General features: G+C 40.4%; 49 protein-coding genes, 2 tRNA genes and 1 riboswitch (1 of these 52 running past the window's edge). Of the genes, 20 read left to right on the top strand and 31 right to left on the bottom strand.

Annotation, left to right across the window (positions count from 1 at the left end; all coding sequences use genetic code 11):
• From L2672_RS15620 to ohrR, 4 genes are all read right to left on the bottom strand, one after another.
• Positions 1-1,209: the 5' portion of a methyl-accepting chemotaxis protein gene (locus tag L2672_RS15620; protein ID WP_248996773.1), read on the bottom strand. Its footprint begins 456 nt before the window's first position; 1,209 of the gene's 1,665 nt are visible here — the first part of the coding sequence; it begins with the start codon at positions 1,207-1,209; the stop codon falls past the left edge of the window.
• A 137-nt stretch (positions 1,210-1,346) separates the two neighbouring features.
• The gene (chrA, locus tag L2672_RS15615; protein ID WP_248996795.1) at positions 1,347-2,498 is read right to left on the bottom strand and encodes a chromate efflux transporter; all 1,152 of its coding nucleotides are present in this window, start codon (positions 2,496-2,498) and stop codon (positions 1,347-1,349) included.
• Positions 2,499-2,602: 104 nt separating this feature from the next.
• On the bottom strand, positions 2,603-3,757 hold the full coding sequence (gene rlmC, locus L2672_RS15610; protein WP_248996772.1) for a 23S rRNA (uracil(747)-C(5))-methyltransferase RlmC: 1,155 nt from the start codon (positions 3,755-3,757) through the stop codon (positions 2,603-2,605).
• Positions 3,747-4,205: a transcriptional regulator OhrR gene (gene ohrR / locus L2672_RS15605; RefSeq protein ID WP_248996771.1), complete on the bottom strand. Its 459-nt coding sequence runs from the start codon at positions 4,203-4,205 to the stop codon at positions 3,747-3,749. The genes rlmC and ohrR overlap by 11 nt, the downstream gene beginning before the upstream one ends.
• Positions 4,206-4,342: 137 nt before the next feature.
• Between ohrR and L2672_RS15600 the strand changes: the two genes are divergently transcribed.
• Both L2672_RS15600 and L2672_RS15595 read left to right on the top strand, forming a co-directional pair.
• Positions 4,343-4,534 carry a cytoplasmic protein gene (locus L2672_RS15600; protein WP_248996770.1) on the top strand — a complete coding sequence of 64 codons (192 nt, stop codon included), beginning with the start codon at positions 4,343-4,345 and terminating at the stop codon, positions 4,532-4,534.
• Between the two features lie 49 nt (positions 4,535-4,583).
• Entirely contained in the window at positions 4,584-5,207 is a 624-nt protein-coding gene (locus tag L2672_RS15595) for an MliC family protein (RefSeq protein WP_248996769.1), read from the top strand.
• 44 nt (positions 5,208-5,251) lie between these two features.
• Here L2672_RS15595 and L2672_RS15590 read toward each other — a convergent pair whose 3' ends face one another.
• Entirely contained in the window at positions 5,252-5,806 is a 555-nt protein-coding gene (locus L2672_RS15590; protein ID WP_248996768.1) for a TMEM165/GDT1 family protein, read from the bottom strand.
• Between the two features lie 468 nt (positions 5,807-6,274).
• Between L2672_RS15590 and L2672_RS15585 the strand changes: the two genes are divergently transcribed.
• Entirely contained in the window at positions 6,275-7,477 is a 1,203-nt protein-coding gene (locus L2672_RS15585) for an aromatic amino acid transport family protein (RefSeq protein ID WP_248996767.1), read from the top strand.
• A gap of 221 nt (positions 7,478-7,698) precedes the next feature.
• Positions 7,699-9,855 carry a S46 family peptidase gene (locus L2672_RS15580; protein WP_248996766.1) on the top strand — a complete coding sequence of 719 codons (2,157 nt, stop codon included), beginning with the start codon at positions 7,699-7,701 and terminating at the stop codon, positions 9,853-9,855.
• A 72-nt stretch (positions 9,856-9,927) separates the two neighbouring features.
• Here L2672_RS15580 and L2672_RS15575 read toward each other — a convergent pair whose 3' ends face one another.
• From L2672_RS15575 to L2672_RS15565, 3 genes are all read right to left on the bottom strand, one after another.
• Positions 9,928-10,659: a pseudouridine synthase gene (locus L2672_RS15575; RefSeq protein WP_248996765.1), complete on the bottom strand. Its 732-nt coding sequence runs from the start codon at positions 10,657-10,659 to the stop codon at positions 9,928-9,930.
• 2 nt (positions 10,660-10,661) lie between these two features.
• Positions 10,662-11,300, bottom strand: a complete 639-nt coding sequence (locus L2672_RS15570) for a hypothetical protein (RefSeq protein ID WP_248996764.1) — start codon at positions 11,298-11,300, stop codon at positions 10,662-10,664.
• A 164-nt stretch (positions 11,301-11,464) separates the two neighbouring features.
• Positions 11,465-12,799 (bottom strand): Na+/H+ antiporter NhaC family protein, encoded by a 1,335-nt coding sequence (locus L2672_RS15565; RefSeq protein WP_275975067.1) that lies wholly within the window; start codon positions 12,797-12,799, stop codon positions 11,465-11,467.
• A gap of 456 nt (positions 12,800-13,255) precedes the next feature.
• Here L2672_RS15565 and L2672_RS15560 point away from each other — a divergent pair, with 456 nt between their 5' ends.
• Together L2672_RS15560 and L2672_RS15555 are read left to right on the top strand one after the other, a co-directional pair.
• Positions 13,256-14,107, top strand: coding sequence for a formate/nitrite transporter family protein (locus L2672_RS15560; RefSeq protein WP_248996763.1), 852 nt, complete (start codon positions 13,256-13,258; stop codon positions 14,105-14,107).
• A gap of 88 nt (positions 14,108-14,195) precedes the next feature.
• Positions 14,196-15,911, top strand: coding sequence for a bifunctional protein-serine/threonine kinase/phosphatase (locus L2672_RS15555; RefSeq protein ID WP_248996762.1), 1,716 nt, complete (start codon positions 14,196-14,198; stop codon positions 15,909-15,911).
• Positions 15,912-16,037: 126 nt separating this feature from the next.
• On the opposite strand, the gene putA is transcribed toward L2672_RS15555, so the two are convergent.
• The 4 genes from putA to L2672_RS15535 all read right to left on the bottom strand — a co-directional run bounded on the left by putA (position 16,038) and on the right by L2672_RS15535 (position 22,235).
• A complete protein-coding gene (putA, locus tag L2672_RS15550; protein ID WP_248996761.1) occupies positions 16,038-19,232 on the bottom strand; it encodes a bifunctional proline dehydrogenase/L-glutamate gamma-semialdehyde dehydrogenase PutA in 3,195 nt (1,064 codons plus the stop codon).
• 338 nt (positions 19,233-19,570) lie between these two features.
• Positions 19,571-20,152 carry a TIGR04211 family SH3 domain-containing protein gene (locus L2672_RS15545; RefSeq protein WP_248996760.1) on the bottom strand — a complete coding sequence of 194 codons (582 nt, stop codon included), beginning with the start codon at positions 20,150-20,152 and terminating at the stop codon, positions 19,571-19,573.
• 109 nt (positions 20,153-20,261) lie between these two features.
• Positions 20,262-21,530 carry an inorganic phosphate transporter gene (locus L2672_RS15540; protein WP_248996759.1) on the bottom strand — a complete coding sequence of 423 codons (1,269 nt, stop codon included), beginning with the start codon at positions 21,528-21,530 and terminating at the stop codon, positions 20,262-20,264.
• Between the two features lie 24 nt (positions 21,531-21,554).
• Positions 21,555-22,235, bottom strand: coding sequence for a TIGR00153 family protein (locus tag L2672_RS15535; RefSeq protein WP_248996758.1), 681 nt, complete (start codon positions 22,233-22,235; stop codon positions 21,555-21,557).
• Between the two features lie 238 nt (positions 22,236-22,473).
• Here L2672_RS15535 and L2672_RS15530 point away from each other — a divergent pair, with 238 nt between their 5' ends.
• Positions 22,474-23,502 carry a CYTH domain-containing protein gene (locus tag L2672_RS15530; protein WP_248996757.1) on the top strand — a complete coding sequence of 343 codons (1,029 nt, stop codon included), beginning with the start codon at positions 22,474-22,476 and terminating at the stop codon, positions 23,500-23,502.
• Positions 23,503-23,567: 65 nt separating this feature from the next.
• Here L2672_RS15530 and katB read toward each other — a convergent pair whose 3' ends face one another.
• A complete protein-coding gene (gene katB, locus L2672_RS15525; protein ID WP_248996756.1) occupies positions 23,568-25,031 on the bottom strand; it encodes a catalase KatB in 1,464 nt (487 codons plus the stop codon).
• Between the two features lie 184 nt (positions 25,032-25,215).
• Between katB and L2672_RS15520 the strand changes: the two genes are divergently transcribed.
• Entirely contained in the window at positions 25,216-25,359 is a 144-nt protein-coding gene (locus tag L2672_RS15520) for a hypothetical protein (protein WP_248996755.1), read from the top strand.
• 146 nt (positions 25,360-25,505) lie between these two features.
• Here L2672_RS15520 and L2672_RS15515 read toward each other — a convergent pair whose 3' ends face one another.
• The 4 genes from L2672_RS15515 to L2672_RS15500 form a co-directional block, all read right to left on the bottom strand.
• Complete coding sequence (locus L2672_RS15515; protein ID WP_248996754.1) at positions 25,506-25,757, bottom strand: YgjV family protein; 252 nt, start codon at positions 25,755-25,757, stop codon at positions 25,506-25,508.
• 47 nt (positions 25,758-25,804) lie between these two features.
• A complete protein-coding gene (locus L2672_RS15510; RefSeq protein ID WP_248996753.1) occupies positions 25,805-26,242 on the bottom strand; it encodes a PaaI family thioesterase in 438 nt (145 codons plus the stop codon).
• A gap of 188 nt (positions 26,243-26,430) precedes the next feature.
• Positions 26,431-27,099 (bottom strand): helix-turn-helix transcriptional regulator, encoded by a 669-nt coding sequence (locus L2672_RS15505; RefSeq protein ID WP_248996752.1) that lies wholly within the window; start codon positions 27,097-27,099, stop codon positions 26,431-26,433.
• Between the two features lie 248 nt (positions 27,100-27,347).
• Positions 27,348-27,950 carry a DUF2238 domain-containing protein gene (locus L2672_RS15500; protein ID WP_248996751.1) on the bottom strand — a complete coding sequence of 201 codons (603 nt, stop codon included), beginning with the start codon at positions 27,948-27,950 and terminating at the stop codon, positions 27,348-27,350.
• A gap of 246 nt (positions 27,951-28,196) precedes the next feature.
• Here L2672_RS15500 and serA point away from each other — a divergent pair, with 246 nt between their 5' ends.
• The 4 genes from serA to L2672_RS15480 all read left to right on the top strand — a co-directional run bounded on the left by serA (position 28,197) and on the right by L2672_RS15480 (position 32,642).
• Positions 28,197-29,426, top strand: coding sequence for a phosphoglycerate dehydrogenase (gene serA, locus L2672_RS15495; protein WP_248996750.1), 1,230 nt, complete (start codon positions 28,197-28,199; stop codon positions 29,424-29,426).
• A gap of 134 nt (positions 29,427-29,560) precedes the next feature.
• Positions 29,561-30,514, top strand: coding sequence for a tRNA-modifying protein YgfZ (gene ygfZ / locus L2672_RS15490; RefSeq protein ID WP_248996749.1), 954 nt, complete (start codon positions 29,561-29,563; stop codon positions 30,512-30,514).
• Positions 30,515-31,057: 543 nt separating this feature from the next.
• Positions 31,058-31,882: a zinc-dependent metalloprotease family protein gene (locus tag L2672_RS15485; RefSeq protein WP_248996748.1), complete on the top strand. Its 825-nt coding sequence runs from the start codon at positions 31,058-31,060 to the stop codon at positions 31,880-31,882.
• A gap of 127 nt (positions 31,883-32,009) precedes the next feature.
• Entirely contained in the window at positions 32,010-32,642 is a 633-nt protein-coding gene (locus tag L2672_RS15480) for a hypothetical protein (RefSeq protein ID WP_248996747.1), read from the top strand.
• Between the two features lie 254 nt (positions 32,643-32,896).
• Here L2672_RS15480 and L2672_RS15475 read toward each other — a convergent pair whose 3' ends face one another.
• The 3 genes from L2672_RS15475 to L2672_RS15465 all read right to left on the bottom strand — a co-directional run bounded on the left by L2672_RS15475 (position 32,897) and on the right by L2672_RS15465 (position 36,445).
• Positions 32,897-34,009: a succinylglutamate desuccinylase/aspartoacylase family protein gene (locus L2672_RS15475; protein WP_248996746.1), complete on the bottom strand. Its 1,113-nt coding sequence runs from the start codon at positions 34,007-34,009 to the stop codon at positions 32,897-32,899.
• Between the two features lie 18 nt (positions 34,010-34,027).
• Positions 34,028-35,386 (bottom strand): lysine-sensitive aspartokinase 3, encoded by a 1,359-nt coding sequence (lysC, locus tag L2672_RS15470; RefSeq protein ID WP_248996745.1) that lies wholly within the window; start codon positions 35,384-35,386, stop codon positions 34,028-34,030.
• A gap of 79 nt (positions 35,387-35,465) precedes the next feature.
• Positions 35,466-35,642: riboswitch (Lysine riboswitch) on the bottom strand.
• A 374-nt stretch (positions 35,643-36,016) separates the two neighbouring features.
• Entirely contained in the window at positions 36,017-36,445 is a 429-nt protein-coding gene (locus L2672_RS15465) for a DUF3293 domain-containing protein (RefSeq protein WP_248996744.1), read from the bottom strand.
• A 598-nt stretch (positions 36,446-37,043) separates the two neighbouring features.
• Between L2672_RS15465 and arcA the strand changes: the two genes are divergently transcribed.
• On the top strand, positions 37,044-37,760 hold the full coding sequence (arcA, locus tag L2672_RS15460; protein ID WP_248996743.1) for a two-component system response regulator ArcA: 717 nt from the start codon (positions 37,044-37,046) through the stop codon (positions 37,758-37,760).
• 79 nt (positions 37,761-37,839) lie between these two features.
• Here the strand turns inward: arcA and L2672_RS15455 are convergent, their stop codons facing one another.
• Positions 37,840-38,172, bottom strand: a complete 333-nt coding sequence (locus L2672_RS15455; protein ID WP_248996742.1) for a DUF3392 domain-containing protein — start codon at positions 38,170-38,172, stop codon at positions 37,840-37,842.
• Between the two features lie 57 nt (positions 38,173-38,229).
• Between L2672_RS15455 and L2672_RS15450 the strand changes: the two genes are divergently transcribed.
• Both L2672_RS15450 and L2672_RS15445 read left to right on the top strand, forming a co-directional pair.
• Positions 38,230-39,156, top strand: coding sequence for a D-2-hydroxyacid dehydrogenase (locus L2672_RS15450; protein WP_248996741.1), 927 nt, complete (start codon positions 38,230-38,232; stop codon positions 39,154-39,156).
• A gap of 155 nt (positions 39,157-39,311) precedes the next feature.
• A complete protein-coding gene (locus L2672_RS15445; RefSeq protein ID WP_248996740.1) occupies positions 39,312-39,503 on the top strand; it encodes a bacterioferritin-associated ferredoxin in 192 nt (63 codons plus the stop codon).
• Positions 39,504-39,657: 154 nt separating this feature from the next.
• Here L2672_RS15445 and parC read toward each other — a convergent pair whose 3' ends face one another.
• The 7 genes from parC to nudF form a co-directional block, all read right to left on the bottom strand.
• The gene (gene parC / locus L2672_RS15440) at positions 39,658-41,952 is read right to left on the bottom strand and encodes a DNA topoisomerase IV subunit A (protein WP_248996739.1); all 2,295 of its coding nucleotides are present in this window, start codon (positions 41,950-41,952) and stop codon (positions 39,658-39,660) included.
• A complete protein-coding gene (locus L2672_RS15435; RefSeq protein WP_420833205.1) occupies positions 41,945-43,117 on the bottom strand; it encodes a PQQ-dependent sugar dehydrogenase in 1,173 nt (390 codons plus the stop codon). Before L2672_RS15435 ends, parC begins: the two co-directional genes overlap by 8 nt.
• Before the next feature lie 79 nt (positions 43,118-43,196).
• Positions 43,197-45,086, bottom strand: a complete 1,890-nt coding sequence (gene parE / locus L2672_RS15430; RefSeq protein WP_248996738.1) for a DNA topoisomerase IV subunit B — start codon at positions 45,084-45,086, stop codon at positions 43,197-43,199.
• Positions 45,087-45,134: 48 nt separating this feature from the next.
• Positions 45,135-45,710: a YqiA/YcfP family alpha/beta fold hydrolase gene (locus L2672_RS15425; RefSeq protein ID WP_248996737.1), complete on the bottom strand. Its 576-nt coding sequence runs from the start codon at positions 45,708-45,710 to the stop codon at positions 45,135-45,137.
• Positions 45,711-45,778: 68 nt separating this feature from the next.
• The gene (gene cpdA, locus L2672_RS15420; RefSeq protein ID WP_248996736.1) at positions 45,779-46,618 is read right to left on the bottom strand and encodes a 3',5'-cyclic-AMP phosphodiesterase; all 840 of its coding nucleotides are present in this window, start codon (positions 46,616-46,618) and stop codon (positions 45,779-45,781) included.
• Positions 46,619-46,649: 31 nt separating this feature from the next.
• Entirely contained in the window at positions 46,650-47,096 is a 447-nt protein-coding gene (locus L2672_RS15415) for a DUF1249 domain-containing protein (protein ID WP_248996735.1), read from the bottom strand.
• 11 nt (positions 47,097-47,107) lie between these two features.
• Positions 47,108-47,728 carry an ADP-ribose diphosphatase gene (gene nudF / locus L2672_RS15410; RefSeq protein ID WP_248996734.1) on the bottom strand — a complete coding sequence of 207 codons (621 nt, stop codon included), beginning with the start codon at positions 47,726-47,728 and terminating at the stop codon, positions 47,108-47,110.
• Positions 47,729-48,271: 543 nt separating this feature from the next.
• Here nudF and tolC point away from each other — a divergent pair.
• A complete protein-coding gene (gene tolC, locus L2672_RS15405; protein WP_248996733.1) occupies positions 48,272-49,591 on the top strand; it encodes an outer membrane channel protein TolC in 1,320 nt (439 codons plus the stop codon).
• A 73-nt stretch (positions 49,592-49,664) separates the two neighbouring features.
• Here tolC and L2672_RS15400 read toward each other — a convergent pair whose 3' ends face one another.
• A complete protein-coding gene (locus L2672_RS15400; protein WP_248996732.1) occupies positions 49,665-50,594 on the bottom strand; it encodes a DMT family transporter in 930 nt (309 codons plus the stop codon).
• Positions 50,595-50,814: 220 nt separating this feature from the next.
• Between L2672_RS15400 and L2672_RS15395 the strand changes: the two genes are divergently transcribed.
• From L2672_RS15395 to rimO, 4 genes are all read left to right on the top strand, one after another.
• Positions 50,815-51,918, top strand: a complete 1,104-nt coding sequence (locus tag L2672_RS15395; protein ID WP_248996731.1) for a phosphoribosylaminoimidazolesuccinocarboxamide synthase — start codon at positions 50,815-50,817, stop codon at positions 51,916-51,918.
• A gap of 336 nt (positions 51,919-52,254) precedes the next feature.
• Complete coding sequence (locus L2672_RS15390) at positions 52,255-54,426, top strand: TonB-dependent siderophore receptor (RefSeq protein ID WP_248996730.1); 2,172 nt, start codon at positions 52,255-52,257, stop codon at positions 54,424-54,426.
• Between the two features lie 95 nt (positions 54,427-54,521).
• Complete coding sequence (locus tag L2672_RS15385; RefSeq protein ID WP_248996729.1) at positions 54,522-55,637, top strand: PepSY-associated TM helix domain-containing protein; 1,116 nt, start codon at positions 54,522-54,524, stop codon at positions 55,635-55,637.
• A 171-nt stretch (positions 55,638-55,808) separates the two neighbouring features.
• Positions 55,809-57,230, top strand: a complete 1,422-nt coding sequence (gene rimO, locus L2672_RS15380) for a 30S ribosomal protein S12 methylthiotransferase RimO (protein ID WP_248996728.1) — start codon at positions 55,809-55,811, stop codon at positions 57,228-57,230.
• A 149-nt stretch (positions 57,231-57,379) separates the two neighbouring features.
• On the opposite strand, the gene L2672_RS15375 is transcribed toward rimO, so the two are convergent.
• Together L2672_RS15375 and L2672_RS15370 are read right to left on the bottom strand one after the other, a co-directional pair.
• A tRNA-Pro gene (locus L2672_RS15375) sits at positions 57,380-57,456 on the bottom strand.
• A gap of 56 nt (positions 57,457-57,512) precedes the next feature.
• Positions 57,513-57,589, bottom strand: a tRNA-Pro gene (locus L2672_RS15370).
• Positions 57,590-57,671 lie beyond the last annotated feature (82 nt).

Raw genomic sequence — 57,671 nt, 5'->3', positions numbered from 1 at the left:
TAACGCAAGCAAATTAGTTTGCTCTGCAATCCCGCCAATAACGCTTAAGACCGAATTAATTTTCTTAGACTGCTCATTCAAAGATTGAATGTTATTAGCTGCACGATCAATTTGCGACATCAGTTGCGATACTTCATTTAATGAGTTGTCCACGCATTCTTGCGCCTGCATCACATAGCCTGTGGCAACATCGGTTGATTCTGCAACTTGATTGGTATTTTGAGCCACATCATGTGCTGTGGCCGACATTTCAGTTATCGCAGTGACAATTTGGTCTATTTCACTATTGTGACTGTAAAGCTTTTCAGAAATCGTGACTGTTTGTCCATTAATGGTCACGGCGGCTTGCTTAACTTCATGGGTTGCTACCGCTACATCACCAATAATATGCTGTAACTTATCAACAAACTGATTAAAAGCTAAACCGAGTTTAGCGATTTCATCATTGCCCTTAATGGTTAATCGTTTGGTTAAATCCCCTTCACCTTTGGCAATATCATTTAATGACTCAGCCATATTCTCTATGGGTTGAACCATCACTTTTGCCACAACAATAACGCCAAATGCGGTCAAAGACGCTAAACCTGTGGTAATGACAATAAACATGACAAGGTGGCTGATCATTTTTTCAGACTGAATAGCTTTAAACTCACTGGTAACTTGTTCAATATCATCAATATAAGCACCAGAGCCTAGCATCCAATTCGTTCCAGGCACCATAACGGCAAAGCCTAACTTTTCAGTCAATCCATCAGTATTAGGCTTTTGATAATAATAAGTAAAATTACCATCACCATTTTGCGCAGCATTCAGTAAGCCAACAATAATTTTATTACCGCTAGGGTCGGTCATATCAATTTTATTTTGACCTTCAAGACTAGGCGTTAAGGCATGAAAAACATTCACCCCGTCAGTGTCATACATATAAAAGTAACCGGCTGAACCAAAACGTAAATTACGCAACGCATCATTCACATTACCACTATCACCTAGCGCAAGTTGATGCTCAACCACCCCTTGGGCAATTTCAACCGCTTCTTTTAATTGGTTTTTACGTTCTAAGATGAGTTGTTCTCTGAAGTCTTTAATATCACTGGTTAACGACTGAGTTTCGTTGTAATAAAAAAGCACCAAAACTACGCCTAAAATGAGCGTTAATGGCACTAAGGATAATGCCAAAAGCTTATTGCGTAGGGATAAATTTTTCATGACGAGTTACCCTCTTTATAATTATTTAAGTAATTATAGTTTGGGTATGAGATTTTTTAGGAAGAAACACATATTCGCTTCACACTTTTATTTAAAAAAGCGTAACGTATATCAATATTGATATTCAACACAGACACTTACAGCATAGAAACCGCTGACCCAGCCATAGCAAAGCCAATAACCAACAGCACAATATTGGGTTTAGCCACTTTTAACACGCCAAAACCAACCAATACCAGTCCCATATCTAAGCTAGACATCACCCCTGTCGTGAATACCGGCTGATACAGCGCTGCCAACAGTAAGCCCACAACGGCCGAATTAACGCCCGCTAACCCACCCGCTATCACCGGACGCTGGCTAATTGCATGCCAACTTTTCAGCCCTACTAGCATTAATAAAAAACCTGGAACAAAAATGGCAACCGTAGCCACTATTGCCCCCAACATCGGAGATTCTTGCCAAATATCAGCGCCAAGAAATGTCGCCAAAGTGAACATTGGCCCGGGAATGGCTTGCGCTAATGCATAACCTGTTAAAAAACGGTCTTGGGTAACAAGCTCACCCACATTGGCTTCAAGTAATGGCAGCACAACATGACCCCCACCAAACACTAAACTGCCTACCTGATAAAATTGGCCGAATATTTGCCCAACACTGTCAGGCTTGTTGGCCAGAAAAAACGATGCGACTAAGCCGATAATAAATAAGCCTAACCATGAATAATTCAATTTTATATGCGGGGTTTCAGGTGAAATATTGTCACCTCGGGTTAGTACTAAACACCCGATAACAGCAGCAACAGCTAACACCACCATTTGGGTCAGTAAAGAAGGGATAACTAACAAACAAAAAGCCGTTGCTAGCATTAAACATTGGGCCGTTTTTCGCTGACAATATTGTTTAAACATTGCTAACGTCGCATCAGCTACTACCACTACAGCAAGTAACTTTAAGCCATGTATGGCCCCTGCAACGGCATCTACCTGCAACCATTTAGCACTGGTCACGGCAAACAAAAACAACAGTAAAAAAGACGGTAAAGTAAAACCTAAAAAAGCGGCCAAAGCCCCCGCAAGTCCACCTTTATGATAACCAATAGCAAAACCAACTTGGCTAGAACCCGGACCAGGCATAAATTGGCTTAGAGCAACAATACTGCCGTATTGTTTCTCATCTAGCCAATTAAGTTCTTTGACGAAAGTTTCTCTGAAGTAGCCTATATGCGCTGCAGGGCCGCCAAAGCTGATCAACCCCAAAGCTAAAAACCGACTAAAAATTTGCCATATCATATTGGTAACTTCCTGTAATTCACTGGTTCATCATTGTCGTAAACGAATACACGTAAACCATATTAGTTTATGACAGAAATATGAACTTGTTATGACATGTGCTAATTATATCTATTTTGTAAAGCTGATTTTTCTAGCATCACCAACACTTCATAGTGATCAGTATGGGGGAACATATCAAAAAGCTGAACTTTGGTAATTTGGTAACCGCTAATCATCGCTAAATCTTTAACCAAGGTTTTAGGGTTACAACTGGAATACACAATCGCTTTAGGTGCAAACTGGCTTAACGCATGACACAAGCTTTCACCAATGCCACGACGAGGCGGGTTCACAATGATTAAGTCTGGCTTGTCTTCTGGTGCAATACCGTTGGCAAAGTCGGTTGAATCGATGGCTCGAAAGTGAATATCACTCAGCCCCATCTGGGCTGCCGACATTTTGGCACAGGCAATGGCCTCAGGCTCAATTTCAATACCGGTTAACCGAATAGATTGGCTGGCACAATGTAGCCCAAACCCGCCTACACCACAGAATAAGTCCCAGATGTGGCTTGGATTAAATTCTGCCACCCATTCACGGGCAGTTTGATAAAGCTGCTGCGCAACTTCAGGGTTGGTTTGAAAAAAGCTTTTCGGGCGAATATACAAAGGCACATCATTAAATTGATCTGCCAGCCGAGTTTGCTCGGTTAAAAAGATTTCTTGTTCGCCTTCTAAAATGGCCATGTGTACGGGCTGGATATTTACCGACACTAAACTAATTTTCGGAAATTCAGCCTGTAACTTAGGCAGCTCACGTTTAATACGCTCGATAGCTTGTTCACTTCTTAGTACAAATCGCAGCATAAACTCGCCCGAAACAAAGCTGCGGGTCAATAAAATAAACTTAAGCTCACCTTTACTTTTATCAACTCGATAAGGCGGAATCCCCGCTTGCTGAACAAACAGCTGCAACCGATTTAGCAATAACTGCATATCTTTTGGATACAAAGGGCAATTGCATAAACTAATGGGATTACCTTGAGGGTTTACGATACCCAAAATGGGTTGATGAGCCGCACCCAACACCACCATTTTGGCTTTATTACGAAACCCACCTGCTTGACTTTCAATGGGTTCAAGCCAATCACTTACTGACAACCCTGTAAAATACTGCTGTAACTTTGCTTGTTTACGTGCCAGTTGCTCAGCCATATCCAATTGAATATCAGCACAAGATAAGCAATCCCCTTTTTCAAAAAAATCACACTTCACAACTATCGGCCTTTCCAGTATTCATCATCTTTAATGCGTTATCACATAATTGCTTTAGCTGCTGAAGCTGAGCTAAATCCCCACCAACTTTACAACGCATGATCTCAGGGATATCTTGCGCTTGTTGACGCAATGCCTGACCTTCTTTCGTCAGGTGTAGCACCCGGACACGCTCATCCAGTTCACTTCTATCGCGAATTACCAGACCTTTAGATTCAAGTCTTTTCAGCAAAGGAGTTAATGTACCAGAGTCTAAATGCAGCTTTTTTCCCAATGTTTTAACACTAATACCCGACTCTTTCCACAGTACCATCATCACCAAATATTGAGGATAAGTAATTGATAAACTGTCTAATAAAGGACGATAAGCTCTGATCATTGCATTAGTGGCACTATATAAAGAAAAGCAAACCTGATTTTCTAAGGCGAGTGGGTCTTCTGGCAACATGATTAATCTCCTCTATAATTACCCATATAATATCATATTTTAATTGCGCACAACCTATAACCCCTGATACAAAATGATGCTTATTATATTTGCATCACGGCCGATATATCTAATAACACTTTTTAAGAGAAATAATTATGACAATTTCAGTTAACTCAAGTGGCAACATGCCAATTAATATTGATTCAGGTAACAGCTTGAAGGTTGCTGTTATGGCCAAGAATCAACAAAAAATTGAAGGAGAAATGGCTTTACAACTCATTGAAGCCGCTTTACCTCCCGCTGCGCCAGTCGGTAATGTAGGGCATAACATCAACACAAAAGCATAAGTTTCACTTCACGATTTGTTATCTAAACATAAAATTTTGAGGGCAGAACATGCAGGTTAACAGCACCAAGATAGCGTGCATTTTAGTTACGCTTCTTAGTACCAATCTACATGCTCAATCTCCCTCTTTTGATTGCCAAAAAGCGCAAGGGGAAATTGAAACTCTTATTTGCCAAACAGATGAACTGGCACAACTCGATAATCAACTTGCACCGTTATATCAAAAGCTGATTTCACAAGTTGATGCTAATGAATTGAAATTAATAAAAGCCGAACAACGGGGCTGGATTAAAGGCCGTAATGACTGTTGGAAAGCGGACGATAAATTACAGTGCACCAAAGACAATTACCAAACGCGTATTACTGAATTACAAATTGCCGCTGGCGCGGTAGAAGTGCCAAAAGAAGTTAACTATCAATGCCAAGCAGATAAGCCATTCAACTTAATAGTCTATTTTTATAATAATACCGCTCTGCCCGCTGCAGTATTTCACTATGCAGGCCAAAACATTCCTCCAACAACACCCCAGCTAGGGCTACTCACAAAAACGGCTTCGGGCGCTAAGTATGTCGCACAAAATACCAGCTTATGGACTCATCAAGACGAAGCACGGTTGGAAGAATACGGACAAAAGCCTGTAATCTGTGTTTATCAGCAAATTAGCCCTAATTAATCATTAGGGCTAATTATTGTTATGCTACTTATTCAACACATCAATTAATACCACAATGTCGCCACACCCAAGGCGGCAAACATCACCGCACAACTACGGTGAATGAGTTTCATCGGTAATTTTTCTGCTCCTAAGTGCCCTAATATAACCACGGGCACATTAGCAATTAACATCCCTAATGTCGTCCCGAGCACGACTAACATCAAGGCATCATATTTTGCCGCGAGTACAACGGTAGCCACTTGAGTCTTATCGCCCATTTCCGCAATAAAAAATAAAATGAACGTGGCCATAAATGCGCCAAGTTTATAAAAACGATTATCGTCATCATCCATTTTATCAGGAACCAACACCCATAAAGCGATAGCAAAAAAGGATATTGCCACTATGTAAGTAGTCCATTGAGGATCAATTAGCCCAACGGTAAATTGCCCTATCCATGCAGCAGCAAAATGATTCACTAATGTTGATAAAGTAATACCAACTATAATGGCAGTTTTATTTTTAAATCTAGCAGCAAGAAGTAATGCGAGCAGTTGGGTTTTATCGCCGATTTCAGCAATAGCAACGGTGACAGTTGAGGCAAGAAAAGCTTCCAAAAGAAAAGTCCTGTGTATTATAGAGGGTAAATAACCAAGCAAAATACCAGCCTACCCTCAACGAGACTGTTATTGTGCTAGGTCTTGCTTAACAACGTGTAAACGATGTTGTTTATACCATGGCAATGTAGCCAATTATGTTGATATAAACGCCTAAGTATAGTGCATACTTGGCTAGCTACTCCCCTAATTCAGGCGCGCAATATACCCTAAAAATAATCATTAAACAATCATCAGCAACCTCATATTAAAGTAGTAATAATTGCGTCATTATTCAATCAACCTTCAGCACAACGCTGTAATGATACACCATTGCAGCGACCGCGTTTATTTCCCATTAGCAGCATGTTATGTAATTGTTTACAAACAGTGCCAAAGGCCTTTAAAGGACTAAGTTTCTTGCTTGAACTATTTGCCATCTGCTACTGTCGTTAACAATTAAAACAATAATGTTATGGAACTCAATTCGTGAACTTAAAAACACTTGGCTCAATTTCAATCGTAGCCGGCACTGCAATTGGCGGAGGTATGTTAGCACTGCCATTGGCCACTGCAGCATTAGGTATTATTCCAGCAATTTTGCTATTAGTCGTTATTTGGGGAATTTCAGCGTATACATCATTACTGATGTTAGAAATCAATTTACGAACAGGTGTAGGTGATAATGTTCATGCCATTACCGGTAAAACACTAGGTAAAGTAGGGCAAATCATTCAAGGTGGTTCATTTTTAAGTTTGCTATTTGCCTTAACAATGGTTTATCTCATGGGTGGCTCATCTTTACTTGAAACCCGCTTAGCACCATTAGGACTTGAACTGAATAATCAAGCTGCCGTACTTATATTCACCTTATTCTTTGGTGGCTTTATCGCAATTGGTGTGGGTTGGATTGATAAAGTTTCACGAATTCTTTTTACTGCCATGGTGGTATTACTGACATTAGTTGTGGCGTTTTTACTGCCCGAGGTAAACCTTGCAAATGTGCTAAATGATACAGCCAATGAAGTGGCAACGGGTAGCGAACTAAACAGCTTATGGTTAGCCGCTATTCCAGTTGTATTTACTTCGTTTGGTTTCCATGTCTGTATTGCAACCATTGTGCGTTATTTAGATGGTGATGCGCTATCGCTTCGTAAAGTGTTACTTATTGGCTCAACCATACCATTGGTTTGCTATATTCTGTGGTTACTGGTGACCTTAGGAACATTGGGTGGCGACACAGTGCATTCATTCGAGGGTTCATTACCTAAGTTAGTCGTTGCACTTCAAGGGCTTGCTGAGTCTGAAGTGGTCAGTCAGTTTATTGATTTATTTGCCAACCTTGCGTTAATCACCTCATTTTTAGGTGTCACCATGAGCCTATTTGATTATGTAGCTGAGTTAACTCGCGCTAAAACGACTAAAGCGGGACGTGCACAAACATGGTTAATTACCTTTATTCCACCTTTATTATGTGCATTATTTTACCCTGACGGCTTTTTCCAAGTATTAGGTTTTGCGGCAATACCGTTAGTGGTAATGATTATATTTTTACCGATTGCAATGGCCTTTAAACAGCGTCAGCAAAACTTAGGCGGTTATCAGGTAATGGGCGGAACTCCTGCACTTGTAGCAGCAGCCGTTATCGGCTTACTGATTGTTATAGCTCAATTAATGGTGGCGCTAGGTTAACTACAGCACATAAGACAGAGTCGAGTTTGTAACAGGTTTTGTCTATCACTATTAACATTTTGTCAGTTTTGTTAAAGTCAGGCTTCGGTCTGGCTTTTTTTTGCCATATTTTTACCGAAAACAACACTATTAAAATAATTAGTATCATCACAAACTTATCATCAGCTCCAATCATTTAGAGCTACCCCACTAAGCTTGTGACTTAAAATGGATTTAACTCAATGAAAAAATGGCTTCTCACTGCTGCGATAGCAGCCAGTTTTACCGCACAAGCCGATGAAGGTATGTGGCAACCTCATCAACTTCCAGCCATGGCTGATATGTTGAAACAAAAAGGACTGGAAATTGATGCTAAATCAATTTCTAAGCTTACCGAATTTCCAATGAATGCCGTGATTAGTTTAGGTGGATGTACAGCCTCATTTGTCTCTCCTAAAGGCTTAGTTGTTACCAACCATCACTGTGCTTACGGCTCGATTCAATACAATTCGACCCCAGAGAAAAATTTACTTAAAGAGGGTTTTTTAGCCAAGACCTATGCAGATGAACTGCCTGCAACCCCTGGTTCACGCATCTATGTGACTGAAGCAGTAACCAATGTTACTGACCAAATAAAATCAGGCCAAATGGCTAAAGTCGGTAATGAATTTTACAAAGGTATTGAACAGCAAGAAAAAGCCTTAGTGGCAGAATGTGAAGCCGAGGACGGTTATCGTTGTCAGGTATACAGCTTTCATGGTGGACTGGAGTATTATCTAGTCAAGCAAATGGAAATTCGTGATGTTCGCTTAGCCTATAACCCAGCAGGCAGTGTGGGGAAATATGGTGGCGATATTGATAACTGGATGTGGCCTCGTCACACGGGTGATTACTCATTTTATCGTGCCTATGTCGGCAAAGATGGTAAACCGGCAGACTTTAGTGAAGATAACATTCCTTATGAGCCTAAAAGCTTCTTAAAGGTGTCTGCTAAAGGCGTTAGCGAAGGTGACTTTGTGATGGTTGCGGGTTATCCGGGACGTACTAACCGTTACCGCACGGCTGATGAAGTTGAAAACCAATTTGAATGGGCTTACCCAGAAGGAAAAGTGCTTCGTGAGCGCTTGATTGAAATTATTAAAGACACGGCTCCCGAGGGTAGTGACGAGCGTATTAAGTACGAAAGCGCCCTTGCAGGCTTAGCTAATTATGCTAAAAACTTTACCTCAATGATCGAGTTTTATGGCAAATCAACCATGCTTGATGATCGAAAAGCAACTGAGCAAAACTTAGCGAAATGGATCAATGAGGATGATAAACGCGTTGAGAAATATGGTGAAACATTAACTCAGTTAAATAAGCTTATTGAACAAAGTCAAGCACACCAAGAGCGCGACATGATATTGGGCTACATGGGTTACACCACCATGATGACAACGGCGAGTCGTTTATATCGCCTAGCGCATGAGAAGGCGCTGCCAGACATGGAACGTGAACCCGGTTTTCAGCAACGCGATATGACTCGTTTCACTTCAAGTATGGAACGCATTGATAGACGCTATGCTGCCAGTGTTGATAAAGCAATTTTATTTGATTTACTTAAACGTTATGTAGCATTACCCGCTGACCAGCGCTTAAAAGACTTTGATAAAGCCTTTGGTATTCACAAAAAATCAGATGATGCGACCATTCAAAAAGTACTAGATAAAATGTACGCTAAAACCGAGTTGGCTGATAAAGCAACCCGTTTAGCATGGATGGACAAGTCTGTTGCTGAATTTAAAAAGTCGAACGATCCTTTCATTAAGTTTGCTGTAAGCACTTATGATGAGACCATGGCGCGTGAAACCCAAGCGAAACAACTGGCTGGTGATTTAATGAAAGTACGCCCACAATATATGGACGCGATCATTGCTTATAATCATCAACTTGGTAAGCCTGTTTATGCAGATGCCAACTCAAGCTTACGTGTCACCATTGGTAACGTAAAAGGCTATGCCCCACAAGATGGTTTAGTTGCAGTCCCCTTTACACGCTTAGAAGGCATTTTAGCGAAAGACACCGGTGAAGATCCTTTTGATGCCCCAGCTAAACAACTTGAGCTGATAAAACAAAAGCAATACGGTGACTACTACATGAAGTCAATTGACTCTGTACCGGTTAACTTCTTATCAACTCTAGATACCACTGGCGGTAACTCAGGTTCGCCTACCCTAAACGGTCGTGCTGAATTAGTGGGATTATTATTTGATGGTGTTTATGAGAGCATCATTGGTGATTGGGGTTACGACCCACAAACCAATCGCTCTATTCAAGTTGATAGTCGCTATATGTTATGGGTGATGGAACATTTAGATCATGCTGATAATTTATTAGCTGAAATGGAAATTGTGAAATAACTGATATAAATAAAGGAGTAAACCATAATAGTTTACTCCTTTGATTCTGTTTACTATTTCGCGTCATTTCAGTCAGCTAACTTCAGTTAATAAAGCCACTTCTGTTGGTGATAAGTGTCGCCATTGAGACTCGGGTAAATCCGCTAAACTTAACCCACCTATTGCCACACGCTGTAAATCAATCACCTTATAGCCCAACGCTTGGCACATGCGTCTAATTTGTCTATTAAGCCCTTGAGTTAATACAATTTTAAATTGATTAGCATCTAGTTGGCAAACAGCACATGGCTGTGTCTTTACCGCCTTTTGCCCTTTTTCATAACTTATGCCTTGTGCCATTGATGTCAAAAATTGCTCATCAATGGGCTGATTAACTGTCACATGATAGGTTTTACTATGCTGATAATCTGGGTGCATTAATTGCTGCGTTAAGTGACCGTCATTGGTTAATATTAATAGGCCGCGAGAATCTTTATCCAACCGCCCCACCGGAAAAACCCGTTCATTGGCTGGTAATAAATGAATCAAGCTTTGTGGGTTGTCAGCCACCAAATTGCAGTCTACACCTACCGGTTTATGGTAAAGCCAATATACTTTGGCCTCTGGTAGGCAAATTTTGACGCCATCAACCATTACATCGGGCAGGGGTTGTTGCGTATCGACCATATCAATGTGAGTGGCATTACGTTGGTTATAGGTCACTCGACCAGATTGAATTAACCTTGAAGCTTGTCGTCTCGAAGCGACACCACACATAGCTAAATATTGAGCCAGACGATATCGAGACAATGAGTTGCTAGACATTATCAGACTAAAGCATGCTGGCGAAAAGACTGCTGAGCAATAATATATTTACGCATACCGAGTCCTAAGCACACACACCATAAAATATTAGTTTGTGTGAGCATCCACATACACACTGCCACTAAACAAAAATGCTCATCAGGGTCATCACACGCGACAAAATCTAATACATTCCAGTCAAGCATGCTGATCAACGCCACTGACATAAAAATGCTTAATATAGATAAGCTCAACACCCGCTTTGTCATGGTACTTTTCGGCTTAAAGTAATCGGCAAAACACAGAGCATGTAGCAATAATGAACTTAATAAATAAATCGTAGACACTTGACGGTGCCACTCTAGCATATTGATTGGGAATATCCCCATTAGCGCAATACTCATACCTACAATGCCACCCACTACAGCTATGGCTCGGCTAAGCGGATCTGGAAAGGTAAAATAAATGGCAAGAGTGGCTAGAAAGAAACATGCCCCAGCAGCCAATAAAGACAGATTAAACACAATGGCCAAAGGTGAATTCATATAATCACCCAACTTATCTGGGCGCAGCGTAAGCACACTCACTGGCATGTATTGAATTTCAGCAATTAAGGCAATGACCACGCCTGTGGCTGCAATAATAGCCGCCGCCAAAGACATGAAAACAATCACTAAATATAAGTCGTAGTTTCGATGAGGTAAGGACACAAATTAAGCTGGTTTAAAAATCATAGCCAGAGCTTACCGTGATATTTATCAAAAGTAAAAGCCCCAAAAAACGTTAATTTGGGGCTTTTAAATCGCTTACAAGAAGAAAGTGATGATTAGTGACGTTTTCTAAAAATCACAATAGCCACGGCAACCACCGCTAAGATCATGCAATACCATGCATTAGATACTGCCGTTAATGGGCTAATGGTAAATACCGAAGCGATTAATAATGCCTGTGCGCCATGCGGAATTAAACCTTGAATAATACAAGCAAAAATATCCATGATGCTTGCTGCGCGTTTAGCATTAACACCATGTTTTTGTGCCAGATCTTTGGCTATATCACCGGTTACAACAATAGAAACCGTATTATTGGCTACACAGGTATTGGTTGCTGCAACAATGCCAGCCATACCTAACTCAGCCGCTCTTGGTGAAGCATCGCCATTCGACTTTGAAAAACGGCTAATTAACCCTTCAACTTTATTATTCACAAAGCTTAAGCCACCTTGTTGCTGCATTAATGCAGCTAAGCCACCGACTAACATAGATAAAATGAAGATTTCTTGCATGTTAGTGAAGCCAGTATAAATGTCATTACCAAACTGAATCACATTGTAATCAGCAGCAAATATTCCTGTTACGCCCGCTAAAACAATACCCAGCGTTAATACAACAAACACATTTAACCCAGCTACAGCCAAAAACAAAATGGTTAAATAAGGGAGCACTTTTACAAACTCAATTTGCTGCGGGTCAATATCTGCCTGACCTTGCCCTGCAAAAGAAAATGCCACTAAGGTAATAATTGAAGCAGGAATAGCAAAGACTAAGTTTTCACGGAACTTATCTTTCATTTCACAGCCTTGGGTACGTGTTGCGGCAATAGTCGTATCTGAAATAATCGACAAATTATCACCAAATAACGCCCCTGACATTACTGCACCTGCCATTAAGGCGTAGTCAATTTGCGCTTGGTCAGCCACACCCAATGCAACTGGTGCCACGGCAGCAATCGTGCCCATAGAGGTCCCCATTGCAGTAGCAATGAAGGCTGCTATCACAAAAAATCCTGGTAGTAATAAGTCAGAAGGGATAAGTGACAAGCCTAGCGCGACGGTTGCATCAACGCCACCCGTTGCCTTCGCCACCGAGGCAAATGCGCCCGCTAATAAGTAAATTAAACACATTGCAATAATGTTGCTATGGCCGATACCACCAATAAAGGTTTCAATGGCATTGTTTAATTTTTGCTTTGACAGTAATAACGCCAAAATAATCGCCGGTAAAATAGCAATCACACTAGGGAGTTGATAAAACGCATAATCAACACCTTGGCTTTGGAAGTACAATCCTGCACCAATAAATAATGCCAGAAAAATAAATAGTGGCACTAACGCTATAAACGAAGGCTTAGGGGAATTATTACTTGTGGCTGATATAGTCAAAGTTATCTCTCTTGTTATCGGTTTAGCTTGATGAGTGGCTAACTAACCTTAAATGGGTTTAGGTTAACTATATTCGCAATAACGAATATGACACATACATCCTATACACTCTTGAATAATTGAGCCAAGAATAAGAGAACTTTTTAATAATTGCAATCTAGACGTCTAGACTTCTTTGCTTCTAGGTCTGTTTTTACAAATTACAAAAACTGACACCCCAATAGCGCAACATAAACACCATCAAATAGATAACAATCCAGCTAGTTACTAAAAATATCACACCGCCACCTGAGTGATTTTTGCTCTATGAAAGTGCAGACGGTTAGTGCAAGGTGCACAACTTTAGCTTAATTACGACACCAGATTAGAATAAGCCATTGAAATAAATCGCATTAAATTTTATGGCACAGTTATAGCTTATGCACGTGTAACTAAATAACGATAGGATGCAGCGCTATGTCATATATAGAACCCAAGGAGTTTGTCACCAAAATGGTAGATGCGGGTGAGCAAAAAATATTCATGTCTACCAAAGATACGTTAGTAAGAGCCTTTATGGCGGGAGCCATTTTAGGCTTAGCCGCCTTTTTTGCCATTACCGTCATCGTCAAAACAGGCTCACCTTTAATTGGTGCGTTATTATTTCCTGTCGGCTTCATTATGTTATACCTCATGAAGTTTGACCTATTAACCGGTGTATTTACCCTAGTCCCTTTAGCAGTATTAAATAAGCGTCCGGGATGTACTTGGGACCAATGTTTTCGAAATTGGGGGCTAGTGTTTACCGGTAACTTTGCTGGTGCGCTCACAGTGGCATTTTTTGCGTCATTTATTCTAACCTATGGTTATAACACCGACGGTGGCACCTTAGCAGCTAAAGTGAGTACCATTGGTGAATCACGTACCTTAGGCTACCAAGAACATGGTGTTGCTGGCTGGTTTACTATCTTTATTCGCGGCATGTTATGTAACTGGATGGTGTCTATGGGGGTTGTTGGTGCAATGATCTCAACCTCTGTCAGCGGCAAAATGGCTGCAATGTGGATGCCGGTTATGTTGTTCTTTTTTATGGGTTTTGAGCACTCGATTGTCAACATGTTCCTATTTCCATTCTCAATGATTATGGGGGGAGAGTTTACCGTTGTTGATTACTTTATTTGGAATGAAATTCCTACAGCATTAGGTAACTTAGTCGGCGGATTATTATTAGTGGGTCTTCCATTATATCTGACTCATGTGAAAACGAGTCCTGAACGTAAAGCAACAGCAGTACCGACAACGGCAACCAATTCAAGCGCATTGTCATAAGTTTTAATACATTAAAAAGCCCTGCACAGATGGTCAGGGCTTTGTTGCATCTGTCGCTAAATCCCATTCACTTTACTTGAGTAATAAGATGAAACAAACCTTGGCGTTGTCGGTCGGCCAATATTCCATTGCGGGAACTAAAGCGCTTAATCAAGACGCATTGCAATACCAGATTCCTAAAGCGGGTTTGTTAAATAGCAAAGGGGCGGTATTTGCTTTGTCTGATGGCATAAGCAGTAGCAATGTGAGCCAAATAGCCAGCCGAACCGCAGTTGACAGTTTTACCCATGACTATTATTCAACCCCTTGCGCTTGGTCGACTAAAAATGCCGCATTAAAAGTACTTAAAGCCACCAATTATTGGTTGCATGCACAATCAAAAAACAGTGAATTCCGATTTGATTTAAATAAAGGTTATGTGGCGACATTCAGTGCAATGGTTTTCAAATCTAATACGCTGCACACTTTACATTGTGGCGATAGTCGAATTTACCGTTATGTCAACCACTCGCTTGAACAACTGACTCAAGATCATCGTCGTTATATTGATGAGAAAACCAGTTACCTTTCAAGAGCACTAGGGCTTGAGGCCATTTTAGACATCGATTACGCCCATTACCCCCTTGCTAAAGGTGAGCATTATATTTTAGCCACTGACGGTGTGTACGAATTTGTGAGCCCTAATCAACTTGGTGAGATCATCGACACTCACCAAACAGACTTAGACCACTGTGCAAAAGTAATCGTCCACACGGCACTTGAGAATGGCAGTGACGATAATTTATCTGTCATGATTGTCGCCGTTGAACAATTACCCTCAAAGGCATTAAGTGAATGGCAAGAGCAAGCACAAACGCTTAAATCCACCCCCACATTGACTGCTAACCAAACCATTGATGATTACTTATTAATTAGAGAACTATTTATTGGCGGCCGTAGCCATGTGTTTTTAGCCCAAGATCTACAAACCCAACAGAAGGTAGTATTTAAAGCCCCTTCAATGGAGCTAAAGCATTGTCAGGACACGCTTGAAAGCTTATTAATGGAAGAGTGGGTCATGCAAAGACTATCGCACCCCAATCTCTTAAAAACCTTACCGCAACCTCGCTCTAAATCTTGTGTTTACTCGATATCTGAATATGTTAGTGGTACCAATTTAGCCCAGTGGATGCTAGACCACCCAGATCCTGATTTAGACTCTGTACGAACAATTTTGGTGCAAGTGGGCAAAGGCTTACAGGCATTACATCGTCAAGAAATTATACATCGTGATATTCGACCCAACAATATTATTATCACCCCTGATGGTTTGGTGAAAATTATCGATTTTGGCGCGGTAAGAGTCGCAGGGGTCAGTGAAATTTTACCCATGGATGACCACATTAAAGGTACCGCTCAATTTAGCGCCCCAGAATATTTTTTAGGGGAAATAGGCACTCAGCAAGCTGATATTTTCTCTTTAGGGGTACTGGCTTACCAAATGCTGACAGGAAAATTACCTTATGGTACCCATGTGGCTCGTTGTACCACTCATAAGTCGCAACAGGCACTACATTATGTTCCTGCTAACTCCATTCGCAGTGATATCCCACATTGGGTTGAAGGGACGATAGCTAAAGCCGTTAAAGTGAACCCACAGCAACGTTATACTGAGGTGTCTGAGTTTTTAGCGGATCTCATCACCCCTAACCCCAAATTCCAATCACAACGTTCATTGCCTATGATTGAAAAAAACCCAGTGCAATTTTGGCAAGCTTGCAGTGCTGTGTTGTTGGTGCTTTGGATTATGGCATTACTGAGCTAACTTCAGCTTGAAATATAAAGTGATTGACCGAAACTATTTTGCAAATACAACGCATAAAAAATGCCGTTCATTAATAATGAACGGCATTCGTTTAATGGTATTTATTCAAGGCTTAATGACACAGTGTTACTCGTCAGCATCACCTAATGACAATAATGTCGCATTACCCCCAATGGCAGTAATGTTATTGGTGCGAGTTTTTTCAGTCACAAAACGGGTTAAATAGTGTGGACCACCTGCTTTAGGGCCGGTACCTGATAAGCCTTGACCACCAAAAGGTTGCACGCCAACAACGGCACCAATTTGATTACGGTTAATGTAAACATTACCCACATCTACTTTATCCGCAAGATTAAGTGCGTGGCCTTCGTTTCGGCTATGAATACCTAAGGTTAAACCAAAGCCTGTACTGTTAATTTCATTAATCACTTTCGCTAAGTCAGCGGCTTTATAACGAATCACATGTAAAATAGGACCAAAATGCTCTTTCTCTAATACTCGAATAGAGTCAATCTCGACTGCGGTAGGCGCAACAAAATGACCATTTTCAGTGCCTTGTGGTAACTCAAGCTGATTAATGAGTTTGCCGACTTGCTTAATATGATCAATATGGGCATTTAAGTTAGCTTTCGCTGTAGCATCAATTACTGGGCCAACATCGGTTTTGATATAACTTGGGTCACCTATGGTTAATTGCTCCATCGCCCCTTTCATCACGTCAATAACACGCTCTGCAATATCTTCTTGCAAGAACAACACACGCAGCGCTGAACAACGTTGACCCGCGCTAGTAAATGAAGACGATACAATGTCATTAACCACTTGCTCTGGTTGTGAGGTTGAGTCAACCACCATCGCATTTTGTCCGCCAGTTTCCGCGATTAAAGGAATAATCGCCCCTTCACGATTAGCCAAAGTGCGGTTAATTAATTTAGCAGTGCCTGTTGAGCCAGTAAAACATACTCCACCAATACGCTCGTCAGAGGTTAATGCTGCGCCAACAGTAGCGCCCGTACCGGGTAAAAACTGTAATACGTCTTTTGGAATACCCGCTTCATGTGCTAATTGCACGGCACGATAACCCACTAAACAGGTTTGCTCAGCCGGTTTGGCAATCACGGTATTACCCGCAGCCAATGCCGCTGATACTTGCCCTAAGAAAATCGCCAGCGGGAAGTTCCATGGGCTGATACAAACAAAAATGCCTCGGCCTTGTAAAAACAACTCATTTAGCTCACCCGTAGGGCCTGGAAGCAATTCAGGTTTGGCCATCATTTTTTTAGCTTGAACAGCATAATAACGACAAAAATCAACCGCTTCACGAACCTCATCTATACCGTCTTGAATGCTTTTACCTGCTTCACGAGTACATAATGCAATTAGCTCTTCACGGTTTTCTTCTAATAAGTCAGCTAACTTTTGTAATGCACTAGCACGAACTTCAACCGGGGTTCTGCTCCACGTTACAAATGCGTTATCGGCTGAAGCGATGGCGGTTTCAATGGCATTTTTATCGGCAAATGCCACTTTACCGACATATTTAGTGGTATCGAACGGACTCACAACTTCTTTTATTTCGCCTGCTAACGTCTCACCATTTACCAATGGACCAGCTTGCCATTGGGTTTGAGCAAATTTATCTAACGCAGCAAAAAATGGTTCCGACTCAGAAATAATGTTCATGTTTAGTCCTTTAGAATTTTTTCTTTCATCCCCAAAGATATCAATGGGTTGAACAATTTTATTATTAGCAAAGGTGGTATATTTTTGTAGGGTCACCAAAGGATGAACCACTAATGAATCGATAGGCGTTTTAGGGTCAACAAGTTTGTGAACAAATGAAGTATTAGCCCCATTTTCTAACAAACGGCGAACTAAATAAGGCAGTAAGTCTTTATGCGCGCCAACGGGGGCATAAATGCGTACCGTTTTAACGCCGCTTTCTGCCAACATGGTGTCGTAGAGCTCTTGTCCCATACCATGCAAACGCTGAAACTCGTAATTTCTATCCCCCGCCATCGCGGTAATACTGGCAACAGTTTGCGCATTATGAGTGGCGAATTGAGGATAAATATTACCGCGAGTTGCCTCAGACAATAAATAGCGCGCGCAAGCCAAATAAGACACATCCGTACCCGCCTTACGAGTGTAAAGTGGGTAGCCCGCATCACCAGCTTGTTGAGCCCATTTCAGTTCGCTGTCCCAATAAGCCCCTTTTACCAAACGCAATGGAACTTCATCGCCTTGCTCTTTCGCTAAACGATTTATCCAGCACAATACCGGTAAGCAACGCTTAGAGTAGGCTTGAACAACAATCCCTAATAAGCCCCAGCCTTTAGCTGCATCTGATTGATATAGTTTCTTGAATAACTTCAATGACAATTCAAGACGGTCAGCTTCTTCAGCATCAATTGAAATACCAATATCAACACTTCGCGCTTGTTGAATCAGTTTAATTACCGTGTCGTATAATTCAGTTAAAACACGATCTTCATTAGCGACTTCATAACGAGGATGTAGTGCAGACAACTTAATTGAAATAGTCGGCCTTGGAGACAATGAATCATCGTAAGGTTGAGCGCCTAAATCACCAATAGCCTTGCTGTAATCATTAAAGTACTTTTGCGCATCTTTAGCGGTAAGTGCAGCTTCACCCAACATATCGTAGCTGTGGGTATAGCCTTTTTCACGCTTGTCTTGACTATTTTGCAACGCTTCTTTAATGGTACGCCCTAAGACGAATTGTTTACCCATTATTTTCATGGCGGCAAGCATAGCTTGGCGAATAACTGGCTCACCCAAACGGTTCACTAAGCGATTTAATAAATTGCTAGGAGTGCCATCTATTTTACGGTCTAATTTGATAATTTTACCCGTTAACATCAACCCCCAAGTCGAGGCATTAACCAGTACTGAGTCACTTCGGCTAATGTGCTCATCCCATTTGGCACCCGAAAGCTTATCTTCAATTAACGCATCAGCCGTTTCTGAATCAGGAATACGTAATAATGCCTCAGCTAAGCACATTAAAATAATGCCCTCTTGAGTTTCTAGGCTATATTGCTGCAAAAATGCATCAATCCCCACCATTAAGCCTTTTTTCTCAAACTGACGAACTTTATTTACCAATTCATGAGCACGCTTTGTTACCAGCTGAATTTCTTCATCAGAAGAAGGCACAAGGGTAATTAGCTCCGATAAATATTGATTTTCATCAACAACGTAATTATCTGTAACGGCCTGAAAAAGCTCGTCTAGAGTGGCGTTGTCATAGCGACCGCCCAGTACTTCACTCGCTTTGAACATTATTTTGGCTTCCATCATGGTCAATTGAAGGAGGGTTTTAAAAACCAATTTATAGTCTGCACATTGAATTATTTTATTTTGTATACAATGTACGATTCAGGCGGAGTATACTCGCAAAATGTGATCAAGAACACTGTCAAATGACCTAAAAACCACTTAAGAACACATTTTTTTCTTCAAAAAATAACTGCCGCTGTTAACGTTTAAATAACAACTCAATGGCGGTTATATTTTATGGCTTATATGCCAGTAACTTAGCGGGGCGGCAAACAAAAAGGCCAACACAAATGTGCCGGCCTTTTTGTTTGAAAAATTTGTAAAAAATCTAACTGACGCTGCAATTAAACGATTAATTACGACATCCAACGGCTCTTATTACGACGTTGCGGTCTTGGCAGGTAAACTAAAATAATACCAATTAATGCACCAATACCAGCAATCATCCCGCCCTGTTGCCACATACGAAATAACTTATTATCAATAGCAGACTTTAACTCAAACTGTGCGGTGTCACGTTCTTTTTCAGCCAGCGCTAATGCCTGCTGCAACTCTGATACCTTCTTGTTGGCTATCGCTAAGTCTTGTGTCGCATTATCAGTACTCAAAGAAAGCTGATTTAATTGCTCATTTACTTTAATCAGCTCTGACTCAACTTGCGGATAACTCACACGGAAACTTGGTTTGTCAGTTAAAAAATCATTTTTAACCCAACCTTCGCGCCCTTTATGATCCACAATTTGCGAATAGTCCCCTTCAGTTTTACCTGAAAAAGTGACTGGCTGCCCTGCTTCGACACTTCCTAGAATACGATATTGGGTACCTGGCCCCCCATGAATATAAGTGAATACATCATCTGAAATATAATGATTAGCCGCTTGAACATGAGCAGTTAAACACAAAGATAAAAAGGTGAAAAATTTAATGACTCTTAACACTGTCGGTTCCCTAACGCTTTCAATTAGCAGTCATGCTATTTATTTAAGGCTATTAATGCAAGAAGGAAGTCATATGACTTCCTTCTTTTATCGTGATTCAGCTCATTAATTAACTAAAAATACCTTTAATCATGAAGAAGAACACAATAGATAGGCCTGCACCAGCAGGAAGTGTAACCACCCAAGACACAACAATATTACGTACAACACCAATGTTGATAGCTGCAATACCACGTGCCATACCAACGCCTAAAACCGCACCAACTAATGTTTGAGTGGTCGAAATAGGTAAGCCAGTTCCTGAGGCGATAACTACCGTTGAGGCAGCCGCTAGCTCAGCAGCAAAACCACGACTAGGAGTTAAGTGAGTAATGTTTTTACCAATGGTTTTCATTACTCGCTGACCAAAAATAGCCAGACCAAGCACAATACCTACAGCACCTAACGGTAAAATCCACCATGCCAATACGGCTTTAGAGCCAATGACACCGCCACTATCAACTACTGACACTACAGCAGCTAATGGACCAATAGCGTTAGCAACGTCGTTTGAGCCATGAGCAAACGCCATACAACAGGCGGTAACAACCATGAGAATGGCAAACACTTTTTCAACATTACCAAATTGAGTCTGACGGTCAGCTTTTTCACTCATTTTTAAACGAGCAATGGCCACTTTACCAAATACACCCACAGCAACAGCAATCGCACCAGCAAGTAAGTAGGCTTCTAGCGTTGAGAAATGTAAACCAACATGTTTTAAGCCTTTTGTTACGGTCACTAGTGACATAACAAAGCCTGCTAATGCCATGTAAAATGGTACATAACGCTTAGCATTACCGAGTGGGTCTGAGGTGTCAAAAATCAATTTTTGCACGCTTTGGAAAATGGTATAAGCAATAAAGCCTGAAATAGCAGGGGTAACCACCCAAGAGCCCACAATACCTACAACTTTGCCCCACTCCACAGCATCAGCGCTAACACCTACCGCGGCGAAACCAACAATTGCACCAATAATAGAGTGAGTTGTTGAAACCGGCCAACCTAATGCAGAAGCGACAACCAGCCAAATACCTGCAGCAAGCAGTGAGCCAATCATACCGAACACTAGATATTCAGGCACATCAGTAAAGTAACTAGCATCAATAATGCCTTTACGAATGGTACTGGTCACTTCACCACCGGCTAAAAACGCACCGGCAAATTCAAAAATCATCGCAATGATGATAGCTTGTTTGATGGTAATGGCATTAGAACCTACTGAGGTTCCCATTGCATTGGCTACGTCATTGGCACCAATACCCCACGCCATCAAAAATCCAAATGCAGCCGCTATCGCAATTAATGCTGGGCCGTTGGTGACTAATACATCAACCATGTTGTTTCCTTGATAACCTTGTGATTAGTTACGAGCTAACATAAGCTCAAGACGGGAACCGACACGCTCAGCAAGATCTGCTAAACCACCCACCCATTCAATAATTTTGTATAAGAACATCACATCAATTGGATTCAATTCATTTTCTACAGCATACAGCTGACGACGAACTTGAATTTGAAGATCGTCAGAATCTTCTTCAATGATGTCGAGTTCATTAATCATTTTGGCAACTAGTTCAACTTCACGACCACGGAACCCCGTTTCAAGTAGGTCATCTAGTTCATTAATTGCTTGTTTTGCAAGTGCGACAGCGTCAAGGCAACGCTTGAGGTAAGCATTAAATGCTTCTTGCACAGGAAGAGGTAGGACTAATTGACGTCCAATGATGCGACCAGAAATGTCTTTTGCTTTGTTGGCAATTTTGTCTTGTTGAGTTAATAACTCAAGTAAGTCAGTACGCTCAACAGGCATAAACAAACCACCTGGTAAAGTTAGACGGATTTCACGTTTTAAGGAATCAGCATCTTTTTCAAGCGTGCTAATTTGCTTACGTATTTTTACCGCTTCATCCCAATTTCCAGCTTCAGAAGCTGCAAAGAAAGGGATTAACAGGGCAGCACATTCATGAACTTTGTCGATATGCTGTTCTAAAGGCTTTAAAGGTGATTTTGCAAATACACCTAAAATAGAGTTTACTGGCATCGCCGTTTACCTATTTAATTAATTCCAACTTGGAAAAGCGGGCGCATGTTACCTCAAGCGTCCACATAAAGAAACAGTGTAGTTCTAATTTCGCACTACTATGATATTTTTCACTTGCCGCAGAGTATAATTTATCTGACCGACGCAATCCTAAGGGATTTTTATTACAAAAATGTGACAGCGTGAATTTATTATGACACACAAATGAACTTTTGATTACAAAGTGAGCACGTATTCAATGCATCAAGAAATTGAACTCAAGTTATTCATTCCAACTCAAGTAAAACACCTATTAATAGAGCTTTTCAATGACTGGCCTAATTCTATCACTGAACCTCAGCAATATTTAACCAATTATTATTACGACACCCCATCACTGAGCCTTGCTAAACTAGATTGCGGTTTTAGAGTGCGGGCGTGGAATAACCAATTTGAGCAAACGATTAAAACGGCTGGCAACGTATCTGGAGGACTTCATAGTCGCCCCGAATTCAATGTCGCAATAAAAGATAACCACCCCAACTTATTATTATTTCCACACAATATTTGGCCAAGCGACTGTGATGTCAGCCAGCTCAATCGCAACCTAGTGTGTTTATTTGAAACCAATTTCAAACGCTCAACTTGGCGAGTCACCTTTAACAATAGTATTATTGAGGTCGCGTTAGATTACGGCGAGGTGATAGCCCATGAACAGCATGAGCCGATTTGTGAGCTAGAGTTAGAATTAGTTAGTGGACAAGTCGCCGATATAATTGAGCTCGCCTGCAAGATTTCGCAACATTGCCCTATAAAGCTTGGATTACACAGCAAAGCTGTTAGAGGTTATCTTCTAAGTCAAAAAGTGCCCATTAAGCGTTATCTTTCCCAAGCGATGAATTTGAACAACTTAATGGCACAACCCTGTGCTAGTCATTATGCTCAAATACTTAGATATTGGCAGCATATTGAATTAGACCTCCTACAAATACACCAGTTATTGGCTAATGCAACCCAAAGCCAACAGAGTCAATTAGCCAATGAGTTAGGTTTACGTTGGCAATGGCTACTAAAATGTCTGAATGAAATACAACAACATCTCTCGTCAGTAACATCATGCTCTACTGTTGTTTCTAAAGGCTTGCTACTGTCTGAGCAACTAAAGAGTTATTTGTCGCAAGATATCACAGCACTCACTGCGGACGATATTCAAGCTCACTATCAGCAATTATGGCAGCAGCCTTATTATGGGCAATTACAACTGCAATTGCTTTCATTAAGCCATTAACCTTAAAAACTACCCAATAAAAAAGGGCTGAAATTCAGCCCGTTGAGTGTTGTTATCCTGAACGTTTATAGTCCTAATGCTTTACTTATACGGTCACCGTAGTCAGCATCGGCTTTAGTGAAGTGAACGACCATTTTTTGTTGAACATCAAGCGTCACTTGGCTTAATGAACCGCATATTGTTGCCACTAAACGCTGCTTCTCATCTTCACCAAAGATACGGTACAGATTACCTGCTTGGGTATAATCATCTTGGTTATAACGGCTATAGCGGTCGGCTTCGCCATCTAAACGTAATGGTGGTTCAGCGAACTGGCTGCTCTCTTGTAGCGCTTCTGGAGTCGTATTTGGGCCATAATTTGGACTCGCATCACCTCCTGTTTGGCTGCCATGATAAGGACAAGCTGTTCCCGCCATAGCTCCACCACGTTGATGATGGTTAGCCTGTGTCGCATGAGGACAGTTAACAGGTAACTGATTATAGTTTGTGCCCACTCGATAACGATGCGCATCGGCATAAGCAAACAAACGTGCTTGTAACATTTTATCAGGGGAAACGCCTATACCTGGCACCAAGTTGCTTGGCGATAATGCCGCTTGTTCAACTTCAGCAAAATAGTTTTCAGGCAAACGATTCAGTTCTAGCTCACCAATTTCGATTAATGGATAATCACTGTGTGGCCAAACCTTAGTTAAATCGAATGGGTTAATGTGATAAGTGTTGGCATCTGCCTCTGGCATAATCTGTACATTCACCGTCCACTTAGGGAAGTTTTTATCTGTAATGGCCAACACTAAGTCACGCTGTGATGAATCAGGGTCAATACCTTTTAGTTTATCCGCTTGCTCGTTAGTTAAATTAACGATGCCTTGCTGAGACTTAAAGTGGAACTTCACCCAAAAACGCTCACCCTTAGCATTCCACAATGAGAACGTATGCGAACCATAACCGTGCATTTGACGGTAGTTTGCTGGAATACCACGATCAGACATTAATATTGTCACCTGATGCATTGCTTCAGGGTTTTCTGCCCAAAAGTCCCACATGGCTTGCGGATCTTTTAAATTAGTTTTTGGGTTACGCTTTTGGGTATGAATAAAATCTGGAAACTTAATACCATCACGTAAAAAGAAGGTCGGAGTATTGTTACCCACAACATCATGATTACCATTGGCAGTATAAAAACGTAAACCAAAGCCACGAGGATCACGCTCAGCATCTGCACTGCCCATTTCACCACCTACAGTAGAGAAACGAATAAAGGTTTCGGTTTGTTTACCGACACCGTTAAAGTGGTCAGCAATCGTGTAATCACTTAAGTCTTTAGTTAGGGTGAAAGTACCATAAGCTCCAGTCCCTTTGGCATGAACGACTCTTTCAGGTATACGCTCACGGTTAAAGTGGGCTAACTTTTCAATTAATTGCCAGTCTTGCAATAATAATGGGCCTCTTTTACCTGCTGACAGTGAGTTTTGGTCATCAGCAATTGGAGCACCATTTTGGCTCGTTAGGTAAGATTTATTGGTCATAACTTGATTCCTTTTGGGTTGGTTTTAGCCATTGTTCTAGTAAATCAACTACAGTCGCCATAGATTGTGTCTCCCGCTGATTTCGATAACGTCATCATACCCACTACCAAAAAATTAAAATAACGATTAAAGTAGATGACAGTAATTCAATAAACAGATTAAACTGTAACTAATATTGATTTTTGTGGATGTTAAGTACAAGCAAAAACTCACTAGCGCGGCACTATTACAGCACTATGGCGACATTATGGATGCACTGTGGCGGCTATATTACGATGACAAAAGAACCCCAAAAGTGATCCAAGTTAATAAAGGTGGTAAAGATTGAATCAAGTTGTTGCAAGGTGATTTACGTTTGCGTAACAGCGGTCAGCTATGTTGATTAAAAACAAGCGAGATGGTTGCAAACGTCATCGTTAGCTGGAGAAGAGGGTTAGCCTACTCTGGTTAGCGGTAGGCTAATTGTAAATATCTTTATTCTGAATCAGCAGGCTGTTCTTGAGGTTCACGATACAATTTTACTAAATAATAAATATCAATGATGACAATAAAAAAGTTCACCAAAGCCACAGGAATGGCATCAATGGCTAATCCATAGGCGACAAACAATGCTGCACCAATTAAATTCCACCAGCGCAGCTTTTTGATATCAGCCATCATTAAAGAAATTGCCACAACCACTGAAGCTAAATAGCCCACCCACTCCCATATTGTTGCTACATCCATTGTTATTCCTTTAAATCGTAAAGTTGAATCAAGTATAGTTGATAAAATTACCGTTTAACGACCGCAGCAGTCATTCTAGAAATGCAACACAACTCTTTGGCACTGTTATACACTAATATTTCCCATACCGAGCTGCGTTTACCAAGATGAACCGGTTTAGCTGTAGCGGTTAATAATCCATTTCGAGACGCTTTTAAATGATTAGCGTTAATTTCTTGTCCGACACAATAATATTCTTTGAAATCTACAACAAAGTTTGCCGCATAACTGGCAACAGTTTCAGCTAATGCTACGTTCGCTCCACCGTGAACTATCCCTAATGGATTATGCACGCTAGGCGTGGCAGGCATTGTCGCTGTCATATAGTCATCACCTATTTCAGTGATTTTGATCCCCAATGTTTGCATTAACGTGCCTTTGCCGCCCATGCCTGCATCTAAACGTTCACAATCCGCAAGGGTGACTTCTCGAAACCAAATACTCATTTAATATATCCTGTGACTTATCATCAATATTTTTACATCAGTTTACTGGCTGTAAATAGTAATTGGTATAAAAATTAACACGATAAGATTGTCGGTTATAGCCGACAATCTTATCGATATTAATCATTGATATGAAAGCATTAAAAAGGAAGGTTTGAAACTCAATAGGTTTGATTGTGAATAAAGGCTTAACTCACCAGCTCAAAGTGGCTTTGATAAGTTTGCGCCCAACGGAGTAACTCGACTCGGTTCCTTGATTGAGTTTTACGAAAAATTGACGAGATATGTGCTTTAACAGTGTGCTCACTAATACATAAACGGTGGGCAATTTCTTTATTACGTGCGCCACTAGAAACCAATTGAATAATGGTTCTTTCGCGATTGGTTAGCATTTGTAGTATAGCAACAGTATCTGCGGGGATATCATGGTTAGTCGCTAACTTTTGCACCAATTGTCTGAACATCTTGCTAATTAATGGTCGGTCAAACCACAGTTCGTCGGCGACCATCTTACGTAAGCCAGTTAACATTAAATCCATTCGTTGATCAGCGTAAAGCAGCCCTCTCACCCCTAATAACAGCGCTAATTCTTGATCGACAGAGTCTCTATCTACTTGGTACAGTGCAACAGGCACATGATTAACCAGACGCGACACGACTAAAGGGATTCCCTTAGAGTCTAATGCCGCTCCTTGTTGAGCAATCATATAAAAACTGTTTGATTTTTTGTCTAATGCTAACTCATTGACATGTTTAACCGTACGGGTTTTCAAACCGATAGAATCAGCCAAAATAGCCAAATGACATGGTGCCGATAACTGGTGTAAAAAAACCAGCTCATACGTATCAGAACTCATTACTTTTCTCCCTGAAAAGTTTATTAGGTTCAAATTATCAAAAATAGATTTATTTTTTAACCCATCAAAAGGCAAAAGCTCTCGTATCTGAACATCATCCTGAATAGAGATCTCTTTATATCTAATCACTATGTTACATACAAAACCTGAGAAACATAATGAAACCCTTCCGAACACGGACTAAAGCACAATAATAGTAGATATTGACTAGTTATTTAGTCATATTGATCAGTCAAAAGTATGAATAGCTAAGATATTATTCTTTGCAGTTGGCGATTATGCCGTTTAGTCAGCAACAGTAAGCCACAACATCCACCAATGAGAGCTAAAAACATATCTGATTGGGTATCCCACACATAGCCTTGTGTTCCCAAAAATGCATCAGCATCTTCACCGGTAGCAGCAGCGACCCACCACTCGATTAATTCATAAAAAGCAGAAAAGGCTAACACGAAGCATATAGATAAAAACTGGCACCACGCTCCAACCTGTAACACACCATTACGCAGCATCACCTCTCGCGCTAAAATAACCGGAACAAACCCTTGCGCAAAGTGACCTACTTTATCGTAATTATTACGCTCACTTCCCATAACTTCAGCTAACCAATCAAACCATGGCACCTCAGCATAGGTGAAGCGCGCCCCCACTAATAATACGATGCAATGAAACAGAATTAACCCATAAGCTAGCGGGGTTAAAGGGAACCGCTTACGAGTGAAAAACAGAATAGGCAAAGCCAGTAAGGCGGGAATAGCCTCTAACCACCAAGTGAACATATCTTTAGGTGCACTGACAGACCAAGCTATAGCAACTAAGTAAATTGTTATCCATATAATCTTATTATTCAAAGTAAATCCCTCTTATTCTATATTGTTCTAATAATAGAATATTAACTTTAGCCATCTAGCCCTCCACAACACACAAAAAAGGTGCTACTTTGACTAGGTGTTGGAAGTCGCACAAAATCATTTAAAAAATGATGTATTTTAACGTTTAGATTAAAGCATCATTCAATTTTAAAAGTATATCAATAACAAGCATATTGATATTAAAAGCATAAAATCAGCAATCATACATTAGAGGGTACCCATATCATGGCGAAACACTCGCTTGACAAGGATAAGATTAAAATCCTGCTGTTGGAGGGCGTCCACCAAAGTGCGGTAGATGTACTAGAAAGAGCAGGTTACACCAACATTGAATATCACAAAGCATCATTAGGTGAAGAAGAGTTACTTGCTTCCATAAAAGATGCTCACTTTGTCGGCCTACGTTCTCGCACACAACTGACCGCTGAAGTACTGAACCATGCAGAAAAACTGGTGGCTATCGGGTGTTTCTGTATTGGTACTAACCAAGTGGATTTAACCACAGCGGAAAAACTCGGTATTCCTGTTTTTAACGCCCCATTTTCTAACACACGTAGTGTAGCAGAGTTGGTTATTGGCGAAATTATTATGCTAATGCGTGGTATTCCACAACGTAATGCACAATGTCACCGTGGCGGCTGGTTAAAAAGTGCCAACGGCAGTGTAGAAGTTCGTGGTAAAACGCTGGGAGTTATTGGTTATGGTCATATTGGTACTCAGTTAGGTATTTTAGCCGAGACCTTAGGCATGCGAGTGGTATTTTATGATATTGAAGACAAATTACCGTTAGGTAATGCGGCGCAAATACATACTCTTGATGAGCTGTTAGCCATAGCTGATGTCGTCAGCCTACATGTCCCTGAAACCGACCAAACCAAAGATATGTTTGGTGAAGCCGAATTCAGTAAAATGCGTCAAGGTAGCTTCTTTATTAATGCTTCACGTGGCACAGTTGTTGATATCGATGCGCTTGCTAATGCCGTAAAATCTGAACACATTGCGGGTGCAGCTGTAGACGTTTTCCCAGTAGAGCCTAAATCAAACAATGATGAATTTGTTAGTGCATTACGCGGCCTTGATAACGTATTACTGACGCCTCATATCGGTGGTAGTACTGCCGAAGCACAGGAAAACATTGGTATCGAAGTAGCCGGTAAACTAGCTAAGTACTCAGACAATGGCTCAACGGTTTCTGCTGTTAACTTCCCAGAGGTATCACTGGCACAACATGCTGGCGCTTCTCGTTTACTGCATATTCACCATAACCGTCCGGGTGTGTTGATTAAAATCAACCAAGCATTTTCAGCTAAAGGAATTAACATTGCCGCACAATACCTGCAAACAACCGCAGATATTGGCTATGTGGTAATGGAAGTCGATTCACTACAAGCGGAAGAAGCTTTAGTGGAGCTAAAACAGATTGAAGGGACAATTCGTACCCGCGTGCTGTTTTAAATACTCATACATCAAAATAGGACAACTTAGACTTGTTTTAATCTTAGTTAGCCCTTATATCTAAACGGTTAGAAGCCTACTTCTAACCGTTTTTTTATGCGCCTTTTATGTTTAAGCCAATATAGGACTTCATTATGAGCATTACCGCCTCAGCCCCACAGTGGGACATTACTGCAAACCAACCAGAACTTATGTTGGCTAATCTATCTCATTTAGGCCTCATTGAAGTTACTGGCGAACAAGGCCGTAGTTTTATTCACGGTCAGGTCACCACAGACATTAGCTCGTTAACTGCTGAGCAATGGCGCTGGGGGGCTCACTGTGATGCAAAAGGCAAAATGATCGCTAGTTTCCGCACATTTTCTATTGCTGAAAGCTTATTCCTACTCATGCCAACCGAGACAATTTCGGTAGATTTACCACAATTAAAAAAATACGCGGTATTTAGTAAAGCTGAGCTTGAAGATGCATCCGCAAATTGGCAACTCATTGGTGTAGCGGGGACGTCTGCAAAAAGTTTCATGGAACAACAATTTGGCACGTTAACGGGTGAAGTGACTCCTGTTGAAGGCGGTGTTATTCTTCAAGACCAAGACCGCTATATCGCGGTATTAAGCCCCGCAGCAGCTGACAATTTAAGCCAGCAACAAAATCTTGTTGATGCCACCGCTTGGCAAGCTTTAGAAATTAGAGCTGGGTATCCGAATATTTCAGCAACCCATGCTAACCAATATGTGCCGCAAATGTGTAATTTACAGGCCATAGACGGTATTAGCTTTACTAAAGGTTGTTACATGGGGCAAGAAACCATTGCGCGTATGAAATACCGTGGCGGTAACAAGCGTGCATTGTACATTTTACAAGGCACCACTACCCAAACACTTGCTGTAAACGATAAAGTTGAAATCGCGCTTGAAGATGGATATCGCAAAGCTGGCAACATTATTGAGTTTGTGCAGCAAGGTAACAATGTTTTGCTAACTGCAGTACTTGCTAACGATACAGAATCCAGCGCAACGTTACGTATTGCAGATGATGAGCAATCAAGCTTAACTGTGCAGCCACTTCCTTATTCATTAGAAGATTAATTTAAGCTCGTTATTTCGGTTTTTAACGCTTACTAACTGTTAAAAATAGTTCACTCAGATTTGGGTTTAAGTCATCACCCAAATCTGATTCAAGTGCGCCTAAATAACATGCCACATGTTTGTATGAGCCTCTTTCACTAGGGGCTACATCTACATCTACATCTACATCTACATCTACATCTACATCTACAAGTCAGTTTTAGACATTATTAGTTTCTATTATAACAACTTGTTATTTAATCACTCGCGTTGAAAAATTAAAAGCACGACCTCAGATAATAACTACAGCTTTAATAGCCTATACAATCCCCTGATAAAATAATAAAAAATCTACCACCACAAAAAATAAATTTTAATAAATTCATTTAAATTTTAACGCGTAAATTTATAAATTAAAAAATCATTAAAGTGAAATCACTTATCTACTACCTAGGTCTGTTATCTAGTAAATATTAATAAGATTTAAATGGTATTAACAAATTCACACCTCAAAAACAATTAGTGAATTAAGGTGATTGAAATTAAGTATAGAGGAAGCACTTTATGAACGGAAAAATAATCAAAAGCAATCTTACAACACTAAGGCAATTGCTGAAATTTGCGACTATAGCGCTGATAAGTATGTCGGCCTCAGCGGCATGGGCAGGAAAAACCCCTCCACCACCAAGCTGGAATCCAGAATATCAGGGGTCAATTCTTATTGTCTCAGACTCCTCGGCAAAGATGAGCTCTCAGCGTTTAGAGCAGTTTGCAAAAAACTCCCTTGCATCTTTAAATCATGCACTCAAAACATCTGAAGTTAATATTAAATTTACACTAGCTGGAATAAAAGTGTATCCAGATAAGCGCTTTAATTCGTTCGATGAATATTATAGAGATGACGATATTTATTTCTTAAAAAGAAATACTGGTGCAGATATCGTTTATATAGTAGCAGAGCTAGACTTAGCAAAAAACAAACGTTGCGGGCTAGCCAATGTAACCAATATTAATTTAGGTGCTTATGCTGCAGGTAGACCTGAAATTGTCGATATCAATACAGTTTTATTCGCTGCAGGAGTAGCAGGAGGCTTTACTCCATGTACAACGAGGACATTCAATCATGAAATTGGCCATACCCTAGGGTTAAATCATTCATCTGAAGAGGCTGAAGCAGATTATGGTAAAAGAAAAAAATATGCTGCGGGGTTTTATAAATATAATTTTAGTACACTTATGAGTGTCAAAGGTTACATTCAAAATAAACGTAATCGTTTCTCAAATCCAAATCAAAAATGTGGTTCTTCTAAGTGTGGTAATACTGAAACAGCTGATGCAGTAAGATACATGAACGAAAGAATACCAAGCCGATTCTATAAAAAACAGTAAATATCTACATCATACATCAATGTAACTATTTTTCAGGGCGCGTTAAATTTAACGGGATATTCAAAGCATTTACGAGCTCGCCCTGAACTATTATCAGTAAAATAAAAATTTATCGAGGGAATTTAAAATGATAACTAAACACAACTTTAAGATTCTGGTTATAGTGAGTATTTTAGCTATACTAGCTTACAGCTTGTATGATAATAACAATAACAAACCTACTTTAAACATATCGGTTGTTTCAAGTGATTATAAACCAGAAAAAAGTGCTCTAACAACATCTAAAGTATCAAACACCTCACACCAAAAACCTGAATATATATCACAACCGATTAAGCAAAATTCTATAAATAATGATATGAGTGAAGAGATAAGCCCTTTTACAATGCTCAGTAAATACACAGGTACAATAAGCTTAGATTTACACAGTTATGATGACATTCAAGTATCAACAAAAGTCAACATTATTACTCCTAATGCTGAATACAAGTCTGTTATTGATGACATTTATTTTGACTATGATCTTGAACAGCTCATAGTTTCATTTCATGGAGATAATAATGAAGGTTTGCTAGTTTATCACCCACAAGATGGAAGCTCTTTTTTAACATTCAATTCGCAACAGCTTAGCTTTGAAAGTATTTTAGATAATAATGGTGTCGGGGAGTTTGTTAACATTGCTGAACTTGAGAAAGACGGCATTATTACCCCCCCTAACTATGAAAATGATACTGTTTATGTTGACAACACTAAAAGGTAATTCCATATATAACTTCAATTTAATTTTAGAGCCACAATCAATATGCATCAACAATTCAATTACTTACTTTAAATCTTAACGTTTTTATCACTCAATGTAGCAACCACAGGAAACTTGGAAACTGCTGCATTTATAAAAATTGCAGATTAACATGAGAAGTTGAGCATATCTTAAATTGGATTATTAGATAATAAACTTAGTCTGAGCTTAATAAATAACTTTGCTCGCTAGGCACTATTTTTAAACAAGCGAAGTTACGTTAACTCAAATACATTAGTCATCACTTTATATAATTCAGTACCTTGGTGAACCGATGCAGACGCGAAATGTAAAATGGGTACGCAATCTTGTTCTAAACTAATCGGCATCAATGCCTTTTCTGTACCGTACAAATCGACTCTTAGTATATTAACCAATGTTTCCCCACGAGGTAGTTGTTCTCCAACACTGGCACAATATTCGACCATTCCAGATTGAGGCGCATGAAACTTTTTATAATCCTTTAAATAACAAGCATAACGTGGCATTACTGCAGGCAACACCTGCTCTTTTATCACTCCACGATGGCTTAAATAAGCCAAAATACCTTGTGCATCCTTTAAGGCATCTTGCATATCAATTCTTTCTTGACTGGCTAATTCCAAGGTAAACGCAGCAACCGGATTAGTTAATTCTCGACCTTGTGACGTTGCATATTCAACCAGTTGCCACCAAGGGCAAAAAGCGGCTTCATCCATCGCCCCACCAAAGCTATTGGGGATAATCAAGCTATAAGGGATAGAGAAATACTTTGCCGATGCCATATCGTATTCAGGGCAATATAAATGTTTACATGATTTAGGCCCAGTATGAAGGTCTAAAACAATGTCGGCTTGATGGGCAAGAGTTTGTAAATTTACTGCTAAGCGGTGACCGGTTGTGATTCCCCAAGGCTGTTGAAGCTTTTGGTGGCAAGACTCAACTAAAGTCAATTGGAATGCCGTAAACAATTCAGCGTCAGGTAAGTGTTGATGCTCACGAAACCAAGTTGCAATATCGAGCTTATGATCCAGATACTCTCTATTCCAATTCACCCCAGTGATCGGGTCAAAACGGCCTAAAGTAAATTCACCACTTTTTTGGTTTATGCCCAGAGGATTAGCTAAGGGTGCAAAAACGATATCTCCTAAGATATCGTGTTCTTCTAGCAAGGTCATTAATTGAAAAATGACCGCATTACCTTGCACTTCTGCACCGTGCACATTAGCTTGAACATATACAGATGGAGCAGAGGAGTCACGTCCTTTAAAGGTAAACAATGGAATGTCTAGCACTTGTCCAGCCGCTAATTCACCTATGGTTAACTTTGACGTTCGCGCTTTTGTCATTTGTGACTCCATTAGAGGTTATTCAAATAAATTTTGGTGTAAAGCATTAACCACTTGTGCCGCTTCAGCTTCATCCACCAACACACATAAGTTATGCGGGCTAGCACCCTGACAAATCATGCGAACATTATGCTGCTCTAATACTTGAAACACTCTACTGCAAATACCAGCTGTTGAAGCAATTTTATTACCAATAATGGCCACCAAAGCTAACTTATCTTCTACACGAACACGACAATGTTGAGATAACTCTTGTAATAACGATTCACTTAGTAACCCTTGTCCACTAGAATCTGACCCCGTTTTATCTAGAGTTAAAGACACATTCACTTCAGAAGTAGTGATCAAATCAACCGAAATTTTATGACGTGCTAATGTAGCAAAGGTTTCAGCTAAAAAGCCTTGTGCGTGCAGCATTTGCAAGCTGTGTAAATTCAGTAATGTTTGATCACGTCTTAATGCTACGGCACGATAAACTGGTGCATCTTCCACTTGATGTCGAATCCAAGTTCCACCTTGCTCTGGTGCTTTACTTGAACCAACAAATACTTGAATTTGCTGCCTAACAGCAGGCAAAATAGTCGCTGGATGCAATACTTTAGCGCCAAAGGTTGCCATTTCAGCTGCTTCATTAAAGCTAATTTCGGCAATAGGACGGGCATTAGGAGCAAGACGTGGATCAGTTGTGTAAATCCCTGCGACGTCAGTCCAAATTTCAACAGCATAAGCCGTTAACGCCTCAGCCAATAAAGCCGCAGAGTAATCACTGCCACCTCGACCCAGTGTAGTGGTTCGTCCTTGTTCATCAGCACCAATAAAGCCCTGAGTAACAATAACTTGATCAGCAAGTAATGGCTGTAAAAAATCTCCAGCTAAAGTGGCAATAGCATCAATTTGAGGCTCTGCTTTACCAAAGTGGCTATCCGTTCTTAAGACTTGTCTGACATCAAACGCAGAGGACTGAGTGCCCTTTTCACGAATAACCGCTGAAAATAACACAGACGAGCATTGCTCACCCATTGATAATAACTCATCCATAATGGCTTTGTTTCTATCAAGTACTAATGACTCACTTAATACCGACATACGGCTTAATAGCTTATCAATTTGTGCAGCAATGTCTTGCGGACGGCCTAATTCATCAATAATGCGATACTGAATTTGAGCAATTTGCTTGAGTAGCACTAAACGGCGTTCATCATTGACGTTAGCACTGGTCAGTTCGACCAATAGGTTAGTCACACCGCTAGACGCACTAACAACAACAACACGAGTATTAGGATTAGACAATACAATATCTGCACAACGACTCATTGCTTGATAATCAGCAACTGAAGTCCCGCCAAACTTGGCTACAACTAATTGATTTAATGACATGAAATAAGCTCCGAACTAAACTTCGTTCGAAGAGCCTGGTGCTAAGATAACGCACCCTTTAAGAAGGGAAACAGCAATCACCACCAGAAGCTCTCCACCAAATAAACAGGTGACAATCGATAGGATTCAGCCTAATCGACCGATAAATAAAGTAACCAAACAATATTGTATCTCGGCGCTAATCTCCCTCATAAGCTGTCATCGGAATTGGTTTTCCTCTAGCTTACTACCTAGTTAACGCTCCTCTTCTGTGCCTCCACTAAATAGGAGGGATGTGCAAAATAACAATAAATCCATACCTAAGTCAATGCAATAATCCGCAACTTAATGCCCCAAAATATGAATGCACTATTTACATTGAAAAACAGTTTAACCACTTATAAATAATGATTAATTATTAAACGGGTCAATTAAAGACACATGAGATTTATGGAACAAACAAAGACAAACGATAAAGAGTTTGACCAAAGTTTAAGGTAGTGCAGAACCGCGATTAGATTAAGGTTGTTAACGGTATGAAAAACATTTACCGAAAAAAACCAAAATCAATCGATGGTATGACAAAAGGTAAGAAATGTTAAAATGATTGTCTCACAAAATGAGTTAACATATGTAATCCATCAATAATGGTTAAACTTCTGGAAAGTCACTCACCAATTGCAATCGCGTTCCAAACTGCCCCATCACGACTTCATCTTTTTGCTCGTCAAAACAAGCAATTAACGATAGCAAACCATCATTTACATAATAAATTGCATGCTGTTTAAACTCTCGACCTAGTTCAAGCGCTTGATCTTTATCAATAAAAATGGCCCAACTTTTTTCCATGTAAGATAAGTCTGGTGCGGCTCCGACAAGGCAGCGATAAGGACTTTGAAAAGTGTTAATTTTTAACTGGAGCTGGCGATCTCGAAGGCGGTTTTGGCTAGGGGTTAACTGGCTTCCAAAAGGGTTATATGCAGTAACAATTGCAAAAGAAAAAGCGCTAGAAAGAGGTTGAGTCAACAGAAACTGAGTCTTTTGATACTCTTCCCACAGCTTATCGATAACATTTTCCATAATAAATCTCGTCAAATATGCTCAAAAGAGTGTACCAGAAACGCTTAAACTACGAAAGATTTGTGATAACCATCACATTGTTAATAATTTTATTTTTCTTATAAATCATATAAATAACTAACAAATCACACTAAACACCTCGTTTTTGTGAAGCATTTTTTAACATTTCATTTGTTAACAAATACAAAAAAAGGGTACAATAATCACCAGTAACTCATATATCGTCACAAATTATGTATTTAAAACTGATTTTGTAACGTAAAAGTTTGCTGAATAAGCGCTAAGGTTTTACCAGTGTCCATTTTTTGTTCTACATTATTTATACAATAATATGACATGGTGATGAAAACGACGATGAACTTTCAGCTGATTTTAAGCTCACAGTTAAAACGTTAATATTAAATCCTTACTCGCGGTAATAATTTTTAATCACAGTCGAAAACCGCTGAATTTGTTAGTCGACGTGAAGCGGAAGTATTTTAGTGCAAGGTAGCACACAAAAATTGAATTTTTAAACGCAGGCCGATAACGCGTGCGTCCAAAGCTAGCCAATATGCTAGTAAACGAATTTTTATCATTTTATTTAGGTAACCTAATTATGCAAAATCCACACATTTTAATTGTTGAAGACGAAGCAGTAACACGTAATACATTACGTAGCATTTTTGAAGCTGAAGGTTATGTTGTCACTGAAGCAAATGACGGCGCTGAAATGCATAAAGCAATGCAAGAAAACAAAGTTAACCTAGTGGTTATGGATATTAACTTACCAGGTAAAAACGGCTTACTACTTGCTCGTGAATTACGTGAAATCAACAATATTGGATTAATCTTCTTAACTGGTCGTGACAACGAAGTTGATAAGATTTTAGGTTTAGAAATTGGTGCTGATGACTATATCACTAAACCATTTAACCCACGTGAATTAACCATTCGTGCTCGCAACTTGTTAACTCGTGTAAACAGCTCGGGTGCTGAAAACGAAGAAAAAGGAACGGTTGAATACTACCGTTTCAATGGCTGGAGCTTAGAAATCAATAGCCGTTCTTTAGTTAACCCACAGGGCGAAACTTACAAGCTACCTCGCAGTGAGTTCCGTGCAATGCTTCACTTTGTAGAAAACCCAGGTAAGATTTTAACCCGTGCTGATTTATTAATGAAGATGACGGGTCGTGAGCTTAAGCCACATGACCGTACCGTTGACGTAACCATTCGTCGTATTCGTAAGCACTTCGAAAGCTTGGCTGACACGCCAGAAATCATTGCGACTATCCACGGTGAAGGTTACCGTTTTTGTGGCAACTTAGAAGACTAATTTGTCCATTAAAATTAATTAGTTTTATGATTAAAAACCGAACATAATTGTTCGGTTTTTTTATGACTCATTTTTGCGTTTACACTTGACGATTTTTTTGCGCCCAAAAGCCTAATATCAAAAAGCTGACGACAATTGCAGTTAACATCCAATATCCTGGCAATAGCTTAAGTTGAGAGGCTAGAATAGGACTTATTGCCACTATCGCTAAGCCATAACCAAACGCGTTAATGAGCACGAATACTAACGTTCTAATGACAAAACCTCGCCCAGTTAATAGCCGACGAACAACTCGGTTTATATCAACCGCGAACATTACAATAAGGCATGCGATTAGCGCAGTACTTATTTCAGATAACCAGGGTGACACATAAGATGCAGCCTGATTTAACAAAGACAGTATTTGATTCATCACATTCTCATTAGTATTATTTTTGCCTTGATATGGTGTGTCAGCAAGGACTGATTAATGATCAATAAATTACTATTATTAACCAAAGAAAACGACATTTATCGTCAATTATTACTGCAATCCAACTTACCGAACTTAACCATTGTCGGCGACGCTCCTGACAGTATTGCTCATGCCAACATTTGGCTTGCTGAACCCGCGCTTGCCGCTCCGTTACTTAACCATGCCACCAACTTACAGTGGATGCAGTCAACCTTTGCTGGTGTTGATAAGTTAATCGGTTCTAGGATGAGAACGGATTACCACTTAACCAATATAAAAGGGATATTCGGGCCACTAATGAGCGAATATTTATTTGGTTACCTATTGGCCCACCAGCGTGAACACCAACAATACAAATTACAGCAACGGCAAAAACAATGGCTCCCACGAAGTTACAAAACCTTACAAGGCCAAGTTTTATTAATTTTGGGAACAGGATCCATTGCCCAGCATATTGCTAAAACAGCAAGCCATTTTGGCATGACAGTCATTGGCGTTAATCAAACAGGCCACAAAACAACTGGCTTCGATAAAGTCGTCACCCTGACACATTTAGCCGAAAACCTGATGAATGCCGACGTGATTGCCAGCATTTTACCCAGCACACCACATACTCAGAATCTTTTGAACCAACAGACATTAAGTTTACTGAAACCTTCGGCTATTCTTTTTAATTTGGGGCGAGGAGATGTACTCGATTTAGCGGCTTTATCCACCCAGCTTAATGATAATCCTCAACAGCAAGCCATCCTTGATGTTTTCAACCAAGAGCCATTACCGCAAGATCACCCTATTTGGAACTGTGAAAATGTAGTGGTCACGCCCCATATTGCAGCCCCTAGTTTTCCAGAGCAAGTGGTAGAGCTTTTTTGCAAAAACTATAATTTATGGTTAAATAACAAAGGCTTAAATTGCAAGGTAGATTTTAGTAAAGGATATTAATCATTATTTACGGGTAGAGTAAACCTTATAAAAGTGATTTATGTTGTATTTTTAAACAAAAGTTATTGCCAATGATAACGGTTTTCATTTAGAATTAGATTCATGGATTAAGCAATGCTTAAACTTCAATTTAAATATGAGAGCTAGAGGCTATTATGTACGTTTGTCTTTGTCATGCGATTACCGATAAACAAATAGAAGAAGCTGTTCGCCAAGGCGATTGCTCTTTGGCTGATGTCAAAAAACGTTTAGGCGTTGCAAGTCAGTGCGGTAAATGTGCACGTATGGCGACTCAAATTATTCAAACACAGCTTGAATTTGAGCCCAACTTTTACGAAGTGGCATAAACAAAACAAGGCTGTTCTTTCTCATATTAAGGCTTGCATGATGCAAGCCTTTTTAATGGCTAGCTTATCTCAGTGACAATCTTATTGAGCTTATCAAAATAAAAACTCACGCCTTGGCGTGAGTTTTTGATCTAACACGGTTCAACATTGTGCTTTATTCTAACGGCTGATTATCCATTTCTTCCGTTGATGAATCGACAAACTCAATTTCAACACTATCTACCCGTTGTAATCCACGCGGTAACTTGGCTCCACGACGACCTCGTTCACCTCGATAATGTTCTAAATCTGTAGCTTTTAATGTCAACTTACGTTTGCCAGCCCAAAGCGTCACCGCGGCACCATTAGGCACAACATTTAAATGAATAAGTAATTCTTCGCGGTTTTTAGCTCGATCAGTCGGAATACCAATAATCTTATTGCCCTTACCTTTAGATAGCTGAGGTAAGGCGTCAATGCTAAACATTAACATCCGTCCTTCACTAGTAATGGCCAGTAAGGACTGTTCGGCACCCTTTATAATTGGTTTAGGCGTTAACACCTGTGCATTGGTGGGCAAACTTAATAATGCTTTACCTGCTTTATTTCGGCTGACCATATCACTATAAGCCCCTATAAAGCCGTATCCGGCATCACTGGCCAACAAGTAACATTGCTCATCTTCACCCATAATAACGTGCTGCATCACCTCACCTGGAGCCATATTAAACCGTGTGGTGATAGGCTCACCTTGGCTTCTGGCTGATGGTAAAGTATGGGTATCGGTAGCAAACGCCCGCCCTGACGAATCGATAAATACTGCGGCGGAATTACTCTTACCTGCGGCACTACACAAGAAACTGTCACCGGCTTTGTAATTGAGTCCCTTGGCGTCAATGTCATGCCCTTTAGCACAACGTACCCAGCCTTTTTCAGACAGTACAACGGTAACAGGTTCGGCGGGAATGAGCTCTTGTTCACTTAAAGCTTTTGATTCTTGACGCTCAATAATAGGAGAACGTCGATCATCACCATAGGCTTCACCATCTGCAATAAGCTCTTTTTTAACCAATGTACGTAGACGACGATCTGAACTTAAAATCAGTTCTAATTTGTCTCGTTCAGCCATTAAATCATTTTGCTCTGCTTTGATTTTAAATTCTTCAAGCTTGGCTAAATGACGTAACTTAAGCTCTAGAATGGCTTCTGCTTGTTTATCACTTAAATTAAATCGGCTAATCAGTTCCGCTTTAGGTTCATCATGAAAACGAATAATTTCAATCACTTCATCGATATTCAAGAACGCAATCATTAATGCATCAAGAATATGAAGTCTAGCTAGCACTTTATCTAATCTAAATTGTAAGCGACGAGTTACCGTACTAATACGGTATTCAAGCCACTCGGTTAACATGGTTCTTAAGCCTTTAACCTGTGGACGTCCGTCGAGCCCCAATACATTTAAGTTGATACGGAAGCTTTTTTCTAAATCTGTAGTGGCAAATAAATGCGCCATCAATTGTTCGCAATCGACACGGTTTGAACGCGGGACAATGACTAATCGAACCGGATTTTCATGATCAGACTCGTCACGTAAATCACTCACCATCGGCAGTTTTTTCGCCTGCATTTGTGCGGCAATTTGCTCTAGAATTTTACCGCTACCCACTTGATGCGGTAATGCAGTAATGACGATTTCATGATTATCATGGCTGTATACGGCACGCATTTTTATCGAGCCACGGCCAGTATCATAAATCTTCTCAATATCTTTACCAGAAGTAATAATTTCAGCTTCTGTTGGGTAATCAGGCCCTGGAACAAACTCCATTAAACGCGGTAAATCTGCTTTGGGATTTTCGAGTAATTCAACACAAGCAGACACAAGTTCACGCACATTATGCGGTGGAATATCAGTTGCCATACCCACAGCAATACCGGTAATACCATTCAATAAAATATGCGGTAATCTTGCCGGCAAGGTTTTGGGTTCTTTTAAGGTGCCGTCGAAGTTCACCCCCCAATCGACCGTGCCTTGTCCTAGCTCAGATAATAAAACTTCAGAGAATTTCGATAATTTTGCTTCGGTATAACGCATCGCAGCAAACGACTTAGGATCATCTGGTGCCCCCCAGTTACCTTGACCATCAACTAATGGGTAGCGATAAGAGAATGGCTGCGCCATTAAAACCATAGCCTCATAACAAGCACTATCACCGTGTGGGTGATATTTACCCAGTACGTCACCCACTGTACGAGCCGATTTTTTAGGTTTAGATTGGGCTGATAATCCCAACTCGCTCATGGCATAAATAATCCGTCGTTGAACGGGTTTTAAACCATCTCCAATATGGGGCAATGCACGATCCATGATCACGTACATTGAATAATTTAAATAAGCCTCTTCGGTAAAACGCCGTAGCGGCATTTGCTCTACACCATCTAGACTTAATTCAATCGCATCACTCATCAGTGCTTTCCTGTGTTAGTTCAGATGACTTATAAAAAAGGCGGTAAATATTGCCTTTTAAATCATCTGAAATATAAATTGCGCCGTCTGGAGCGGTAAGGAGATCAAAAGGCCTTGCGACGGGAAATTCACCGTCTAAAAAGCTCACCACCGTTTCACGTTGCAATACGTTAGTTGTTTGTTGGCTGTGATCTAATGTCAGCATCACAATTTGATAGCCCACTTTACTTGAACGGTTCCACGAACCATTTTCGGCTAAAAATAACTGTTGTTGATATCGTTCTGGGAACTGGCTACCACGATAAAAATGTAACCCTGTTGGTGCAACATGCGCTGGTAATTCATAAACTGGTGCCGTCACCTTTAAGTTTTTCGGTTTATCGTAGGCGGGTTCTTTTACATCGGTGGCATGAACATAAGGAAAACCAAAGTGAGCACCTTTAACATCAAGACGATTAATTTCATCAGCAGGAAGGTTGTCACCCATCCAGTTACGCCCTAAATCGGCAAACCACATTTTTTTTGTATGTGGAGACCAATCGAACCCCGTTGTGCGGCGAATCCCTAAAGCCACTTGTTCACTAGCACCGGTGTTAACATTCACCGCTAAAATACTGCCATAGGGCGCTTGAGCTTCACACACATTGCAAGGCATTCCTAATGCTACATATAAGCGTCCGTCAGGTCCAAAACGCATTGCTCTTGAATAGCGTTTATCCGTCTCAGGTAAGTTTGAATAAACTTCACGTGCCCTACCCGGACGTCGAAGTCGACTCTCAATATCTTCATACCGGATAATGCGGTCATCTTCAGTGACATACAGATCGCCCTGATAAAATGCTAGCGCTTCTGGGTTATCTAAGCCTCTGGCAATCACATAACGTTTATCAACTTGCCCGTCTTGATCATGATCCGCTAAAGCGTATACTGTGCCGCTTTTTTGCGAACCAACAAAAAGTGTTCCATTATCGCCTAAAGCCATCTGTTTAATATCACCCAAATCAGAGGCATATAAAGATAAGCCGAAACCTTTAGTGACGGTGATGATGATGGATTGCGCGGCAAGCGCATTCCCAGCCAACAATGTACTGGTTATAAACAACACAAAAGCCTTCATTAGCCCGTGTTTGTGATACCAAAATAACTTCAATTTGATATACCGCATGTATATATTCTATTGCCTCAAATTATTATCGGCTAGAGAAACGCGATGAATGTGTGTTGAGAAAACTATCTCAATGACATTAATCAATTTGGGCTAAATCACCCTTGGTTTCTAACCAGCTCTTTCTGTCTGATGAACGCTTTTTAGCCAGCAGCATATCCATCATGGCGTTAGTATCCTCAACATCATCAATGGTTAGTTGCACTAACCTACGGGTATTGGGATCCATGGTTGTTTCTCGTAGTTGTAAAGGGTTCATCTCACCCAGACCTTTGAAGCGGGTAACCTGTACTTTACCCTTTTTCTTTTCCGCTACAATTCTGTCTAAAATGCCGGTTTTTTCTGCTTCATCAAGTGCGTAAAAGACTTCTTTACCAATATCAATTCTAAATAATGGTGGCATGGCAATGTACACATGGCCTTTTTCAACCAGCACCTTGTAATGTTTCATAAACAGAGCACAAAGCAAGGTAGCAATATGTAAACCATCAGAGTCAGCATCGGCAAGTATGCATATCTTGCCGTAGCGAAGCTCATCAATATTGTCGTTGTCAGGATCGCACCCAATGGCCACCGAAATATCATGAACTTCTTGCGATGCCAAAACTTGAGAAGCATCGACTTCCCACGTATTTAGAATTTTTCCACGCAAGGGCATAATGGCCTGAAACTCACGATCTCGAGCTTGTTTAGCACTGCCTCCTGCCGAATCACCTTCCACTAAAAATAGCTCGCCTCGCATTGGGTCCTGCCCTGAGCAGTCAGTTAATTTACCCGGTAATGCTGGACCTGAAGTCACCTTTTTACGGGCGACTTTTTTAGCGGCTTTTAAGCGTTTTTGTGCATTGCTAATACAAAGCTCAGCTAATTGTTCTGCTAACTCAGTATTAGAGTTCAACCATAGCGAAAATGCATCGCGCACAATACCAGATACAAATGCAGAGCTTTGTCTACTTGATAGTTTTTCTTTGGTTTGTCCTGCAAACTGAGGGTCTTGCATTTTGATAGACAAAATAAATGAAGCTCTATCCCAAATATCTTCTGGCGATAGCTTAATGCCTCTTGGCACTAAATTTCTGAACTCGCAAAACTCACGCATTGACTCTAGCAAGCCTTGTCTAAAGCCATTAACATGCGTACCGCCTAATGGCGTAGGAATTAAGTTTACGTAGCTTTCTGATAAGCTTTCGCCGCCCTCTGGCAACCAAGTTATCGCCCATTCAGCCGCTTCTAATTCGCCTTTAAAACTGCCAACAAAAGGCTCTTCTGGTAATAATACTGAGTCTTTAACGGCTTCTTTTAAGTAGTCAGTTAGGCCACTTTCATAAAACCATTCATGTACTTCACCACTTTGCTTATTGGTGAATTTAATCCGAAGCCCAGGACACAAAACGGCTTTGGCTCTGAGAATATAAATAAGTTTAGTAATTGAAAAGTTAGCCGAATCAAAATAACTTGCATCAGGCCAAAAATGGACACTCGTACCCGTATTGCGACGGCCACATGTGCCGGTTACCGTAAGGTCTTCAACTTTGAAACCATTTTCAAAGGCCATTTCATAAACTTGCGCATCTCGGCGCACAGTAACCTGAACTCGCGTAGATAAGGCATTAACAACTGATATACCTACCCCGTGCAATCCGCCTGAAAACTGATAGTTTTTGTTGGAAAACTTACCGCCGGCATGCAACTTTGTTAAAATTAACTCTACGCCGGGAATACCTTCTTCAGGATGGATATCAACCGGCATCCCCCGCCCGTCATCAATGACTTCAAGCGAGTTATCAGCATGCAAAATGACATCAATTTTAGAGGCATGTCCAGCAAGAGCTTCGTCAACACTGTTATCAATAACTTCTTGACCTAAATGATTTGGACGCGTTGTATCGGTATACATGCCCGGACGGCGCTTTACCGGATCAAGTCCGTTAAGGACCTCAATTGAATCAGAAGTATATTGATTAGTCATATTCCACACATATTGTTATTCATTAAGCAAAAGGCTTAATTTTGTTTGTTAAGGCAGCTGAAGAAATCGACAAATTTTATCAAGCTGTTGCTCATATCCCACAAAACTGTGGTCGCCATTAGGTTCGATATATAATTCGCAGCAATGATACTTTTGCAAAGCCAGACGATAATCTAACACTTCATCACCAGTTTGCAACAAAACCAAGAATCTATCAGGGTGATAAATAACATGGGTATCATATTGCGCAACCGCATTACGGTCTTTGGGCAACACTTGATAATGCTCGTCTGTATAGGGATTATATTGAGGCCCAAGAAACTCTTCAAATAAATCATACGGATTAACCGCAGGATTAACCAAAACCGCTTTTCCACCATATTTTTCAGCTAAATAGCTTGAAAAGTATCCACCTAACGATGAGCCTATAAACCGCAAAGGTTGGTTATCTGCTAAGGCTTTTTCGGTAATTTGGGTTAATAACGCCATAGCTTCATCAACATCACTCGGCAGTTGAGGTTGATAAAAAGATAAATCAGGGTAATTCCGTTGAATATATTGCGCAGTTTGTACTGCTTTCTCTGAACGATTTGAGCTATTAAATCCATGTATATAAAGCAGCATATTTCCTCACGCTACGGCTAACTGTTGTTATTGACCCGTATTCACAAGTTTAAAGTGATGATAGAAATTTAGTAACCGCTTGCTTCGTTGTCTGGAGAGAAGTGTTGACCTTGCACGCGGTAAACGTCTGAACGAATGCTACCATCGCAACGCAGCTCCAGCAAACGATAACCTGGTTGAACGCCATCTAAGGCAAAATGATCGGATAAAGGCTTAAACTGAATGCAAGTTGAAGGCGTGGCCATAAACTCAACCTTGCCATGTGGACCAGCATGTTGCTTATTAACCTGCTGATGAACATGGCCCCATAATAACCCTTTAACTTGAGGATACTGGGTTACTCTTTGAATAAACTCATCACCATTGGCCATGCAATGCTGATCTAACCAACTACACTGCATTAAAATAGGGTTGTGATGCATCACCAGCAATACATGTTTATGAGGTTCAGCTTCAATTGCCGCATCAATCAGCTCAAATTGCACTTCCCCCATATAACCACCGGGCTTTCCACGCACGGTTGAATCTAACATCAATATTTGCCAATCACCGGCAATAATTCGCTGCTGGCCAAAAACATTATCACCCTGCATATGCAAAGCCATCATACGAGGATCATCATGATTACCAGGTAAATAATGACAAGGCAATTTGGCACTGGCAATTTGCTGTACAAAGTTATGATATGAGGTTGACGAATAGTCTTGGCTGATATCGCCAGAGGCAATTAATAAATCAGCTTCATCTGAAGAGGACAAAAAAGTATCGATAACGGCTTGGAGGCTTTTCGCTGTATTCACGCCTAATAACTTTGATTCAGGATCAGCAAAAAGATGCGGATCCGTTATTTGGATCAATCGCACCGATTGATTATCATCAAAATTATATTTAACAGCTGATTTCAGCACTCAAGATTCCCAAAATTAGTATTCAGATGATTTACGTAAGAGCAATACTGTGACATCCAATTTTCAGCAACTCTTGTAAAAATGCGTTCACTTGAAATTTTTCATCTGTGTGATGCATATGTGCATTGGGATAATCATATACTGGTTTGAAACTAAAAATCTGTTGGCTAGTTAACACTTCTGCTAATTGTGCGTCATGGTAAACACGAACAATCACTCTGGGAGAAGAAACAAATAAACTGTCAGGTAAACGTCTTGAAATCTCTAATAATTGAGTATATTTAGTATTTTCTAATAAGGTCACCGACAAGTGGCCAAACTTACCCTCGACATACCAAGAAGTTTGAGCGTCAAGTTCATCAGGTAGCCACTTCAAAATCAGCGCATAATTACGAGCGCACAATGCTAAAAAAGCACTCACGTTTGGCTGATATTTGTCTTTTTCTAGCTGAATATTTTGCGCCACCAATTGCTCCATTTGTCGTCAACTTATTTTTGGTATTGCTGATAATTCAACATTAACCATTGTAAACCTAATACTGTAGACGCATTATCGATTCGCCCAGACAGAACCCACTGATATGCTTGCTCTCGGCTGACAACATGAACTTGAATATCTTCATCTTCGCTTTCAAGCCCGTGCAACCCTTTCGCTTGGCTAGCATCAACCGTGGCACAATATAAATAAAAGCGTTCAGTTGTGCCGCCAGGGCTCACTAAATAACTATTAATATACTGTATTGCTGATGCCTCTAAACCCGATTCTTCAAACAATTCTCGCTGAGCGACATCTTCAGGGCTTTCACCGGGCTCAATCATACCTGCCACCAGCTCTAGAAGCCAGATTGATTTAGTGGTTGCTAATGCTGGAGCGCGTAACTGTTCAATTAATACCACTTGATCTAATTTAGGATCATAAGGCAGTACAACAACTGCATGTCCTCGCTCAAAGACTTCACGAGTAATTTCATTGCTCCAACCACCCGCAAATAGCTTATGCTTGAAACGATACTCATCTAATCGAAAAAAACCTTTATAAAGCACACGCTTTGACAACAGTTCAAAGTCTTCATCGGCATTAAATGTGGTGGTGTTGTCACTTTTGTTCATACGATACCTAAATTTTTCTAAATTCAATTGAGAAGCAGAAATGCTATTTATCAATATGTTTTTTAAGGTTATTAGCAGACTCAATGTACTATGTGCGTTGCACAAAATAAAATCTGTTACACTTCAAAGTTGACATAAATTGATAAGTTTTTATTATTCAATGGGTCAGGTAGTGGCCATTGGCGGGTAAAGTCATTACTGGAATAAATTATCGAAGTCTAATTTATTCTAGCAATGGTTTTACATAGATAAAAGTGGATCAACTTTGTGTTGCATTTTACTCAAATCATCATTGAATAAAGTATTCAGCCAAATTTTAGGTATAGAGTGCATTATAAGTCACATATTCACGAGTAAAATTAACTTTGATGAACCACTCAATACGGCTTTGCTACCTTCATGGTACTATGTGACACCATAAAAGGCCGAAGTTTAAAAAGTAAGCGATTTTTTAACAAAAATGTTATTTAAGCTTAGGTTTAACTTGTAAATCATTATATCTTTAACATTAATATATTAGGCATTGTCTAGAAAGGGCAGAAAATGAAATTCAAATTAGGTTCTCTTTATGCTGCATTATCATTTGCAGTGATTGCACCGACAGTTCAAGCTGATGATTTATTACAAATTTATCAACAAGCATTAACGAATGATCCCATCGTTCTTCAAGCCCAAGCTCAACGTAATGCGTTATATGAAAGTATTGAGGAAAACCGTGCGCCATTACTACCTACTATTAGTGGTAGCATTGGATACTCTAAAGCATGGAATGACTATGAAGGCCAACCCAAAGAAGAGCCTTCAGGGTTTTCGGGCGCGATCAAACTTAACCAAGTTATATATGACCACAGTGCATGGGTTGGTTTAGACCTAGCTGAAATGGCCGCATCACAAGCCGACGCAGCCTACGCTTCTGCATTACAATCTCTTATTATCCGTGTCACTAATGCTTATTTTGATGTATTAACGGCTAAAGATAATTATGAATTCCAAGGCGCTGAAAAAGCCGCTATTGAGCGCCAACTAGAGCAGACTAAACAACGTTTTGCTGTTGGGTTAACTGCGATTACAGACGTTCATGAAGCACAGGCTCAGTATGACTTAGCCTCTGCACAAGAGATTCTGGCTGAAAATACTTTAGATAACAGTTATGAAGCATTACGCGAAATTACAGGTATTGATCATAAGTCATTAAATATTCTTGATACTGACCGTTTCTCAGCAGGTACACCTTCACCAGCATCGTCAGTTGATTGGTTAAAAATGGCTGAAGTCAGCAGCTTAGATTTGTTAACTCAACGTATTGGTAAAGACATTGCCAATGAAACCATCAAGCTTTATAAAGCTGGCCATATGCCTTCGTTAAACTTAAATGCGGGTTATACCAAAGGGTTTGAGCAACAACAAACGCCAAATTTTGACAACGCCAACATTGGTGTGACTTTGAATGTGCCTATTTTTGAAGGCTTTAAGGTGTCATCACAAGTTAAACAAGCACAATACCAATATGTTGAAGCAAGTGAAAAGCTTGAACAAACACACCGTGGTGTCGTGAAAAACGTGCGTAACAACTACAACAATGTCATTGCTTCTATCAGTTCTATTAAAGCCTACGAGCAATCAGTTATTTCATCTGAAAGTGCTTTAAAAGCAACACAAGCTGGTTTTGAAGTCGGTACTCGTACTATTGTTGACGTGTTAAACCGTACACGTGATTTATACGATTCAAAGCGTCAACTTTCAGATGCCCGCTATGGTTACATCAACTCAATTGTGGCACTAAAACAAGCCGCAGGCACATTAAACGAAGATGATGTTATTGCTATCAACAATGGATTAAAGGCACAAACGCAACAGCCTTAATCATTATTGATAGATGAAAAACGGCCTAAATTGGCCGTTTTTTTATGCCTCAAATATCTGCTTGAGCAGCAGACTATTTTTTAACTAAAGCCCTAGACTGTAAAGCAAATACCGACACGATAATAAACACAATGCCGCTAATGGATAAACCATCTAAATTATCTGCACTAAAAACATCCGGCCACCAAGCAAAATGAACCACTATTGCGGTTGCCGTAAAACTAAGTACAGGTGTTAACGCCAACATGGCACTCACTTGCGCAGTGGGCCAATAACTCATTGCTTGTCCAAAACAGCCATAAGCAATTAGGGTATTCGCGCCGCAAAAAATCACCACAAGCCAATCTATTTCACTCATTTGAGTAAACGTATCAAACTCACTAAAAGGTGCCATGGCAAAAATGCCAAAAGCATAAATAAATAGCAGCACATTGCTGGGCGATAATTTGAGTCCAAATGACTTTTGAATCAGCGCATAACTGGTCCAAGACAACACAGAAAACTGAATCACCATCACCCCAATAGCAATCTGACTATTATCGTCGGTAGTTAAAGTCAGGTGCGGATGAAAAAATAACAACATGCCAATCGCCAGCGTAGCAAAGCAACTTAGCTGAAAAGCATTCAGTTTTTCTTTAAAAAACAATACCCCACCAAAGGCTAAAAAGAATGGCGCGGTTTGAAAGTTTAATTGAGCTGTACCCGGTGCTAAATAATCTAACGAATACACAAACGACACATAATTTAGTATCAATAATATTCCGGCCAGCATCAGCTTTAGCCAATCGGATAATCTTAAGTGAGAAAATTGCTTTAAGTGACCAAAACGCCATTGCAGTAATAAAGTCACGGCAAAAGCCATAAAAAACCGAAACCATGTTAGCGTTACAGGGTCAATAAATTGCCCTGAAAGCTTCAGTGCAATAGGTAAAATACCCCAGAAGAACACCGCCACAGAGACGAAAATCAGCCCAAGTTTAAAATCACTGCCCGATATAGTCATGGTTAAGATAAAGTCCATCCAATAAAAACTGGCATACTGCCTGATAGCAATAAAACTGTCAGCTAAATATTGCCTAAACCAAGCAATTAAATTTTGATTGTTCTGTTATACAAAAAGCCTATTTCAACCTAGCGTTTTTACGTGGCAAATCTGATTAATACGGGTAAAATACCCGCCATAAAAACTCGCCCTATACCTTTCTATAAGAGGATTACTCGTCATGAGTCTTGCCGATTCAGTTTTAGCCATTAATAATGACTTACCCATTCGAACAGATAAACCTGTACACAGTGGTAAAGTTCGCAGCGTGTACTGGTTAACAGACACTGACAGTCGTCGCCTCATTCAAGAAAAAGGGTATAACGTTCCAGAAAATACGCCATTGGCCATCATGGTGATCAGTGACCGCATATCAGCTTTCGATTGTATCTTTCACGGTGAGGATAATTTACAAGGCATTCCAGGAAAAGGCGCAGCACTTAACGCCATTTCAAACAATTGGTTTAACCTATTTGCTGAAAACGGCCTAGCCGACAGCCACATTTTAGATATTCCACATCCTTTTGTGTGGATTGTACAAAAAGCCAGACCGATCAAAGTTGAAGCTATTTGTCGTCAATATATTACTGGCTCAATGTGGCGTGCTTATGCCAAGGGCGAACGAGAGTTTTGTGGCATTACCCTGCCAGAAGGACTCACTAAAGATCAAAAACTACCTGAGCTATTAATTACTCCATCAACAAAAGGTATTCTAACCGGCATTCCCGGTGTGCCAGAACAAGATGATGTCAATATTAGCCGCAGTGATATTGAAGCGAACTACGCTGCATTCGGTTTTGAAAAACCTACAGATATTGATCTATATGAAAAGCTATTAAAAGAAGGCTTTAATGTTATTGCAACCGCCCTTGAAAAATTAGATCAAATCTTTGTAGATACTAAATTCGAGTTTGGTTATGTCACTGACAAAGATGGTCATTCTAAACTCATTTATATGGACGAAGTGGGCACCCCTGACTCATCAAGAATTTGGGACGGTGAAGCCTATCGCGCTGGTAAGATTGTTGAAAACTCTAAAGAAGGTTTCCGTCAATTCCTATTAAATCATTTTGATGATGCCGATATTTTATTAAATAAAGATCGTATGCCAGAACGTGAAGCCTTAGCACGTGATAACAACTTACCTTTAACGGCAATGATGGCTGTATCTGATACATACACCGGCATAGCTGAAAAAGTCACCGGAAAAAAAATCACCCTTTCTGCTAACCCTAAAGCAGATATCATTGATGTATTACGCACTCAATATGGCTTAATTGATTAGCATTAACAGGGGAGGGCTAACCTAGAAATAGCTAGCGTTGACAGCTCAATACCCAACATTGAACACCGGCAGCATTCAAGCCGGTGTTTTTTTATGTCTCGTTTCCTCTACTTCCCTCGCTAAAGTTCTAATAACACTTATCACTAAACCGATTTAAATAAGCCGGTTTTCCATTAACCCTTACGTCATTCTTTACAAAACCCACAAATGTAAATAGTAATGATTATCATTTAAGTTAATAAGTGGTTCTTGTATAATTTTTCACACATAAAACTTACAACCATTACAAATTCTATCAACCTAACTTCCAAGTGGTTACAATCTAAGATGAAAAATATGAAATTCAGTCCGGTATATTTATCTCTACTTTGCGTATTCAGTACGTTAGCCAACGCTAACGACAACACTCAAGTATTAGAACCTCAAGACGCTTCACCAAGTGCACAGGAAAGTGCCAGTCAACAACCACAGGAAGTTATAGAAGTAAAAGGTCGTTATATTCAGGGTTACAATGCCCATTCAGCAAGTGGAGCATCACGATTAGACTTAGCGATTAGTGACATTCCGCAATCAGTATCTGTCATTACCGGAGCACAAATACGTGACTTTCAATTAAATGATATTAACTCAGCCTTAGATACCGCTACAGGTATTAACGTAGAAAGAATTGAAACCGACCGCACCTACTACACCGCACGTGGTTTTGATGTAACCAACTTTCAAATTGACGGTGTCGGCCTACCGCTTACCTCTGGCAACAATCATGCAGATGAAGATACCGCTATTTATGATCGTGTAGAGGTTATCCGTGGCGCCAACGGTTTAATGACAGGTGTGGGTAACCCTTCTGCTACCGTTAACTTTATCCGTAAACGCCCAACGGCAGACAACCAACTTAATTTATCTGCAAGTTACGGTAGCTGGGACAACTTGCGCCTTGAAGCCGATGCAAGTGGTAACTTAAATGACACTTTTTCCGCTAGAGTGGTTGCAGTAAAACAAACCAAAGACTCATATTTAGACCGCTACCATACTGATAAAACGGTGCTGTATGCCTTTATTGAAGCAAAGATTAGTGATGACACCAATCTATCATTAAGCCACAGTTATATTGACAATGATGCCAATGGGAACAACTGGGGCGCACTCCCTTTATTTTATACCGATGGCAGTGCCACTAATTATGATCGTTCAACCAACACCTCTGCTGACTGGTCAAATTGGCAAGTAGAAAAGCAAAACACCGTAGTTGAGCTTAGCCATTATTTTTCTGATAACTGGCGATTACGTGCAACCTACTCATATAAAACAACAGACGAAGACACTGAGCTGTTTTATGTATATGGAACCCCAGACAAAAATACAGAACTAGGTTTAACCGGTTATGGCAGTGAGTACGACCTAGACGATAAACACAACTTAGCCGATTTATATATTGACGGCGACTTCAGCTTATTTGGCCGCGAACATCAGCTTGTGTTTGGTGTCAATTATGCAAAATTAGATTACACCGACAGTTCACTTTACGACTACACCACAGGCAATGGTTTTCCAGCAATGCCTGACTTAAATACTTGGGACGGTAATACCCCTAAACCCACTTTTGCAGATGGCTTACGCGGCAGCGATGTTAGCGCAACTCAAAAAGCCGCTTACTTTACCGGCAGGTTCAATCTACTTGAAGACTTCCACTTAATTGCTGGCGGGCGATACAACGACTGGAAAGCAGAAGGCGAATCATATGGCAATATTCAAGATGTTGAAGATGCGCAATTTATTCCTTATTTAGGCTTAACTTATCGCTTTATTCCAGAGCTGTTAGCCTATGCAAGCTACACCGAAACATTTACGGCACAACGTGAGCTAGACATTAACGACAACACCCTAGCCCCCGTTACAGGTGAAAGCCAAGAAATTGGTTTAAAAAGCGAATTGTTTAATGGCAACCTCATTACCACATTAGCCTACTTCGATATCCAACAAACTAACTTAGCCACACTTGACCCACGCACTATTGACCTCCCCCCAACAGAGCAACGCTACATTGGTGCCGATGGCATTAGTAGTAGTGGTTTTGAGATTGATATTGCCGGAGAAATCTACCCTGGTTTGAATGCCAGCATTGGCTATACCGACTTTGACATTAAAGGTGATGACAACGTTGCAGCTTATACACCAAGCAAAATGTTTAAGTTAGCAGCAACCTATGATGTTGCATTTATAGACGGTTTTTCATTGGGCTTAAACATGCGCTGGCAAGATGACATCTATCGTTCACAAGGTGTAGTGGGAGATGGATTTGACAATGCCGGTGAAGAAATTATTACTGAGCAAAAGGCATACGCCATTGTGGACTTAATGGCTAAGTATGACATTACCGACAACTTAAACATTGCCGTTAATGCCAATAACGTTACCGATGAAAAATACCTCACCAGTCTTTATTGGGCTCAGGGGTTCTATGGCGCCCCCGCTAACTATAGTGCAACTATCAGTTGGAAACTGTAACGGGTAATAGTCCATTTACCCATAAAAAGGCACTGTTTAGATTTTCTGAACAGTGCCAAAACATATTAACCAAACGCGATGTATTGAAGGACAACATGAGAAAGACCCTTTTTAAATGGCACTCATATGGTGCATTAGTCGCCATGCTACCTATTCTGATCATGTCTATAACGGGCAGTATATTGGTTTTTAAAGTAGAGATAGACACCTTACTTCGCCCCGCTCATATGTCTGTCAATGAGTCAGAATCGAGCAATAGGCAGTCTTTAGATACACTAATGACCTCAGTACTTGGCAATAATCCAGACTATGAACTAGGTGGTTGGGAATTATTTGATGATAAATCTCGTTCTGATGCCGCATACCTCATCAAGCGAGGCACAGAAGACTGGTATAAGGTCTACGTGAACCAATACCAAAACAAACTACTGTCGACACCTCAACCGATGGATCACTATATAACCGACTGGTTATTAGAGCTGCACTATTCATTTTTACTGCACGTAAAAGGGGCTTCTGTCGCCTTTGTTATGGCACTCATCATGCTATTTTTAGGTATTAGCGGCATCATCATTTATCGCCGGTTTTGGGCCAAGCTGTTTACCCTGCGTCTTAATGCGGTAAAACGCATTCTATACAGCGACATTCACAAAATGATTGGTATTATCAGCTCGCCTGTATTAATTATTCTGGCCTTTACCGGCGCTTATTGGAATATTAGCGGTATCATTCATGAAGTCACAGAACACGGAGACGGTAAACACGTTTATATAACCGCACCATTGCACAGCCCAGATATTTCATTTGAAGCCCTCAGACTACAGTCAACAACTGAAATCACCTCTTTTGAAGCGGGTTATTTAGCGATGCCACACGAACCAGATAGAGATATTACCTTCTACGGCGCAGTTGATACTCCTAACCCTCTCAATAGCGAATACAGCAGTGTTGTGAGTTTTGATAAATCAACTGGCGAATTATTATCTAAACAAGATATTCGAGAGGCGGGGCTGCTCATGGTATTTCTTGATAGTTTCCGCAAACTTCACTTTGGCTATTTTGGCGGCTTATTCACGCGTATTATTTGGTGCATTCTAGGCTTAATGCCTGTCTTCCTTGCATTTACTGGCCTGTATTTGTACTTGCAACGCCGTAAAACACAACAACAAGCAAGACAAAGGCGCCAAAGCTTAAGTCAAGTGACTCTGTAACAAGTTAAAGAATATTTCCCTGCAACAAAATCAATAACTTGCAGGGAAATATTCTCTTATAAATTCTTCCCTTGCGCATAGCTGTATTCCCTTAAATACTTCTGTATAATTTTGCCTCCTAAACTTGACCATTATTTATTCATTTCGACTTGTGAATTATAAAGAGGCAACATGACAGTTAACCACTATGACCCCAAACAAACCACCACTCTTGATACCCCCAAAAAGGTCATAGCAGAGCAAGCCATTAACACTAATGAACAACCTATTGCCACTAGCGCAGCTAAAATAGGTTTTGTGAGCCTTGGCTGCCCCAAAAATCTCGTTGACTCTGAACGTATTCTGACCCAATTGCGCACCGAAGGTTATGACGTTGTCTCTACCTATGAAGATGCAGATATGGTTATTGTGAATACTTGCGGCTTTATTGATGCAGCGGTTCAAGAATCACTCGACACCATTGGCGAAGCGTTAGCCGCTAACGGCAAAGTATTAGTTACCGGATGTTTAGGGGCGAAAAAAGATGAAATTATTGAGTTACATCCTAACGTTTTAGGCGTAACAGGGCCTCACGCATATGACGAGGTCCTAAAACAAGTTCACCAACATATTGAAAAGCCACAACACAATCCTTTAATCGATTTAGTGCCTGATCACGGAGTTAAACTCACTCCTAAACATTATGCCTATTTGAAAATATCTGAAGGTTGTAATCACCGCTGTACTTTCTGCATTATTCCATCAATGCGAGGTGATTTAGACTCTCGCCCCATTGGTGATGTATTAGGCGAGGCACAACGTTTGGCTAATGCTGGGGTTAAAGAGCTGCTTGTTATTTCACAAGACACGTCGGCATATGGCGTTGATGTAAAGCATAAAACAGCATTTTGGGATGGCATGCCAGTAAAAACCCATATGCAGCAATTATGTGAACAATTAGCCAAACAAGGTATTTGGGTGCGCTTACATTATGTTTACCCCTACCCTCATGTTGACGATATTATTCCGCTTATGGCAGAAGGCAAAATACTGCCTTATTTAGATATTCCATTTCAGCATGCCAATAAACGCATTCTCAAGCTCATGAAACGCCCAGGTAGTGCCGACAGAGTATTAGAGCGAATTAGTAAATGGCGTGAAATTTGTCCAGAATTAGTAATTCGCTCAACCTTTATTGTTGGCTTTCCTGGTGAGACTGAAGAAGAGTTTCAAGAGTTACTCGACTTTTTACAGCAAGCACAATTAGATAGAGTTGGCTGCTTTAAGTACTCGCCAGTAGAAGGTGCTAAAGCAAACGAACTACCAGACCATGTTCCAGAAGACGTTATGGAAGATAGATTACAGCGTTTTATGGCTGTTCAAGCCAAAATTAGTGCCGAAAAGCTGCAAGCACGTATTGGACAGGAATACCTAGTCTTAATTGACGAAGTTAACACTGAAGGCGCTGTAGGGCGCTCATATATGGATGCACCTGAAGTGGATGGTAAGGTGTACTTAACAGATGAGTTTGATGTGAAGCCAGGAGATCAAATTTGGGTACAAATCATTCATGCTGACGAACATGATGTATGGGGTGTGCGCGTAGAAGATTAGTGTTGAGCGAGTTAACTATAAATTAACCATAAAATGCCAGCTTTATGCTGGTATTTTTATAGCTAAAAATAGCCAACTGAATATTCTAATAAAGTAAGAAATACACAAACAAAAACGCCACTCAAATAGAGTGGCGTTTTTGCTTTATGTGGTCGGTGATAGAGGATTCGAACCTCTGACCCTCTGCTCCCAAAGCAGATGCGCTACCGGGCTGCGCTAATCACCGAAGAATATATTTGTCTAGTTCCAAAAAAACTAAACTCGCTATATTAAGCGAGAAATTGGTCGGTGATAGAGGATTCGAACCTCTGACCCTCTGCTCCCAAAGCAGATGCGCTACCGGGCTGCGCTAATCACCGAAAATCTGTCCTAGTATTTTGAGCTTATTGATACGAGGGTTAACCCTCTGCTCCACTCTTTCAAAGAGCCGTGATGCGCTAC

It is taken from the genome of Shewanella gaetbuli (assembly GCF_023284065.1).
In the GTDB taxonomy this organism is placed as follows: Bacteria; Pseudomonadota; Gammaproteobacteria; order Enterobacterales; family Shewanellaceae; genus Shewanella; species Shewanella gaetbuli.
The sequence above is the reverse complement of the archived record's forward strand: the minus strand, read 5'-3'. Positions and strand labels throughout refer to the sequence as shown.

Bases quoted from the DNA above. Each gene is read 5' to 3' on its own strand.
- L2672_RS15390 (WP_248996730.1), top strand. From the start codon at position 52,255: ATGAAATTCAGTCCGGTATATTTATCTCTACTTTGCGTATTCAGTACG.
- L2672_RS15395 (WP_248996731.1), top strand. From the start codon at position 50,815: ATGAGTCTTGCCGATTCAGTTTTAGCCATTAATAATGACTTACCCATT.
- L2672_RS15595 (WP_248996769.1), top strand. From the start codon at position 4,584: ATGCAGGTTAACAGCACCAAGATAGCGTGCATTTTAGTTACGCTTCTT.
- L2672_RS15465 (WP_248996744.1), bottom strand. From the start codon at position 36,445: ATGGAAAATGTTATCGATAAGCTGTGGGAAGAGTATCAAAAGACTCAG.
- parE (WP_248996738.1), bottom strand. From the start codon at position 45,086: ATGACTAATCAATATACTTCTGATTCAATTGAGGTCCTTAACGGACTT.
- L2672_RS15475 (WP_248996746.1), bottom strand. From the start codon at position 34,009: ATGACAAAAGCGCGAACGTCAAAGTTAACCATAGGTGAATTAGCGGCT.
- L2672_RS15570 (WP_248996764.1), bottom strand. From the start codon at position 11,300: ATGTCTTTGGCGGCGGCTATTATTGCAGCCACAGGCGTGGTCATTGCC.
- L2672_RS15555 (WP_248996762.1), top strand. From the start codon at position 14,196: ATGAAACAAACCTTGGCGTTGTCGGTCGGCCAATATTCCATTGCGGGA.
- L2672_RS15445 (WP_248996740.1), top strand. From the start codon at position 39,312: ATGTACGTTTGTCTTTGTCATGCGATTACCGATAAACAAATAGAAGAA.
- ohrR (WP_248996771.1), bottom strand. From the start codon at position 4,205: ATGTTGCCAGAAGACCCACTCGCCTTAGAAAATCAGGTTTGCTTTTCT.
- L2672_RS15450 (WP_248996741.1), top strand. From the start codon at position 38,230: ATGATCAATAAATTACTATTATTAACCAAAGAAAACGACATTTATCGT.
- L2672_RS15560 (WP_248996763.1), top strand. From the start codon at position 13,256: ATGTCATATATAGAACCCAAGGAGTTTGTCACCAAAATGGTAGATGCG.
- L2672_RS15515 (WP_248996754.1), bottom strand. From the start codon at position 25,757: ATGGATGTAGCAACAATATGGGAGTGGGTGGGCTATTTAGCTTCAGTG.
- arcA (WP_248996743.1), top strand. From the start codon at position 37,044: ATGCAAAATCCACACATTTTAATTGTTGAAGACGAAGCAGTAACACGT.
- L2672_RS15580 (WP_248996766.1), top strand. From the start codon at position 7,699: ATGAAAAAATGGCTTCTCACTGCTGCGATAGCAGCCAGTTTTACCGCA.
- L2672_RS15575 (WP_248996765.1), bottom strand. From the start codon at position 10,659: ATGTCTAGCAACTCATTGTCTCGATATCGTCTGGCTCAATATTTAGCT.
- serA (WP_248996750.1), top strand. From the start codon at position 28,197: ATGGCGAAACACTCGCTTGACAAGGATAAGATTAAAATCCTGCTGTTG.
- lysC (WP_248996745.1), bottom strand. From the start codon at position 35,386: ATGTCATTAAATCAATTAGTTGTAGCCAAGTTTGGCGGGACTTCAGTT.
- L2672_RS15530 (WP_248996757.1), top strand. From the start codon at position 22,474: ATGCATCAAGAAATTGAACTCAAGTTATTCATTCCAACTCAAGTAAAA.
- L2672_RS15400 (WP_248996732.1), bottom strand. From the start codon at position 50,594: ATGACTATATCGGGCAGTGATTTTAAACTTGGGCTGATTTTCGTCTCT.
- L2672_RS15435 (WP_420833205.1), bottom strand. From the start codon at position 43,117: ATGCGGTATATCAAATTGAAGTTATTTTGGTATCACAAACACGGGCTA.
- nudF (WP_248996734.1), bottom strand. From the start codon at position 47,728: ATGAACAAAAGTGACAACACCACCACATTTAATGCCGATGAAGACTTT.
- L2672_RS15455 (WP_248996742.1), bottom strand. From the start codon at position 38,172: ATGAATCAAATACTGTCTTTGTTAAATCAGGCTGCATCTTATGTGTCA.
- L2672_RS15425 (WP_248996737.1), bottom strand. From the start codon at position 45,710: ATGCTGCTTTATATACATGGATTTAATAGCTCAAATCGTTCAGAGAAA.
- parC (WP_248996739.1), bottom strand. From the start codon at position 41,952: ATGAGTGATGCGATTGAATTAAGTCTAGATGGTGTAGAGCAAATGCCG.
- L2672_RS15480 (WP_248996747.1), top strand. From the start codon at position 32,010: ATGATAACTAAACACAACTTTAAGATTCTGGTTATAGTGAGTATTTTA.
- tolC (WP_248996733.1), top strand. From the start codon at position 48,272: ATGAAATTCAAATTAGGTTCTCTTTATGCTGCATTATCATTTGCAGTG.
- L2672_RS15510 (WP_248996753.1), bottom strand. From the start codon at position 26,242: ATGAGTATTTGGTTTCGAGAAGTCACCCTTGCGGATTGTGAACGTTTA.
- ygfZ (WP_248996749.1), top strand. From the start codon at position 29,561: ATGAGCATTACCGCCTCAGCCCCACAGTGGGACATTACTGCAAACCAA.
- rimO (WP_248996728.1), top strand. From the start codon at position 55,809: ATGACAGTTAACCACTATGACCCCAAACAAACCACCACTCTTGATACC.
- L2672_RS15485 (WP_248996748.1), top strand. From the start codon at position 31,058: ATGAACGGAAAAATAATCAAAAGCAATCTTACAACACTAAGGCAATTG.
- L2672_RS15540 (WP_248996759.1), bottom strand. From the start codon at position 21,530: ATGGTTGATGTATTAGTCACCAACGGCCCAGCATTAATTGCGATAGCG.
- L2672_RS15505 (WP_248996752.1), bottom strand. From the start codon at position 27,099: ATGAGTTCTGATACGTATGAGCTGGTTTTTTTACACCAGTTATCGGCA.
- L2672_RS15600 (WP_248996770.1), top strand. From the start codon at position 4,343: ATGACAATTTCAGTTAACTCAAGTGGCAACATGCCAATTAATATTGAT.
- katB (WP_248996756.1), bottom strand. From the start codon at position 25,031: ATGACCAATAAATCTTACCTAACGAGCCAAAATGGTGCTCCAATTGCT.
- putA (WP_248996761.1), bottom strand. From the start codon at position 19,232: ATGGAAGCCAAAATAATGTTCAAAGCGAGTGAAGTACTGGGCGGTCGC.
- L2672_RS15535 (WP_248996758.1), bottom strand. From the start codon at position 22,235: ATGCCAGTAAACTCTATTTTAGGTGTATTTGCAAAATCACCTTTAAAG.
- L2672_RS15415 (WP_248996735.1), bottom strand. From the start codon at position 47,096: ATGGAGCAATTGGTGGCGCAAAATATTCAGCTAGAAAAAGACAAATAT.
- L2672_RS15385 (WP_248996729.1), top strand. From the start codon at position 54,522: ATGAGAAAGACCCTTTTTAAATGGCACTCATATGGTGCATTAGTCGCC.